Annotated in this window: 41 protein-coding genes and 1 pseudogene; 23 read left to right on the top strand and 19 right to left on the bottom strand. The window is 70.8% G+C overall.

All coding sequences use genetic code 11. The features are described from left to right. Positions 1 to 154 precede the first annotated feature (154 nt). From LADH09A_RS28635 to LADH09A_RS28655, 5 genes are all read right to left on the bottom strand, one after another. Positions 155 to 943, bottom strand: a complete 789-nt coding sequence (locus LADH09A_RS28635; RefSeq protein WP_238648793.1) for an ABC transporter permease — start codon at positions 941 to 943, stop codon at positions 155 to 157. Further along, on the bottom strand, positions 940 to 1,917 hold the full coding sequence (locus LADH09A_RS28640) for an ATP-binding cassette domain-containing protein (RefSeq protein WP_238648794.1): 978 nt from the start codon (positions 1,915 to 1,917) through the stop codon (positions 940 to 942). Before LADH09A_RS28640 ends, LADH09A_RS28635 begins: the two co-directional genes overlap by 4 nt. A gap of 33 nt (positions 1,918 to 1,950) precedes the next feature. Further along, positions 1,951 to 2,793, bottom strand: coding sequence for a DUF4097 family beta strand repeat-containing protein (locus tag LADH09A_RS28645; protein WP_238648795.1), 843 nt, complete (start codon positions 2,791 to 2,793; stop codon positions 1,951 to 1,953). Between the two features lie 72 nt (positions 2,794 to 2,865). Then, on the bottom strand, positions 2,866 to 3,393 hold the full coding sequence (locus tag LADH09A_RS28650; protein WP_238648796.1) for a hypothetical protein: 528 nt from the start codon (positions 3,391 to 3,393) through the stop codon (positions 2,866 to 2,868). A gap of 80 nt (positions 3,394 to 3,473) precedes the next feature. Beyond that, positions 3,474 to 4,661, bottom strand: coding sequence for an FUSC family protein (locus LADH09A_RS28655; protein ID WP_238648797.1), 1,188 nt, complete (start codon positions 4,659 to 4,661; stop codon positions 3,474 to 3,476). A gap of 50 nt (positions 4,662 to 4,711) precedes the next feature. Between LADH09A_RS28655 and LADH09A_RS28660 the strand changes: the two genes are divergently transcribed. The 3 genes from LADH09A_RS28660 to LADH09A_RS28670 all read left to right on the top strand — a co-directional run bounded on the left by LADH09A_RS28660 (position 4,712) and on the right by LADH09A_RS28670 (position 9,069). Next, positions 4,712 to 5,779: a sigma-70 family RNA polymerase sigma factor gene (locus LADH09A_RS28660; RefSeq protein ID WP_308194706.1), complete on the top strand. Its 1,068-nt coding sequence runs from the start codon at positions 4,712 to 4,714 to the stop codon at positions 5,777 to 5,779. A 35-nt stretch (positions 5,780 to 5,814) separates the two neighbouring features. Continuing rightward, positions 5,815 to 6,660 (top strand): YybH family protein, encoded by an 846-nt coding sequence (locus LADH09A_RS28665; protein WP_238648799.1) that lies wholly within the window; start codon positions 5,815 to 5,817, stop codon positions 6,658 to 6,660. Between the two features lie 183 nt (positions 6,661 to 6,843). Then, entirely contained in the window at positions 6,844 to 9,069 is a 2,226-nt protein-coding gene (locus tag LADH09A_RS28670) for a hypothetical protein (RefSeq protein WP_238648800.1), read from the top strand. Positions 9,070 to 9,071: 2 nt separating this feature from the next. On the opposite strand, the gene LADH09A_RS28675 is transcribed toward LADH09A_RS28670, so the two are convergent. Then, positions 9,072 to 9,851 carry an SDR family oxidoreductase gene (locus LADH09A_RS28675; RefSeq protein WP_238648801.1) on the bottom strand — a complete coding sequence of 260 codons (780 nt, stop codon included), beginning with the start codon at positions 9,849 to 9,851 and terminating at the stop codon, positions 9,072 to 9,074. A gap of 105 nt (positions 9,852 to 9,956) precedes the next feature. Here LADH09A_RS28675 and LADH09A_RS28680 point away from each other — a divergent pair, with 105 nt between their 5' ends. Beyond that, positions 9,957 to 10,598, top strand: a complete 642-nt coding sequence (locus LADH09A_RS28680) for a class I SAM-dependent methyltransferase (protein ID WP_238648802.1) — start codon at positions 9,957 to 9,959, stop codon at positions 10,596 to 10,598. Positions 10,599 to 10,873: 275 nt separating this feature from the next. Beyond that, complete coding sequence (locus tag LADH09A_RS28685) at positions 10,874 to 12,073, top strand: ice-binding family protein (RefSeq protein ID WP_238648803.1); 1,200 nt, start codon at positions 10,874 to 10,876, stop codon at positions 12,071 to 12,073. Positions 12,074 to 12,187: 114 nt separating this feature from the next. Here LADH09A_RS28685 and LADH09A_RS28690 read toward each other — a convergent pair whose 3' ends face one another. Then, complete coding sequence (locus LADH09A_RS28690) at positions 12,188 to 12,634, bottom strand: Cif family virulence factor (RefSeq protein ID WP_238648804.1); 447 nt, start codon at positions 12,632 to 12,634, stop codon at positions 12,188 to 12,190. A 37-nt stretch (positions 12,635 to 12,671) separates the two neighbouring features. Continuing rightward, positions 12,672 to 13,223, bottom strand: coding sequence for a P-loop NTPase family protein (locus tag LADH09A_RS28695; RefSeq protein WP_238648805.1), 552 nt, complete (start codon positions 13,221 to 13,223; stop codon positions 12,672 to 12,674). A 170-nt stretch (positions 13,224 to 13,393) separates the two neighbouring features. Here LADH09A_RS28695 and LADH09A_RS28700 point away from each other — a divergent pair, with 170 nt between their 5' ends. Continuing rightward, positions 13,394 to 14,581 carry an RNA ligase RtcB family protein gene (locus tag LADH09A_RS28700; RefSeq protein ID WP_238648806.1) on the top strand — a complete coding sequence of 396 codons (1,188 nt, stop codon included), beginning with the start codon at positions 13,394 to 13,396 and terminating at the stop codon, positions 14,579 to 14,581. Next, positions 14,578 to 15,213, top strand: a complete 636-nt coding sequence (gene prfH / locus LADH09A_RS28705; RefSeq protein WP_238648807.1) for a peptide chain release factor H — start codon at positions 14,578 to 14,580, stop codon at positions 15,211 to 15,213. Before LADH09A_RS28700 ends, prfH begins: the two co-directional genes overlap by 4 nt. A gap of 8 nt (positions 15,214 to 15,221) precedes the next feature. On the opposite strand, the gene LADH09A_RS28710 is transcribed toward prfH, so the two are convergent. Further along, entirely contained in the window at positions 15,222 to 16,196 is a 975-nt protein-coding gene (locus tag LADH09A_RS28710; protein WP_238648808.1) for an alpha/beta fold hydrolase, read from the bottom strand. Positions 16,197 to 16,352: 156 nt separating this feature from the next. On the opposite strand from LADH09A_RS28710, the gene LADH09A_RS28715 reads away from it, so the two are divergent. The 3 genes from LADH09A_RS28715 to LADH09A_RS28725 all read left to right on the top strand — a co-directional run bounded on the left by LADH09A_RS28715 (position 16,353) and on the right by LADH09A_RS28725 (position 19,285). Then, a complete protein-coding gene (locus LADH09A_RS28715) occupies positions 16,353 to 17,183 on the top strand; it encodes a PIG-L family deacetylase (protein WP_238648809.1) in 831 nt (276 codons plus the stop codon). Positions 17,184 to 17,525: 342 nt separating this feature from the next. Further along, positions 17,526 to 18,719: an endo-1,4-beta-xylanase gene (locus LADH09A_RS28720; protein ID WP_238648810.1), complete on the top strand. Its 1,194-nt coding sequence runs from the start codon at positions 17,526 to 17,528 to the stop codon at positions 18,717 to 18,719. Positions 18,720 to 18,943: 224 nt separating this feature from the next. Beyond that, positions 18,944 to 19,285, top strand: a complete 342-nt coding sequence (locus tag LADH09A_RS28725) for an ArsR/SmtB family transcription factor (protein WP_088947102.1) — start codon at positions 18,944 to 18,946, stop codon at positions 19,283 to 19,285. A gap of 16 nt (positions 19,286 to 19,301) precedes the next feature. Here the strand turns inward: LADH09A_RS28725 and argS are convergent, their stop codons facing one another. Then, positions 19,302 to 21,020, bottom strand: coding sequence for an arginine--tRNA ligase (gene argS, locus LADH09A_RS28730; RefSeq protein WP_238648811.1), 1,719 nt, complete (start codon positions 21,018 to 21,020; stop codon positions 19,302 to 19,304). Between the two features lie 352 nt (positions 21,021 to 21,372). Between argS and LADH09A_RS28735 the strand changes: the two genes are divergently transcribed. Together LADH09A_RS28735 and LADH09A_RS28740 are read left to right on the top strand one after the other, a co-directional pair. Then, positions 21,373 to 22,125: a hypothetical protein gene (locus LADH09A_RS28735; protein WP_238648812.1), complete on the top strand. Its 753-nt coding sequence runs from the start codon at positions 21,373 to 21,375 to the stop codon at positions 22,123 to 22,125. A 150-nt stretch (positions 22,126 to 22,275) separates the two neighbouring features. Continuing rightward, on the top strand, positions 22,276 to 22,710 hold the full coding sequence (locus LADH09A_RS28740) for a DUF6223 family protein (protein WP_238648813.1): 435 nt from the start codon (positions 22,276 to 22,278) through the stop codon (positions 22,708 to 22,710). 7 nt (positions 22,711 to 22,717) lie between these two features. On the opposite strand, the gene LADH09A_RS28745 is transcribed toward LADH09A_RS28740, so the two are convergent. Both LADH09A_RS28745 and LADH09A_RS28750 read right to left on the bottom strand, forming a co-directional pair. Continuing rightward, entirely contained in the window at positions 22,718 to 23,380 is a 663-nt protein-coding gene (locus LADH09A_RS28745; RefSeq protein WP_238648814.1) for a response regulator, read from the bottom strand. Beyond that, positions 23,377 to 24,522 (bottom strand): sensor histidine kinase, encoded by a 1,146-nt coding sequence (locus tag LADH09A_RS28750; protein WP_238648815.1) that lies wholly within the window; start codon positions 24,520 to 24,522, stop codon positions 23,377 to 23,379. Before LADH09A_RS28750 ends, LADH09A_RS28745 begins: the two co-directional genes overlap by 4 nt. 125 nt (positions 24,523 to 24,647) lie before the next feature. Here LADH09A_RS28750 and LADH09A_RS28755 point away from each other — a divergent pair, with 125 nt between their 5' ends. Together LADH09A_RS28755 and LADH09A_RS28760 are read left to right on the top strand one after the other, a co-directional pair. Beyond that, on the top strand, positions 24,648 to 25,040 hold the full coding sequence (locus LADH09A_RS28755) for a hypothetical protein (RefSeq protein ID WP_238648816.1): 393 nt from the start codon (positions 24,648 to 24,650) through the stop codon (positions 25,038 to 25,040). Continuing rightward, on the top strand, positions 25,033 to 27,474 hold the full coding sequence (locus LADH09A_RS28760) for a DUF4132 domain-containing protein (RefSeq protein ID WP_238648817.1): 2,442 nt from the start codon (positions 25,033 to 25,035) through the stop codon (positions 27,472 to 27,474). Before LADH09A_RS28755 ends, LADH09A_RS28760 begins: the two co-directional genes overlap by 8 nt. A gap of 4 nt (positions 27,475 to 27,478) precedes the next feature. Here LADH09A_RS28760 and LADH09A_RS28765 read toward each other — a convergent pair whose 3' ends face one another. Next, entirely contained in the window at positions 27,479 to 27,970 is a 492-nt protein-coding gene (locus tag LADH09A_RS28765) for a MarR family winged helix-turn-helix transcriptional regulator (protein WP_238648818.1), read from the bottom strand. A 73-nt stretch (positions 27,971 to 28,043) separates the two neighbouring features. Here LADH09A_RS28765 and LADH09A_RS28770 point away from each other — a divergent pair, with 73 nt between their 5' ends. Genes LADH09A_RS28770 through LADH09A_RS28780 form a run of 3 tightly spaced genes read left to right on the top strand, consistent with a single transcriptional unit; the run spans position 28,044 to position 30,857 of the window. After that, positions 28,044 to 29,093 carry an LLM class flavin-dependent oxidoreductase gene (locus LADH09A_RS28770; RefSeq protein WP_238648819.1) on the top strand — a complete coding sequence of 350 codons (1,050 nt, stop codon included), beginning with the start codon at positions 28,044 to 28,046 and terminating at the stop codon, positions 29,091 to 29,093. Then, on the top strand, positions 29,086 to 30,117 hold the full coding sequence (locus LADH09A_RS28775; RefSeq protein WP_238648820.1) for an LLM class flavin-dependent oxidoreductase: 1,032 nt from the start codon (positions 29,086 to 29,088) through the stop codon (positions 30,115 to 30,117). Before LADH09A_RS28770 ends, LADH09A_RS28775 begins: the two co-directional genes overlap by 8 nt. A gap of 38 nt (positions 30,118 to 30,155) precedes the next feature. After that, positions 30,156 to 30,857: an NADPH-dependent F420 reductase gene (locus LADH09A_RS28780; RefSeq protein WP_238648821.1), complete on the top strand. Its 702-nt coding sequence runs from the start codon at positions 30,156 to 30,158 to the stop codon at positions 30,855 to 30,857. An 83-nt stretch (positions 30,858 to 30,940) separates the two neighbouring features. Here the strand turns inward: LADH09A_RS28780 and LADH09A_RS28785 are convergent, their stop codons facing one another. After that, positions 30,941 to 31,669 (bottom strand): tetratricopeptide repeat protein, encoded by a 729-nt coding sequence (locus LADH09A_RS28785; protein WP_238648822.1) that lies wholly within the window; start codon positions 31,667 to 31,669, stop codon positions 30,941 to 30,943. Positions 31,670 to 31,866: 197 nt separating this feature from the next. On the opposite strand from LADH09A_RS28785, the gene LADH09A_RS28790 reads away from it, so the two are divergent. The 6 genes from LADH09A_RS28790 (at position 31,867) to LADH09A_RS28815 (ending at position 37,334) form a co-directional block, all read left to right on the top strand. Further along, a complete protein-coding gene (locus tag LADH09A_RS28790; RefSeq protein ID WP_238648823.1) occupies positions 31,867 to 32,316 on the top strand; it encodes an iron chaperone in 450 nt (149 codons plus the stop codon). Between the two features lie 156 nt (positions 32,317 to 32,472). Next, a complete protein-coding gene (locus LADH09A_RS28795; RefSeq protein ID WP_238648824.1) occupies positions 32,473 to 33,930 on the top strand; it encodes a hypothetical protein in 1,458 nt (485 codons plus the stop codon). 108 nt (positions 33,931 to 34,038) lie between these two features. Further along, positions 34,039 to 34,608 (top strand): hypothetical protein, encoded by a 570-nt coding sequence (locus tag LADH09A_RS28800; protein WP_238648825.1) that lies wholly within the window; start codon positions 34,039 to 34,041, stop codon positions 34,606 to 34,608. A 3-nt stretch (positions 34,609 to 34,611) separates the two neighbouring features. Next, entirely contained in the window at positions 34,612 to 35,439 is an 828-nt protein-coding gene (locus tag LADH09A_RS28805; protein WP_238648826.1) for an inositol monophosphatase family protein, read from the top strand. Positions 35,440 to 35,556: 117 nt separating this feature from the next. After that, entirely contained in the window at positions 35,557 to 35,961 is a 405-nt protein-coding gene (gene sodN, locus LADH09A_RS28810) for a superoxide dismutase, Ni (RefSeq protein WP_238648827.1), read from the top strand. A 62-nt stretch (positions 35,962 to 36,023) separates the two neighbouring features. Beyond that, positions 36,024 to 37,334 carry a radical SAM protein gene (locus LADH09A_RS28815; RefSeq protein WP_238648828.1) on the top strand — a complete coding sequence of 437 codons (1,311 nt, stop codon included), beginning with the start codon at positions 36,024 to 36,026 and terminating at the stop codon, positions 37,332 to 37,334. A gap of 55 nt (positions 37,335 to 37,389) precedes the next feature. On the opposite strand, the gene LADH09A_RS28820 is transcribed toward LADH09A_RS28815, so the two are convergent. The 5 genes and pseudogenes from LADH09A_RS28820 to LADH09A_RS28840 form a co-directional block, all read right to left on the bottom strand. Further along, entirely contained in the window at positions 37,390 to 38,952 is a 1,563-nt protein-coding gene (locus tag LADH09A_RS28820; RefSeq protein ID WP_238648829.1) for a pectate lyase family protein, read from the bottom strand. 288 nt (positions 38,953 to 39,240) lie between these two features. Then, entirely contained in the window at positions 39,241 to 40,317 is a 1,077-nt protein-coding gene (locus tag LADH09A_RS28825) for a DUF916 domain-containing protein (protein WP_238648830.1), read from the bottom strand. A gap of 59 nt (positions 40,318 to 40,376) precedes the next feature. Next, positions 40,377 to 41,009, bottom strand: a complete 633-nt coding sequence (locus tag LADH09A_RS28830; protein WP_238648831.1) for a hypothetical protein — start codon at positions 41,007 to 41,009, stop codon at positions 40,377 to 40,379. A 27-nt stretch (positions 41,010 to 41,036) separates the two neighbouring features. After that, a complete protein-coding gene (locus LADH09A_RS28835) occupies positions 41,037 to 43,460 on the bottom strand; it encodes a family 43 glycosylhydrolase (RefSeq protein ID WP_238648832.1) in 2,424 nt (807 codons plus the stop codon). A gap of 184 nt (positions 43,461 to 43,644) precedes the next feature. Next, positions 43,645 to 43,891, bottom strand: a pseudogene (locus LADH09A_RS28840) (family 43 glycosylhydrolase); the annotation flags it as partial.

Here is a 43,891-nt window from a genome sequence, read left to right on the forward strand (position 1 = left end):
CCGCGCCGGCCCGCACCCGCGCCGGCCCACACCGCGCCGGCCCGCACCCGCGCCGGCCCGCACCCGCGCGACATGGACAGCCGGCGGCTCGGCCCACAGGGCCGAGCCGCCGGCTGTCCGTCGCGATGGCGGGGACGTCGAGCGCCGGTCGGGATCAGGTGGCTCGACTGCGGTTGTACAGGGTCTTGGCCCAGAGGAAGGACAGCGCGCTGATGACGACGCACCAGATCACCGCGATGATCCCGTTGGCGCCGATCCCGGTGCCGAGGAGCAGGCCGCGGAGGGTTTCCATGACGGGCGTGAAGGGCTGGTAGTCGGCGAACCACCGGACCGCGGTGGGCATGGAGTCGGTGGGGACGAACCCGCTGCCGAGGAACGGCAGGAGGATCAGCGGCATGGGCAGGTTGCTGGCCGTCTCGACGCTGTCGCTGACCAGGCCGAGGGCGACCGACAGCCAGGTGAGCGCAAAGGTGATCATGGCGAGGACGCCGATGGCGGCGAGCCACTCGACCGGGTTGGCCGTGGGCCGGAACCCGACGAGCAGCGCCACACCGGTGACGGCCGCGAGGCTGAGCAGGGTCTGGACCAGGCTGCCCAGGACGTGGCCCGTGAGGACCGACGGCCGGAAGATCGCCATTGTCCGGAACCGGGCGATGATGCCCTCGGTCATGTCCATCGCGACCGAGATGGCGGTGCCCTGCGCCGCGCTGGCCACGGTGATGAGCAGGATGCCCGGCGTGACGTAGTTGGCGTACTGGGAACGGTCGCCGGTGGGCCCGAGGCCGGCACCGAGCGTGCCACCGAAGACGTAGACGAAGAGCAGCAGGACGATGACCGGGACGCCGACGAGCAGCAGGGTCATCGACGGGTAGCGCCGCATGTGCAGGAGGTTGCGCCGCAGCATCGTGCTCGAGTCACGGACGGCGAGGGAGAGGGTGCTCATCGCGCGGGAGCCCTTTCGTGGTCGGGTCGGCCGGCGCGGGTGTCCGGTTGGCCGGTGAGGGTGAGGAAGACGTCGTCGAGATCAGGGGTGTGCACGGAGAGCCCCGCCACGGTGATCGAGGCGCGGTCGAGTTCGTCGAGCAGGGACCGCAGGGTCCCGACCCCGCCGTCACTCGGCACCTGGAGGGTGAGCGCGGCGTCGTCCCGGGTGGCGGCGGCGAACGCGCCCGCAGCCGAGTCGAGCCCAGCCTGATCGGCGAACTGCAACACGACGTGGCCGCCCGGGATGAGCCGCTTGAGCTCGCGTGGCGTGCCCTCGGCGATCAGCCGCCCGTGGTCGAGGAAGGCGATGCGGTCGGCGAGCTGGTCAGCCTCCTCCAGGTACTGCGTGGTGAGCAGGATGGTGACGCCCTCGGCGACGAGGTTGCGGATGATCTGCCACATGGCCCGGCGGCTGCGCGGGTCGAGGCCGGTGGTCGGCTCGTCGAGGAAGATGACGCGGGGCTCACCGACCAGGGTCATCGCGAGGTCGAGCCGTCGCCGCATGCCACCGGAGTACGTCGACGCCGGTTTGCCCGCCGCCTCCACCAGGTCGAACTGTTCGAGCAGGTCGGCGATCCGTCGCCGGCCGGCCGCCTTGTCCAGGTGACACAGGTCGGCCATCAGGCTCAGGTTCTCCCGCCCGGTGAGCAGGTTGTCGACGGCGGAGAACTGGCCGGTGACGCCGATCAGGTGGCGTACGGCGTTGGGCTCTCGGGCCAGGTCGTGGCCGAAGACGCGGGCGTGACCGCCGTCGGCGTTGATCAGGGTGGAGAGGATCTGCACGGTGGTGGTCTTGCCGGCGCCGTTGGGGCCGAGCAACGCGAAGATCGTTCCCTCGGTGATCATCAGGTCGATGCCGTCCAGCACGACCTTGTCACCGTAGGACTTCCGCAGGTCGGTGGCGACGATTGCGGGTTTCGTGGAGCTGGTCATGGTCTCCTCTTTGCGGGTCTGTGTGGCGGCGGATCAGGCGCGGCGGATCATGATGTCGCCGTAGGCGGTGTTCGCCCGTACCTCGACCGTCTCGTCGGTCTGCGCCGGGCTGTCGGTGGTTTCCAGGGCGTTGTGTACGCGGCCGTGCTTGGAGCTGACGTCGAGCCAGGCGGCGGTCCCGCGACGGATGCCGACCTCGATGGCCCCGTACGAGGTGTTCAGGTCGATCGATCCCCGGACGACCTCGCCCAGCCGGAGGTTGCCGTAGGCGGTGCGTGCCGTCACCGAGGCCGTCGACGTGTCGAGGGTGATGTCGCCGTACGCGGTGTTGACCCGGACGTCGCCCCCACTCCGGCCGATCCAGCAGTCACCGGAGGAGTTCTTGATCTCGGTGGTGCCGTCGACCGCGCCGATGCGCACCTTGCCGGACGAGGCCTTCACCCGGGCGGAACCGGCGACGCGCTCGACGGCGACCTCGCCGTGACTGCTGTCGATGTCCAGCGGTCCGGTCTCGTCGAGCCGGATCCCACTTCCGGTCTTGATCCGGCACTCGCCGAGCCGGCCCTCGCTGCGGAACGCCGCCCACGACGACTCGGCGTGCACCTGCGACCCGGTCGGCAACTCGATCAGGACGTCGACGGACGGCCCGGGGCCGAAGCCGTAGCGGCGCCAGCTCTTCGACACCCTGATCAGCAGTTTTCCGGCGGCGTACTCGACGCTGCACTGCTCGGCGGTGCTCACGTCGGCTTTGCTCGACGGGTCGCGGGGCCGCACCGTCACCACCGTGTCGGTGCGGTCGGTCGCGCTGATCCAGACGTCTCCGACGGGCAGCTCGAGCTGGACGGAGATGGGCTCTGGGGTCTCGAAAACAGGCATGGTGGTCTCCCGAAAGGTGGTCGGTGAATGTCGCCGCTGGTCAGCGGCGCGAAAACAAGGGGGTACGGGGAGTCAGCGGGCCCAGCCGGTGAAGTGCTGCCCGGAGCGCGGCGGTTCGGCCCGGCGGGGTGGGCGACGCTCGGTGTCGCCCGCCGCGACGGCGCCGGCGACAGCGCGGACCAGCCAGGCGTTGACCGAGAGCCCGGCGCGCCCGGCGGCCTCCTCGACGCTGGCCTTCAGGTGGTCGGGCAGCCGTAGGTTGATCCGGGAGGTGCCACCCTCGTCGCCGTCCGGCGGGAGCACCGGCGCGGGGGGTGCCTGCGGCTCGCTGGCTCCGCTCGGCTCGTCGACCGGCGGACTGGCCGGCGTCACCACGAAATCCGGCTCGCGCCCGCGCAGCCGCACGTGCACCGAGCCCGGCGCCAGCTCGCGGGTGATCTCGTCGGCCGCGTCGGACAGCGCCTCCAGCAGGGTGAGACGGGTAGCGGCCTCCAGTTGCGCGAAGAGCCGCTCGGCCAGCGCGCGGCCGTCCGCGTCGACGCCCTCCGCAGCCACAGCGAACTCGTCACGCAGGTTCTCGACGTATGACCTCAGCTCCATGGCACCATGATGGCACCACTTTGGCTCAACATGCAACACCTATGGCTCAAGATGATGCCACGGGTGCCACCGGCGAGTGCTCAAAGATCACCGAACGAGCGTCTGACCAGGCTGTTCGCGTCCTCCTGGCTCAGTCCGCTGGCCACCAAAAGGTCGCTGACCGTCGTACGAACCTGAGCCACCACGACCGCGCCGGAGAAACCGACGCCCTCCCGGTAGGCGTGACCGGCCGTCTCGACCGCCCGCAGCGCCTGCTTGCGCGCTCGGTCCGGCTCGTCACCGGCGGCGAACTGCCGCTTGAGCAGCCGGACGGCCTCGGCGAGATCGGCCACCGCCCTCGGCAGCGGCTCCGGGACCGGCTCGCGGTCCTCGATCAGCGTGACCGACCGACGGATCAACGTTCCGCTGTTGCGCATCGCGCGGTCGATCGGCTCCGCCGCCTGCGCGTAGCGACCCACCGGACCGCGCCGCTGGTTCCAGTGCACCGGCGAGAGGGTGCTGGCCTCCCGGGCACCCTGGGTCGCCTCGACGAACGCCTTCAACGGGCCCTTGTTCTGCCGCAGCTCTCCGCGGGCGGTACGCGCACGAGCGGCGTCGCGGTCGGCCAGCGCGCCGGCGGTGGCGTCGAGCTGGGCGACCAGGAGGTCCAGTGCCGGACGCGCGGCCCGGTTGAGCACCCGCAGCGGGTTCAGCGGCAGCAGCACGGCGGTGACGAGCAGCGCCACCCCTCCCCCGACGAGCGCGTCCACGAACCGGGGAACCTCCAGGTCGCGGATCGACGGACTGAGCGTGGCGATCAGCACCGCCGTCGCCCCGGCCTGGATCACCACCGCGGCACTGCCCGCGAGGAACAACGCGACCACGATCGCCAGCACGACGATCAGGGCGAGTTGCCACCAGCCGGTGCCGATCACCAGCAGCAGCAGGTCACCGATCAACACCCCGACGGTGACGCCGAGGATCAGCTCGACGGTACGACGCAGCCGTTGACCGACGGACGCGGCGAGGGTCGAGACGGCGGAGATCGGCGCGAACACCGGCTGCGAGACGTGCAGCAGCTCGTGCGCCACGAACCAGGACAGCGCCGCGGCCAACCCGGCCTGCACGGCGAGGCCGCCGACGGCCCGCAAACGACGGAACCGCTCCCGCGCCGTGGCCAGCGCGCGGCCCCGCAGCCGGGCCACCGTGGTCGCCAGGCCGCCGTGGGCGGTGGCTGCGGCACGTGCCGAAGCGCCACCGTCCGCTCCGCGCCGACCGGCAGCGACCATGGCGGCACCTACCCCGCCGTGGTCGGATCAATCCTCTCCCCCGCCGGTGGATCGGCGCCCTCGAGCACGCGCGACGGCCGGAGCCGGCGGTAGGCTCCACCACCGTGACGTTCGCTCGGCTGATCGACGAGCACCGCGACGAGCTGACAGCCCACTGCTACCGGATGCTCGGCTCCTTCCACGACGCCGAGGACGCCGTGCAGGAGACGCTGACGCGGGCCTGGCAGAACCAGCACCGGTACGAGGATCGCGGCACCCTCCGAGCATGGCTCTACCGGATCGCCACCAACCGGTGCCTGAGCATGATCGAGGGTCGGGGTCGCCGCCGGGAACTGCCGACCGACATGAGCCCGGGGGCCGCGGCCGTGGCCGAGACGGCGTGGCTCGGGCCGTACCCGGACCGGCGGTCGACGCCCCGCGACGAGCGGGACCCGGCGCAGCGGCTGGTCGACAGCGAGCACCTGGAACTCGCCTTCGTCGCGTCGCTGCAACACCTGCCCGGCCGACAGCGGGCCGTGCTGCTGCTGCGGGAGGTGCTCGGCTACCCCGCCGCCGAGGTGGCCGACCTGCTCGGCACCTCCACCACCGCGGTCAACAGCGCCCTTCAGCGGGCCCGACGGGTCGTGGACGCGCTGCGCCCGACCGCCAGCCAGCAGGCGGAGCTGAGCAGTCTCGGCGACGACACCGTGCGCGAGCTGGCACGGCGCTACGTGGTCGCCTGGGAGCGGGGCGACGTCGAGGCCATCCTGGCGATGCTCACCGACGACGCCCGGTACTCGATGCCGCCACTGCCCCAGTGGTACGAGGGCCGCCACGCCATCCGCCAGTTCCTGCTGGACGGCCCCCTGGCGCTGCGGTGGCGGTTCGTGCCGACGTACGCGAACGGGCAACTGGCCTTCGGGACGTACCTCTGGGACCCGGAGGCATCGGTCTTCACGGCGGCGGCGCTGGACGTCGTCGCGCTGCGCGGCGACCGGATCGCCGAGGTGGTGTCGTTCCTGACCCCGGAGACCCTGCCCATGTGCGGTCTGCGGACCGAGCTGGACCAGGCTCCCGACCAGGACGAGGAGATCCGGTCGGCACGCGGCGATGAGTTCGCCGCTCCGCGCGGGTTGTAGGGGGTGAGAGCAACCCGACGCGCAAGGGAGCAACCATGGCCGACGACGAGACCCAGATCCGCGAGCTGATCGAGCGGTGGGCGCAGGCGGTCCACTCCGGTGACCTGCCCGGCGTCCTCACCCGCCACGCCGCGGACATCGTCATGTACGACGTACCCCCGCCGCACCAGGGGGTCCGGGGCATCGAGGCGTACGAGCGGACGTGGCCCGACTTCTTCCGGTGGCAGGCGTCGGGGGCCACCTTCGAGCTGACCAGCCTCGACATCACCGCCGGCGACACCGTCGCCTTCGCCAACGCGCTGCTGCGCTGCGGCACCCCGGACGACCTCGCCAACCGGCCCGATCGTCTGCTGCGCCTGACCCTCGGGTTGCGCAAGGAGGACGGCTCGTGGGTCGTGGCGCACGAGCACCACTCGTTCGCCGACAACCGCGCCGACGACCGGGAGACCTCCGAGCGGGAGGTGCGGTCACTGCACGAGCGCTGGTACGAGGCCACCGAGGCGAAGGACCTCGACGGGATCATGGAGCCCGTCGCCTCGGCGGTCGTCTCGTACGAGCACGAGCTGCCGCTGGAGCACGTCGGCCGCGACGAGGTTCGCGAGGTCTGCGCCGACGGCCTCGACGTCGGCAGCGGCACCGTCACCTGGACCGTTCCGGGTCTGGCGGTCATCGCCCGCGACGATGTGGCCGTGTCGTGGGGCCTCAACCGGATGACCGCGCAGCAGCCGGACGGCAGCACGATCGTGAGCTGGTCACGGGGCACCCGCGTCTTCCAGTGGGCCGGTCGGGGCTGGGAGTTGATCCACCAGCACGTGTCGTTCCCCTTCGACCCGGAGACCGGGCAGGCGAGGACCGACCTGACACCCGACCGGGCGCACTGAGTCCTCGTCGGCGGTCACCGACCCGCGCTGAGCAGCTGGTGCGGTTGAGGCCGTTCGGATCGGGTAGACCGGGCTGCCGCCACCGGGGGTGGCAGCCCGGGCACCTGACGCCGGGGCTCGCCCCGGGTCGCGTGACAGGGGGCTGCCGAGCGGCTCGGAGGGTCGTCGCATGGATCAGCGCGGTTGAGCGGGTCGGACATCCCCCGCGATGTCGTGGAGCTGCGAGTGCACGGCGTCTCGGGCGCGAGCGCCGCGCAGGTGCTCGACCTCCAGCAGACAGCGCAGGTGGCCGGTGACCGCAGTGGCGGCTTCTACCGGCCCCGACCGCAGGGCTCGGACAGCAGCGGCGCACACGGGGTGACGCTGGAGGCGTACCGCTGGGGTGACCTGCCCTCCGGAACCGTGGCCCGGACCCTGGCGGTGGTCTTCCTGCTGCCCTTCATGCTGGTCAACGTCGCGATCTGGATGCGCCCGGCGAACCCTGGTTCCGAGGCGGTCGTCAAGTCGCTGTGCCGGCTCCTGGCGCTCACGCTCACCGTGCTGTACGTCCTCGCCATTGCCGGCGTCGCCCTGGATCTGATCGGCTGGAAGTGCCTGTCCTCCCCGCGCTGCCTGGCCGGGCGCAGCTGGTTGTCCTGGTTGAGCGGACGCCCGCTCGGCCTGCGACTGGCGGTGCTCGCGCTGGTTCCCGCCGCAGCGATCGGCCTGATCTGGCGGATCAGCAACCGCCCGGGCCGGTCGTTCGAGGCGTTTCGCGCACCCGATGAGGACATCTCCGCGTCCCGACTCGGCGCCCTCGGTCAGTGGGACGCCGAGCCGCTGGTCGGCCGGTTGCGCGCCATCCACGTCGCGGCGGCCTTCGCGACGCTGGACCTCACCCTGCTCCTGGCCCGAGCCGCGAGCGGCGCCACGGCGATCACGATCTCGCTGACGGTCGTCACCGGGATGGTCCTGGTCTGCTGCGTGGGGCTGCTCTGCACGCCACCGTTGATCGACCGGGGCGCCGACGACCAACGGCTCGACCGGGTCACCCGTACGCTTCGGACCGCCGCCATCGTCCTGACCGTCGTCGTCCTGGTTCACCTGCCGACCGACGCGCGGCAGTGGCACGAGGGGCACGGGCTGCCCGGCTACGAGACGAGCCTGACCGGGTTGTTCGTCGCACAGACGGCGCTGCTGGCCGCGCTGGGCGTGGTGCTGCTCTGCCGCCGGAACCGCGGCGCCACGCCGCTGTACGGGCTGGGTGCCCTCGTGGTCGCGGCCACCGGGATCAGCCTGGCGGTGGCGTACTCCGCCGAGTTGGTCTACCGGGTGGCGGACTTCCTCGATCGCGACGTGCCGACCGGGGAGGGCATCGCCACCGGTCCGCCGCGGGCGTACACCTGGGCGATCCACGGCTTCATCCGCGCGCTGCTGGCCACCCTGATCGTCGCCGGCCTCGTCATCGTGCTCTCCCGCCGCAGTCGTCGCCGCGCCGCGGCGGCGATCGTCGCCCACGACTACCCGGACGCCCCGGCCGAGGCCAGGCCCCGACTGCGGCAGGTCCGGGACGCGATCGCCCGGGCCCGCTTCACCGAGAAACTGGTGCCGCTGGCCGTGCTCTACGGCTGTCTCACCGGACTCGCCACGGCCACCGCCACCATCGGCCTGCTGGGGGAGTTTCCGGGCGATGTCATCGAGCGGAACATCGGCCTGCCCGCGGGCTTGATCACCTTCGGCATCGCGTTCGGCAGCTGGGTGATCGCGGCGATCATCCTCGGCCTGCTCATCGGCGGCATCTTCGCGTACCGGACCGAGCCGTACCGCCGCCACATCGGTGTGCTCTGGGACCTGGGCACGTTCTGGCCCCGGGCCGCCCACCCGTTCGCGCCGCCCTGCTACTCCGAGCGGGCCGTGCCGGAGCTGGCCCGCCGCATCACCTACCTGGTCGAGCGCGGCGACGCGGTGGTGCTCACCGGGCACAGCCACGGCTCGGTCCTGCTCGCCGCGACGGTGCTCCAGTTGCCGCCGCACGTCGGCAGTCGGGTCGCTCTGCTCACCCACGGCTCACCGCTGCGCCGCCTCTACGCGAGGCTCTTCCCCTCGTACGTCGACGACGCGGCGCTGCACGAGATCGGCCACCGGGTCGGTTGGCGGTGGGTGAACCTGTGGAGTGACGCCGACCCCATCGGCGGCTGGATCTTCGCCGCCCACCGCCCGCACACTCCGGCGGGCACCAGTGGCCCGACCGCCACCGTGGACCGCCGGTATCGCGATCCGTGCGACGTGGTGACGCCGCCCAGCGACAGCGTCCCCCCACCCATTCAGGGACACTGGCCGCGCGAGTCCGATCAGCAGTTCACCGAGGTGATCCGGGAGCTGGTGCAGCGTCTCGGTGGGCGAGCCGACCCGCCCGACGCACCGACGTAGCGTCAGCGGCCGCCGGCACCGCGGGCACGCCAGTCGTCCAGACGCGTACCGGCGAGGTGGGCGCCGTCGGCGGGGACGAGGGAGCGCTCGCCCAGCTTGGCGCCGAAGTAGGGGGCGTCGGGGTCGGCGACCACCGAACGAGGATCCTGCTGGGCCGCGAGGATGGACCGGGCCAGTTCGTCGAGACGGAACTGCTCCGGGCCGGCGACCTCGACCACGGCGTTCGTCGGCGCGCTGAGCACGGTCTCGGCCACCGCGGCGGCGACGTCGTCGGCGGCCATCGGCTGGATGAGCACCGGCGCGAGGTGCACGGTGTCACCGTCCGTGCCGGCGTCGATGATGCCCTGGAGGAACTCGAAGAACTGGGTGGCGTGCACGATCGAGTACGGGATTCCGGACGCGACGATGAGCCTCTCCTGGGCGACCTTCGCCCGCATGTACCCGCTCTCCGGGATCCGGTCACAACCGACGATGGAGAGCGCCACGTAGTGGCCCACCCCGGCGTCGGAGGCGGCGGCCAGGAGCGTCCGGGTGGACGTTTCGAAGAACTCCAGCACGGCGCCGGCCTCGAACGACGGCGAGTTCGACACGTCCACCACGACCTCGGCGCCGGTGAGCGCCTCGGCCACTCCCTCGCCGGTCAGTGTGTTCACTCCGGTCTTCGGCGACGCCGGCACCGCCTCGTGGCCCTGTCCGGCGAGGCTGTCCACGAGTTTGGAACCGATGAGGCCGCTGCCTCCGATGACGACGATCTTCATGGGCGTACCACGTCCTGTCTGCACTGGGCGGAATCGTGCTGCCAACCAGTAAGACGGAAAGCGTGCGCCGATGCAGGACAATCGCGGGAGAACAGTTCACCCCGTTCCCTGGAGGTCGACGTGGCTGCGGTGTCCCATCCGGTGTTCGCCCGGGTCTACGAGCGGCTCAGCGTCGCCATGGACCGTGCCGGCACGGCGCAGTTCCGACGGGACCTGGTCACCGGTCTGTCCGGCCGGGTGATCGAGATCGGCGCGGGCAACGGGCGGATGTTCTCCCACTACCCGCGGGCGGTGAGCGAGGTCGTCGCGGTCGAGCCGGAACGCCGGCTACGGGCCGCTGCCGAGCGCGCGGCACCGGGCGCGCCGGTGCCGATCACGGTCGTCGACGGCCTGGCCGAGAGCCTGCCCGCCCGCGACGGCGAGTTCGACGCCGCCGTGGTCGCGCTGGTGCTGTGCACCGTGCCCGATCAGGCGAACGCGCTGGCCGAGATCAGCCGGACGCTACGCCCCGGCGGCGAGTTGCGGTTCTTCGAGCACGTAGCCGCCGACGAGCCCAGCGGGCTGCACCGGACCCAGCGGCTGGTCGACGCGACACTGTGGCCGAAGCTGTTCGCCGGCTGCCACACCAACCGCGACACCGTCGCCGCGATCACGGCCGCGGGGTTCGTGATCGAGGAGGTGCGCCGGTTCCGTTTCCCGGCCACCAGCAACAGTCCCTCCTCGCCCTGCGTCCACGGACGCGCGACCTGGCCAGGCACCCCGCGCCGGTGACCGGGGAGGTGGCCGGCCGGCTGCCCTGAGATCAGGCGACGCCGCGCGGGCCGTCGTCGCAGCGGCCCAGCCCACCACGCGAGGCCTCAACGTGAACGTGAGGTCCGATCCTCTTTGCACAGACGTTGAGTGCCGATTATTCCGTTTTGAAGGCATTCACCCGGTCTGCGTGATGTGGTGGTCAGCGCCGCTTGTTCGGCGTCATATCGGCCGTATCGCGCGCAGGACGCACTCACCAGACGTCTCCTGCGAGTAGTACCCACGGAGGATGTTCTGTGACAGTGAAACTCAGACTCGGCCTACGCCGGCGGGTGGTGCTGCCGGCGCTCGCGGCCGGAGCCGCCGCGACAGTGGCGGCCAGCCTACTGCTCTTCAGCTCGACCGCCGCCAGCGCGCAGGAAGCGCCGGTGAACCTCGGGACGGCGGCGGACTTCTCCGTCCTGGCCGGGGCCGAGCCCACCAACACCGGCCCCAGCTTCCTGGCGCAGAGCCTCGGACGGTTCCCGGGAAACACCGCGGCCGGCTTCGGAACGGCAACCATCGGCGGTGAGGTCCACCTCGGCGACGCGGTCGCCCTGCAAGCCCAGAGCGACCTGACCATCGCCTTCAACGACGCCGCCGGTCGGACCCCGTTCACCAACCTTCCCGCCGAGCTTGGTGGGAACACCCTCAACGAGGGGGTCTATCGGATCGGGGCGGCCCAGCTCACCGGAACGTTGACCCTCAACGGCCAGGGCGACCCGTCGGCCGTGTTCATCTTCCAGATCGACTCCTCGTTGACGACGGCGTCGAACAGCAGAGTCGTGCTGACCAACGGCGCGTCGGCCTGCAACGTGTTCTGGAAGATCGGCAGTTCGGCGACGATCGGCACGGGGACCACCTTCGTCGGCACCATCATGGCTCAGGCGGCGATCACGATGGCCACGGGCGCGACCCTCCAGGGCCGTGCGCTGGCGCGAACCGAGGCGGTCACCCTCGACACCAACGTCATCAGCGCACCGGTGTGCGCGGGACCGACCGGTCCGCCCGGCCCCACCGGCCCCGCCGGCCCGTCCGGGCCGCCCGGCAGCCCCGGAGCACCGGGCAGCCCCGGCGCACCCGGCAGCCCCGGCGCACCTGGCTCTCCTGGCGCGCCCGGCAGCCCCGGCGCACCAGGCAGCCCCGGCGCACCCGGAGCACCTGGCAGCCCTGGAGCACCCGGCAGCCCCGGCGCACCTGGAGCACCTGGTAGCCCCGGAGCACCCGGTAGCCCCGGAGCACCTGGTAGCCCCGGAGCGCCCGGCAGCCCTGGTGCACCTGGGAGCCCTGGCGCACCCGGCGGGCACGGCAGACCTGGTGGCCCGGGTGGCAAGTACCCCATCCTGCCGGTGACCGGCAGCGGTGCGGTCCCGGCCATGACCGGCGTCGGAGGTGTGATGGTCGTGCTGGGCGCGTTCGCGTTCTTCCTCGCACGGCGTCGACGCCAGGAGTCCTGACCGGTGGTCCGGCCGGTGATCTGCCGGCCGGACCACTCCAGGCAGTGTCAGCACGTTCGTCGTCGGCCCACCCCGATCAGGGGTGGGCCGACGACGGTCGTGGCGCGAACAGCGTCAGGTGGTGAGTCCGAGTTTCCGCATGGCTTCGTCCTCGCGTTCGTGCGAGAGGTAGAGCAGGATCCGCGGTCGGTCGTCGCCGAGGCGCACGACGTAGGTCTGCGCGAAGTGTGCGCTGCCGGCCGCACCGTCGGGCGGCGCGAAGTCCAACGTCCACCGAGTGCGGACGAGGACGTAGCCGGGTGCGAGGTCGAGCACGTCGTCGACCACCACGCACGCGCCGGTCAGCCCGAACTGCTCGGTCATCGCGGTGTGGCGCACGTCGAGCGCGGCGCGATAGTCGGCGTCGTTGGTGACGGCGGTGGACGTGCTCGGGTCACCCTCGATGTACGACTCGGCGTAGCTCGCGGCGATGGTGTCACTGTCACCGGCTTCGACGGCTCGCGCGTAGTCGTGCAGAAAGGCGTTGATCGACTCGCGTACGGGTGCTTCCGCAGACTTCATGTGCGGTCCTTCCGGGTGCCCAGTGCCCGCGAGTATGTCAGGCGAAGTCCTGACCGACAGCCCGTCGCGGCAGGCCGGCCAGCCAGTCGTCCAACTCCGCCGGGGAGCGCAGCAACACCACCGGCGGCGCGGACGGGTCGCTCTGCCAGGCTCGCATCCGCCGTCGCGCGCGCCCGAACGCGGTGACGTGCCACACCAGGATCGAGTCCGGGGACAGGACGCTGCTCACCGACTCACGGTTGCCGTTGCAGATCTCCTCACCCGTCACTACGCGGCGTACGGTGCGCCGTAACAGTCGCCCGAACGAGAGCCACCGTGGATAGTCCAGGCCGACGACCAGGTCGGCACGGGCCATCGGAACGTCCCGCCAGCCGTGGTACGCCCCGTCGATGATCCAACGGTCCCGTCGGCAGATCTCCTCGATCCGGCTGCGTTGCTGCGCGACGGGCACCTCGACCCAGCCGGGCTGCCAGAGCAGGTCGTCCACCGGATACCAGGGCAGCCCGAGGTGGTCGGCCATCCGCGCCGCGAGGGTGGACTTGCCGGAGCCGTACACGCCGTAGACCAGGATGCGACGCGGTGCGCTCATCGCGGCAGCGTACGACGTGAGGGAAAATCGTTTGTCGTAGTCGGCGCGCTCCGCGAGAGTGGCGTCCATGACGTACTGACGGACTTCCTGCCCGCTCCGCCCCCCGGTGACGCCTCCCGGCGGGCGTGACGTCGTCCGTTTCCGCCTTCTCAGCGAGAAGTGAGTACCCCTTGTCTGAGCACCACCCCCCTCGCAGTCGCACGCCCTCGTCCGTCCCTGCCTCCGTCACGGTGTTCGCGTCGGCCGCGAGCTGGATCGAGTCCGACGCGCTCGCACAGTGCCAGCAGGTGGCCGCCCTCGACGGCATGATCCACGTTGCCGCGATGCCGGATCTGCATCCCGGCAAGGGCGCTCCCATCGGTGCGGCCATGGCGTCGAGCGTGCTGTACCCGTTCCTGGTCGGCTCCGACATCGGCTGTGGCATCGCCGTGTTCCCCATCAAGCTCAAGCGAGCCGTACCGGAGCGGTTGGCCTCCCGGTTCCCCGACCTCGACCGTGCCCTGGACGCGGAGCGGGACGCCGACGACCCGGCCTGGGCCGTCGTTCAGAGCGACGTTCCGGCCGGTCACCTCGACGGCCTCGGCACGGTCGGCCGAGGCAACCACTTCGTCGAACTGGCCCGCGTCGGCACCATCCTCGATGAGGGTCACGCGAGTCGGCTGGGGCTCGACGCCGGTGATCTCGTGCTGGTCGTACACAGTGGTTCGCGCGGTCTCGGCGAGCGGATCCTGCGGACGCACACCGAGGCCCACGGCGCCGGTGCCGCCCCCGATCCCGCCGCCTACCTGGCGCGGCACGACGACGCGGTGCGCTGGGGTTCGCTCAACCGCCGGGTGCTGGCGGCCCGGGTCGCGTACGCGTTGGGGGCCGAGCCCACCGAACCGATCGTCGACGAGTGCCACAACCTGGTCGAGATCCGCGACGGGGTGTACCTGCACCGCAAGGGCGCGGCGCCGGGTGACGGCCGGGACGTCCTCGTCGCCGGAACGCGGGGGACGGCGTCCTACCTGGTGGCCGCCCACGCCGGGCCGGACGCCAACCACTCGGTGGCGCATGGCGCTGGCCGCAAGATGTCACGTGCCGACGCGCTGCGTCGGGGCCGCGCCAAACACACGGTCGAGGAGCTGCGCCGCACTCCCATGGGGTCGCTGGTGGTGTGCGGCGACCGTCAGCTGCTCTTCGAGGAGGCGCCCACCGCCTACAAGCGCATCGAGCAGGTGATCGCCGACCTCGTCGAGCACCAGCTGGCCACGCCGGTGGTCAGCACGATTCCCCTGGTCACCTACAAGACGCCCGACCTCGGGTCCACGGCGCGTTCCGACCGGCGGGGCCACCGCGGCAGGCGAGGCGGGTCGTGAGCGCGCTCCTGCTGCTGTCCGCCGGGCGTGGTCCGCGCGAGTGCGCGTGGGCGCTGGCCCAGCTCCTGCACCGCCTGAACGCCGACGGCAGCCGGCGAGGTCTGACCATCCGGCAGGTCCAGGCCGTGCCCGGTGACCGGGCCGGCACCTACCGGTCGGTGCTCATCGAGATCTCCGGTGCCGACGCCGACGCCTTCGCCAGGTCGTGGACCGGGACCCTCTGCTGGCAGGCTCCCAGCCCCTACCGGACCAGCGTCGGTCGGAAGAACTGGTACGTCACCGCCCAGCCGCCTCACCTCGACGCCGTGCCGACGACGTTCTCGGAGGCGGATGTCGACATCGTCGCCTGTCGCACCGGCGGGCCCGGAGGTCAGCACCGCAACAAGGCCAGCACGGCGGTGCGGGCGACACACCGTCCGTCGGGCATCGTCGTGGTGGTGGACGAGGAGCGGCAGTTCAGCCTCAACCGGCGGATCGCCCTGCAACTGCTGCGGCAACGCATCGAGCACGGCGACGAGACGGCGCGGCGTGCCGTCACCACCGCCCGGTGGCGGATCCACGACGACCTGGTACGCGGTGACCCCGTCCGGGTGGAACGTCCGGAGCCGCAGCGACCCGGCCGGCGAGGCTAGGGGGCCGGTCAGACCTCCAGCACCGCATCCGCGAATGCCTGCGGCGCCTCCTGCGGCAGGTTGTGCCCGACACCGCCGCCGACGGTCCGGTGCTCGTACTGCCCGGAGAACTGCTTGGCGTAGACGCTGGGCTCCAGGTGCGGTGCGCCGTTGGCATCACCCTCCAGCGAGATGCTGGGCACGGTGATCTTCGGTTTCGCGGCCAGGCGCTTCTCCACCTCGTCGTACTGCGACTCGCCGGCGGCGAGGGCCAGTCGCCACCGGTAGTTGTGGATCACGATGTCGACGTGGTCGGGGTTGTCGAACGCCGCCGCGCTGCGGTCGAACGTCGCGTCGTCGAACATCCACTGGGGGGACGCGGTGTGCCAGATCAGCCTGGCGAAGTCACGCCGGTTCCTGTCGTAGCCTTCCCGGCCGCGCTCGGTGGCGAAGTAGTACTGGTACCACCACGCCAGCTCCGCCTTCGGCGGCAACGGCACCGTGCCCGACGCCTGACCGTCGATCAGGTAGCCGCTCACCGAGACCAGGCCCCGGCAGCGCTCGGGCCACAGCGCGGCCACGACGTCCGCCGTACGCGCACCCCAGTCGAACCCGGCCAGCTTCGCGGTGTCGATGTGCAGGGCGTCCATGAGGGCGATGAGATCGAGCCCCATGGCCGCCGGTTCGCCGTTGCGCATGGTGTCGTCGGAGAGGAAGCGGGTGGTGCCGTAGCCCCGCAGGTACGGCACGACGACCCGGTGACCGGCGTTGGTGAGCAGCGGCACGACGTCGACGAAGCTGTGGATGTCGTACGGCCAGCCGTGCAGGAGGATCACGGCGGGCCCGTCGGGCGGCCCGGCGTCCACGTAGCCCACGTTCAGGACCCCGGCGTCGACCTGCTTCACCGCACCGAACGACCCCGCACCGGCCACCGCGATCGACCTCTCCCCCGCGTCCCGAACTGCTTCGACCTGCTGGCCCTGCTGAATGTAGGGGCTGGTCACGGACCTGACGGCGCTTTGCGGCAAGGACCGCTGCACGAATGCGGAAGTGGGTAGGATGCGCCCACGAGGTCAGCCGGAGGCCTGCCGCGAACGTGGGCGCGGGCCTGACGACGGTGCAGGTCGTGGGGCCGTCGGGGATGACCGTAGGGTGATGGCATGGCTGAGCGACCTCTGACCCTGATGGCGGTGCACGCCCACCCCGACGACGAGGCGACGAGCACCGGTGGCGTGCTGGCCCGCTACGCCGCGGAGGGCATCACGACCGTGCTCGTGACCTGCACCGACGGGCGGTGCGGCGATGGCCCCGGCGGGGTCAAGCCGGGCGACCCGGGGCACGATCCGGCCGCTGTCGTGGCGATGCGCCGGGCCGAGCTGGAGGCCAGCTGCGCGGTGCTGAAGGTGAGCCACCTGGAGACCCTCGGTTACGCCGACTCGGGGATGATGGGCTGGGCGACCAACGACCAGCCCGGGGCGTTCTGGACGACGCCGGTGGCGGAGGCTGCGGGCCGGCTCGCGGAGCTGATCCGGCAGCACCAACCCGACGTCATCGTCACGTACGACGAGAACGGTTTCTACGGCCACCCGGACCACATCCAGGCGCACCGGATCACCATGGCCGCCGTCGAGATGACCGACAGCCCGGCGAAGGTCTACTGGACCACCGTGCCGCGTACGGCGTTCGAGCAGTTCGGCCAGATCATGCAGGAGCTCGGCGTCGAGTGGTCCGAGCCGGACCCGGCGGCGGAGCCGATGCCGCAGCTCGGCCTGCCCGACGACGAGATCAGCACCTGGGTCGACACGAGCAGCTACGGCGGGCAGAAGTTCGACGCGCTGGCCACCCATGCCAGTCAGACCGAGAACATCTTCTTCCTGCAACTGGGCCGCGAGCGGTTCACCGAGCTGATGGGTGTGGAGACCTTCGTACGGGTCCGGGACCGGACGGGCGCGCCGATCCCCGAGGACGACCTCTTCGCCGGTCTGCGCTGACGGCTCCCCTCAACTCCCGTAACGCCACCAGGCATCGTCGGCCACCCGGTCGGCGGTGCCTCGTCGCGTGGCAGCAGCACGTCCACCGGCCTCCGAAAGTTTCGCCGATGCGCCAGGCGGCCCCCCGCAGCTCATATGACGAATTTCCGGAAGTTTTCAACGTTGACGCCCGGACATAGACGGCCTTAACGTTTCGAGCAGGTTTCCGGTCACCGGCCGGAACTACCGGCCCCTCGCCCCGACCAGGGCGCTCGAATCCGAACCCCGCTCCCCACCCGCCCACACCGGACCCGCACCTTCTTGATCGATACTTGTCGATCACTGGTCTGGAAAGGAAGGCACATGAAGCTGAGACAGTGGACGACCGTCAGCATGGTCGCCGTCGCGACCGTCGCGGCGTTGAACACGGTGCCGGCCACCGCGAGCCGGCCGTACGACCCCACGGCGCAGAGCCTCGGCGCCCTCGGCCTGCGCCACGGCCTCCACGTCGGCACCGCGGTCAACATGGATGCCCTCAACGACGCCGGTGACCCGCAGTACCGCGCGCTGGCCTCCTCCGAGTTCACCTCGGTCACCGCCGAGAACGTGATGAAGTGGGAGGTCCTGGAGCCCACCCGCGGCACCTACAACTGGGCGGCGGCCGACCAGCTGGTCGAGTTCGCCAAGCGCAACCGGCAGAGCGTGCGCGGCCACGTGCTGGTCTGGCACAACCAACTGCCCGCCTGGCTGACCGCCGGTGTCGCCGACGGCTTCATCAGCAAGCAGGAGCTGCGCGAGATTCTGCGCAAGCACATCACCACCGTCGTCAACCGTTACAAGGGCAAGATCTGGCAGTGGGACGTGGTCAACGAGGCCGTCAGCGACCCGTGGGACACCCCGTCGACCCTGCACTACAAGGGCTTCTGGGCGCAGAACCTCGGGCCCGGCTACATCGCCGACTCGTTCCGCTGGGCACGGGCCGCCGACCCGAAGGCCCTGCTGTTCTACAACGACTACAACATCGAGGCGTTCGGCTCCGGCAACCCGGCGGACGACAAGACCCAGTTCGTCTACGACATGACCAAGGGACTGCGCGCACAGGGTGTCCCGATCGACGGCGTCGGCTCCCAGGGCCACCTGGGCACCCAGTACGGCAACTTCGACACCCTCCAGGTGACCGCCGCGCTGAAGAAGTTCGGCGGGCTCGGCGTCGCCACCGCCTTCACCGAGGTCGACGTCCGCAGCCAGATGACGGCAGGCGTCCAGGCCGGCAACTCGGAGGAGATCAACCCTCGGCTCCAGGCGTCAGCCGCCAACTTCAGCGTGCTGATGAAGGCATGTCTCGCGGTGCGGAGCTGCCTGTCGTACACGGTCTGGGGTTTCAGCGACAAGTACTCCTGGGTGCCGGACTGGTTCGACGACCCGCCGGAGGGCCTGGCCACCATCTACGACGAGAACTACCAACCCAAGCGGGCGTACCAGGAACTGAAGTCCGACCTGATCCTCGCTGGACCGCCGTACGTCCTGCCGCGCATCACACCGAGGCCCCGCCGCTGACCGGCGGGCCCGGCTGATCCGACGGCACGTATGCCGGCGTAGGGCCGTGTGGGGCGCGGCGGAGCCCCACACGGCCCGTACGTCACCACGGACGTCGAGGTTCGACTCACGTTCGGACGTACCGCAGGGCCATACGGACGCCATCGGAGTACTGGTGCCGGTTCTACCGGCTTATCGATGGTGTTGGTGTCACTATGGCAAGCGTGGGAACTGCGAAAACTGCCATGCCTGCGATCTCGCCGCTCACCGGCGACCCGATCAAGCGGGCCGATGCCGAACGGCTTGCGGGGGTGCTGAAGGCCTTCGCCGATCCGGCGCGACTTCGGCTGCTCAGCCTGATCCAGTCCGCGCCGGAGGGTGAGGCGTCCGTCAGCGACCTCACCGCGGCGCTCAACCTCTCCCAGCCGACCGTGAGTCATCACCTGCGGATCCTCACCGAGGCCGGCCTACTCGAGCGGGACAAGCGCGGCGTCTGGGCGTACTACCGCCTGGTGCCTGCCGCGATCGCGCAGATCGCCGATCTGTTGACGCCGCCCAGAAAGCGGGCCACCAAGAAGGCACGCTGACGCAGCGGCTGCCCCGTCACATCCGCTCCAGGGTGCGGATGCCGAGCAGGTGCAGCCCCTGCCGCAGGGTCCGGGCGGTCAGCTCGGCCAGCAGCAGCCGACTCTCCCGCAGCTCGTCCGGCGCGCGCAACACCGGGCAGCGCTCGTAGAACGCGTTGAACGTCGTCGCGAGCCGATGCAGGTAACCGGCGAGTTGATGGAAGTCGAGACTGCGCTCCATTTCGGCGACCACCGCGCCGAAGCCGAGCAACTCGACCGTCAGCGCCCGCTCCGCCGGCTGCGCGAGCACGATGGGGGCGTCCCGCCGCGCGTCCGTGCCGGCCCGCCGAAACACCGACCGGATCCGGGCGTACGCGTACTGGAGGTAGGGCGCGGTGTTGCCGTCCAGGGAGAGCATCCGCTCCCAGTCCAGCACGTAGTCCTTCCTCCGGTCGGTGGACAGGTCGGCGTACTTGACGGCGCCCACACCGACGGCCCGCCCGATCTCGGCGGCAGCCTCGGCGTCCAGCTCCGGGTTCCTGGCCCGGGCCAGGTCGGTGGCACGGGCGACCGCCTCCTCCAGCAGCCCGACCAGCTTCACCGACTCACCGGCCCGGCTGCGCAGCATCCGCCCGTCGGTGCCGAGGATCGACCCGAAGCCCAGATGCTCGGCCTCGGCCGGCGGGCACAGCCAACCGGCCGCCCGGGCAACCGCGAACACCATCGCGAAGTGCTGCCGCTGCGGGAGCCCGACCACGTACAGCAACCGGGTCGCGCCCAGCTCCCCGGTGCGTTGGCGCAGCGCGGCCAGGTCGGTGGCCGGGTACCCGTACCCACCGTCGCTCTTGCGCACGATCAGCGGCAACGGCTCGCCATCCCGGCCGCCGAACCCGGGCGGGAAGACACAGTCGGCCCCGCCGCTGGAAACCAGCAGCCCCAACCGGTCCAGGTCGTCGACGATGCCCGGGAGCAGGTCGTTGTAGGCGCTCTCGCCCCGAAAATCGTCCTCGGTCAACGTCACGTCGAGCAGGTCGTACACGGTCAGGAAGTACCGCTCGGACTGCTCCACCAGCAGCCGCCACAACCGCAGCGTCCGTTCGTCGCCGCCCTGCAACGCGACCACCCGTTGCCGCGACCGCTCCCGGAACGCCTCGTCGGCGTCGAACTTCGCCCGGGCCGCCCGGTAGAAACCGTCCAGGTCGCCCATCGACAACTCGTGCGCCGCCTCGGCCTCACCGAGGTCGGCGAGGTGCGCGATCAGCATGCCGAACGGCGTCCCCCAGTCACCGAGGTGGTTGACCCGCACCACCCGGTGCCCGAGCCAGTCCAGCAGCCGCACCGCCGCGTCGCCGATGACGGTCGAGCGCAGATGCCCGACGTGCATCTCCTTCGCCACGTTCGGAGCGGAATAGTCGACCACCACGGTCTGCGGCGCCGCCGTCGGCGGCACGCCGAGCCGGGCGTCGCCCACCAGCCCGGCGACCAGGTCGGTCAGTGTCCGATCGGCGACGGTGAGGTTGAGGAAACCCGGCCCGGAGACCTCCGCCGACTCGCAGACGTCGTCGAGCACCGCGTGCTCCAACACCGCGGCGGCGACGTCGCGCGGTGGGCGGCCGAGCCGCCGGGCCAGCGCCAGCGGCGCGTCGGACTGGAAGTCCGCGCGCGGTGACCGCCGCACGAGCGGGTCGACCGGGCCGCCGGCCACCGCCGCGAACGCCGGCGCCAGCCGGTCGGACAACAACTTTTCAAGATCCATGAGTACGCCGATCTCACTCGTACCCGCGCCGTAACGCGGGTCGTTGAACGGGGAGATGCGGGCGGACCGAGGACGACCAGCGGATGACCGGCGGCTCGATCCGCCGGTCGCAGGAAACAGGTCAGCGCGGGCGGGCGACGGATCGCCGGCGTCGCTGCGCACCGAGCAGGACGTCACACGACGGTCCGGTGCGGTGAGCGATCACGCTGGTCATGCGGGCAGCCTAGCGGCCCGGACGCCGTGGCGACACTCGTTTCCCGAGGCCCCGCCCGCCCTCCGCCCAAGGTCGTTTCGGACGACTCGTCGCAGGGAACTGCGTCGGGACAGACAAGGGGTGATGATGAGCCGACACATGACACTGCCGACCTCCCGTACGCGAAGCGTTCTTGTGCTGGTCCCGCTGCTCGGCGGCATCGCGCTCGCGACTGCCTGCACCACCACTGACGACTCACCCGGCTCGACCCCGTCGAGCGTGACGCCGACGACCGTGGCGGCGGAAGCCAGCCCGAGCGGCCAACCGTCGTCGAGCGCGAGTGCCCCGGCGACCATCCCGACGTCAGCCTTCGTCGAGTTGCCGACCGAGCTGCGGAAGTCTCCCCGACGGACGACGCCCGTCGAGGAGGCCCTGCCGAAGCTGTGCGGCAACGAGTTCGGCACCGGGGGTCGGCAGGTCACCGCGAGCGCCGCGATGACCGTCACCTACAAGAAGGCCGGCGACTCGGAGGCCAACACGCCGCAGGGGATGATCCACCAGACCATCTTCACCTTCGACGGCGACGGCGCCTCGGCGTACCTGGAGCGTCTGCGCACCGCCGTGCAGGCGTGCCCCTCCTACGACCACTCCGGGAGCCCCGGCACCGTCAAGAACGAGGCCCTGCCCGGCGTGGGTGACGAGGCGCTACTGCTGACCCGGACCTGGGCAGAGACGAGCCTGAACGGAGAGCGCACCGGCGGCAAGGCGACCAGCCAGATCGCCGTGGCCCGCGTCGACAACGCGGTGACGGTCTTCAACGACCAGGGGTGGGAGGGCACCAGCGGCAACCCCGACGTCGTGAACCGGGTCGTCCGCGACGGCGTGGGCGCCATCGACGCCTGGCAGCGGTAGGAGCCGGGCCGGGGACAACTGCGGCGGTACGTGCTCGCCCGCTCGTACACCCCGGGTGGTAGGCCCGTTGCCATCGTCGGCCTGACGACTGACGTGCACTCCGGTCCATACGCTGCGGCGGTAACCGTCGTGGGACCGAAGGAGACCGTGATGTCGATCCGTCGTCTGCTCGCCGCCGCCGTGGCCGCACCGACCGGGGCACTCACCCTGGCCGCACCGGCAGCCGCGCACGCTTCCGTCCAGCCGACCGCCGCCACCGCCATGACCATGAGCTCCGGGCGACTCGGGGCCAGCGTCGCCGTCCTGCTGGGGTTGGTCGGCGCGGTCATCGGTGGGCTGGCCCTGGCCCGTCCTGCCAGTCGCCTCGGCACCGGCTCCGGGCTGCTCGGAGCCGTCCTGGCCCTGGCGACGGGTCTGCTCGGTCTGGCGCTCGGAGGGCTGGTGGTGGCCACCTCCGACAGCGGCATCGGCACCGGCAACGGGCGGGGCGGGGCCTACCTGGCCCTGGCGGTCGGGCTGGCCGCGGTGGTCCTCGGTGGGCTGGCGCTGGTCCGCTCCCGCCGCACCGGCCGGCTGGCCGCCTGAGGCCGGGTCAGGATCGGGTGAGCCAGCCGGGAACGGTCAGGCCCGACTCGTAGGCGAGGATCACCAGCTGGGCTCTGTCCCGTACCTGGGCCTTGGTCATGATCCGGCTGACGTGTGTCTTGGCTGTGGCCGGGCTCAGCACCAGCCGCGCGGCGATCTCGTCATTCGACAGGCCTGCGGCGACAAGTGTCAGCACCTCACGCTCGCGCTCGGTGAGCACGCTCAGTCGCGGCCCGGGATCCGGATGTCGGACCCGAGCCGCGAACTCGGCGATCAGCCGACGGGTGACCGCCGGGGCGATCAGCGCGTCACCGCGGGCGACCACCCGCACCGCGTGGATCAGCTCCGCCGGCTCGGTGTCCTTGACCAGGAAGCCGCTCGCGCCGGCCCGCAACGCACCGTAGACGTACTCGTCCAGGTCGAACGTGGTCAGGATGATGACGCGGGCGTCGGTGCTCGCGACGATCTGCCCCGTGGCGGCGAGGCCGTCCAGGACGGGCATCCGGATGTCGATGAGGACGACGTCCGGCCGCAGCCGCACGGCGAGCCGCACCGCCTCGACCCCGTCGGCGGCCTCACCGACCACCTCGATGCCGTCCTCGCCGTCCAGAATGGAGCGAAAACCGGCGCGGACCAGGGTCTGGTCGTCGACGAGCAGCAGCCGGATCACGCCCGCTCCCCCGCCAGCGTCGGGTCCGCCCGCAGCGGCAGGCGGGCGCAGACCCGGAAGCCGCCGTCCGGCCGTGTGCCCGTGGTCAGCGATCCGCCCAGCGCCCGGGCCCGTTCGCGCATGCCGAGGATTCCGCTGCCGGGCGCGCCCGGTGCGCCGGTGCCGTCGTCCTCCACCTCCACCAGCACGTCGTCGCGGTCGGGCCGGACCCGGACCACGGCGGCGGTGGCGCCCGCGTGCCGAGCCACGTTGGTGAGCGCCTCCTGGACGATGCGGTAGACCGCCAGGTCGACCTCCGGCGGCAGCGCCGGGATCTCCGTGAACTCGGTGCGGATCTCCAACTCGGAACGCCCCGCCGTCGTGATGAGGTCGTCGAGTCGGTTGAGGCCCGGCGCGGGCACGACCGGCGCCTCACCCTCCTGCCGCAGCACGCCCAGCGTCGTCCGCAACTCGCGCAGCGTCTCCTTGCTGGTCTCCTTGATCGCGGTCAGCGCCTGTTCGGACCGGGCGGGGTCCGGTCGGTGCAACGCGGCACTGGCCTGCACGTTGATCAGCGAGAGGTGGTGGCCGAGCACGTCGTGCAGTTCGCGGGCGATGCGCAACCGCTCCTCGGTGGCCCGTCGCCGGGCCTCCTCCTCCATCCTCTGCTCGGCGGCAACTGCCCGCGCCTGCGCCTCGGCGAGGTAGGCGCGGCGGTTGCGGGTCACCCCGACGATGACCGCGATGAGCCAGCCGGCGTGCAGCAGCGTCGCCCCGTTCCTGGTGTCCGGGGAACGGTTGTCGCTGTCGGCGACGGCGAAGGCGATCACCGAGGCGAGACCGAGCCCGATGGCGATCCGGAGATGGCCCTCGTCGACGACGGTGTAGAGCGCCACGACGAACACCAACATGATCGGGCCGGACTTGTGCAACAACGCCCCGTACGCGCCGACGGCGGCCAACGCCACCACACCCACCGGCACCGGATGGCGGCGGCGGAGGTACAGCGCACCCGACGAGGCCAGCACCACCAACATCGCCCCGGACTCGGCCGCTGTGTCGATGCCGCGCGACTGCACCACCAGGCCGACGAGGGCCACCAGCCCGACGCCGAGCACCAGGCCCGCGTCCGCCGCCCGGTCACGCCACCGCGACCCTGACATGGGCCGAAGCCTAACCTCCGGGGGCAGGCGGGAGTACGCCCGAAACGGCGGACGTGCAGGCAACGCTGTTCCGTCGGAGGCTCGTGCCATGATCGCGCTCACCTCACAGCAAGGAGCACGGCAGCATGGCCACGGCGATTGTTCGGGACGAGACAGCGACGGGAAAAGCCATCGACCACTGGCCGTTGACCGGGCTGCCGGAGCGCATCTCCGCTCGGGAGCTGGTCCGACTGCGGGTTCGCGAGGAGGTGGCCCGGTTCAACGCCCAGCAGCCCGAGCACTTCCGAGGGTTGGTGCAGCCGACCGACACGGAGGCCACGTTGAACGGCTACCGGGTCGCCTCGGGCAGACGGCTCGACTGGGAGCAACAGGCGGACGCCGCCTGTGCCGCCTTCGCCCGTAACGGTTTCCTTCTGTTGGTCGGGCACCGCCAGATCGAGGACCTCGACGAGGAGATCGACCTGCTCGCCGACCCGGACGTGGCGTTCGTGCGGCTCGTGCAGCTGGTGGGTGGCTGACGTGGAGGACTGGGCAGCACTCCTTCCCGAGCTGACCGATGCGGACCGGCGTCAGGTGGAGTGCGGTCTCACCGAGGCCGACGCCCGGATCAGGGCTGTTCTGCACGCCGCCAGCACGTACTACTGGGGCTCCTCGATCACCAGCGTTCCCGAGTGGAGCGCGGTCGAGTCGTGGCCGGTCGAGGTGCGCCGCAGCGCCGCACTGGCCATGCACCGGGAGGCGTCGACCAGTTCGACTCCCACCGCGCTCAACGACGTGGTGCGCGCTCTGGCCGACGGCGCCCTGCCCTGGACGCGGGCGGATCTGGTGTGGTGCCTGGAGGTCGCCGCGCGGGGAGAGTGCTACGACAACGGGGCTCACCTGGAGTTGCCAACGGTGATCGCCGCAGCCCTGCCGCCCGCCGAGCTGGCCGACCTGGTTCCGGCCCTCGACGCCCTCGTCAGCGACCTGGTCGGCGACCATTTCGTCGCGGTGGAGCCTCGACGACGCGCTGTCCTGCTGATCGGCGAGAGCCTCGATCGCGCCACCGGTCGACGCGTGCCGTCCTGGCTGCTCCACGACGGAGACGGGTTCGGGCCGTTAGCCCGCGCCGAGCTGGGTGCCGTCCTCGCCGCCCCGGGCGTGCCGGAGCTGCTCGCGCACTGCGCCTCGCTGGCGAAGCCGGCAGCGCCCGCGACGTGGCAGCGCCGCGTCGGCGAACTCCTCGACACCACACCGGGTGGCTCCACGGCCGTGCTGTCGATCCTCGAAGCGTTCGCCGACTACGGCCGACCCCTGCACGACGACACCGACCGCCTGCTCCGCGGGCTGGTCTGGGCACTGTCACGTCAGCCGGACGAGCGGGCAACGGACCTGCTGGCGCGCGTCACCGTCGCAGCGGCAACAGCGCCGCGACAGGCGTCCGGCTTCCCCCATGCCCAGAAGACGGCAGTGGCGGCCATTGCGCTGCTCGCGGGACGGGGCGGCGAGGCGCCGGTACGCACGCTGGCGAGACTGGCGGTCACCGTTCGGAACAAGGCGGTGCAGAGCCGGGTCCAGACCGCACTGGCCCGCCTCGGCGCGCTGCGCGGATGGTCACTCAGCGAGGTACTGGAACTCGCCGTCGACGACCACGGGCTCGGTCCCGACGGGCGACTGTGCACGCGGGTCGGGCCGTACGAGGCAGCGATCGAGGTGACCGGCGAGAAGGCGCGCCTGACCTTCGCTCGTGACGCTGTCCCGCTCAAGGGCGTTCCGGCTCCGGTCAAGCAGGCGTACGGTGACGAGCTCAGGCAGTTGCGTGACCTCGCCAAACGAGTCGGTGTGACCCTCGCCGCCGAGCGCCAGCGGGTGGAGGGGCTGCTGTCCGAGGAGCGCACCTGGTCGTACCCGGACTGGTCGTCCCGATTCCTCGGCCACCCGATCACCGCGGCCTACGCGCCGCGGTTGGTCTGGGAGGCCAGCACCGACGGCCAGCGGTGGACGGCGGGTCTGCCCCGACGCGACAGCGACGGGTGGACGATCGCCGACCGGGAGGGCCGGGCCGTTCCCGGCGATCGGGTCAGACTCTGGCATCCCGCCCGCGCGACGACGGACGAGGTTCTCGCCTGGCGTGAGCACGTCCTCGCCACCGGGTTGGCGCAGCCGTTCAAGCAGGCTTTCCGGGAGGTCTATCTGCTCACGCCCGCCGAGGAGCGGACGCACACGTACTCCAACCGGTTCGCCGCCCACATCCTGCGTTACCGGCAGGCGAACGCTCTCCTGCGCGCCCGGGGTTGGCAGGCCGGCTACCTCGGCACCTGGGACGGCGGCTACGAGAGCGAAGCCACCAAGCCCTTCGGCGGCGGTGAGTGGCGGGCGTCGTTCCACCACCAACTGGTGGAAAACGCGGATGAACGCCGCTTCGACGTCGAGTACTGCTCCACCGACCAGGTTCGTTTCGCGCGACGCGAGGGCGCGACGTGGCAGCCGACGCCGGTCGCCGACGTGCCACCGCTGGTGTTCAGCGAGGCCATGCGCGACGTGGACCTGTTCGTCGGCGTCACCTCGATAGCCAGCGACCCGCAGTGGGCCGACCGCGGCGAGGACCGCTTCCACGCCTACTGGCGCAGCACGGCTGTCGCGGAGTTGACCCCGTCGGCGCAGGTACGCCGAGACGCGCTGGCCCGGCTGCTGCCCCGCACGAGCATCGCCGACCGGGTGAGCCTCTCCGAGCGGTACCTGCACGTCCGCGGCACCATCCGCACATACCGGATCCACCTCGGGTCGGGCAACATCCTGATGGAGCCCGACGACGCCTACCTGTGCATTGTCGCGGCGCGCGACCGCACCGGCCGGTTGCACCTGCCCTTCGACGACGACCCCATGCTGTCGATGATCCTGTCCAAGGCGATCATGCTGGCTGCCGACGACACGATCACCGACGCCACGGTGCTCGGGCAGCTCGTCAGGTGAGAGATCACCCCTTGCCCAGGGTGTCGAGGCGCGCTCGCAGCGCCGTGGCGATCTCGCCCGCGGCGACGATCTGATCCGGTGTGAGGGCGTCCACGAAGAGCTCACGAATGGCGCGCAGGTGCGGGACGGTGGCCCCTGCGAACGCGTCGGCGCCGACCTTCGTGAGCAGCACCTCCGCCCCCCGGGGCACGGTGGCGCACTCCTGGCGGCGGATCAGGCCGCGCCGCTCCATCCGCCCCAGGTGGTGGGAGAGCCGGCTCCGCTCCCAGCCGATGTGTGACGCGAGTTCGGAGGACCGCATCGCCTGGCCCTGCGCCTCGCTGAGAGCGAGCAGCACGGCGTAGTCCCCCGTCGACAGCGCCGAGTCGCCCTGTAGGCGGGACTCGAGGCGCGAACTCAGCGCCGCCGTCGTCTCGATGAAGCCCCGCCAGGTGCGCAGCTCCTCGGCGGTCGGGAGTTGGCGTCCTCCCCGCCGGCCAGGTGTGGTGTCCGTCATGTCATTCTCCCGGGAATTGACGTGTCAATCGCAAAGTTAGCATCATTGACACGTCAACCGGTAGGAGGAGACGATGGCAGCGACAGGCTTCGAGCTGGGGCTCAACTCGTTCGGGGAGGTGGCCACCGACGGCGGCCGGGTCCTGAGCGACGCCGAGACCGTCCGGCTCCTCGTGGACGAGGCGCGACTCGCCGAGTCGGTCGGGCTCGACGTGTTCAGCGTGGGCGAGCACTACCGGGAGGGCCACAACGACTCGGCGACGCCAGTCCTGCTCGCGGCGGCCGCGACGGCCACCGAGAGGATTCGCCTCGGCACCTCGGTCACGGTGCTCAGCACGAACGACCCGGTACGCCTGTACCACGAGTTCTCGACCCTCGACGCGGTGTCGAACGGGCGCGCCCAGATGGTTCTCGGACGTGCGTCGGCAACCGAGTCGTTCCCGCTGTTCGGCTACGACCTGACCGACTACGAGCGGTTGTTCGAGGAGAAGCTGGACCTCTTCCTGCGACTTCAGCGGGACGAACCGGTCACCTGGTCCGGGACGGTACGAAGTGCCCTGGTCGATCAGCGCCTGCATCCACGGATGCGGCCGGGCGGCATCCCGACGTGGATCGGCGTCGGAGGAAGCCCGAACTCGGTGATCCGCGCCGCCCGGCACGGACTTCCGCTGATGCTGGCGATCATCGGCGGGCGACCCCAACGGTTCGCCGGCCACGTCGAGCTCTACACCAAGGCGCTCGAACAGTTCGGGCATACCCCGCAGCCAATCGGGCAGCACTCTCTGGGCCTTGTCGCAGACACCGACGAGGAGGCGGTGGAGACGTGGTGGCGACACTGGCAGCCGGTGGTGGCCGCGCTGGCCGAGGAACGCGGCTTCTACAAACCCGACCGCGCGCGCTACGAGGCCGAAATCGACCACGGGGCGCTCTTCGTCGGGTCACCCGAGACGGTGGCGCAAAAGATCGCGACGGTCGCCCGCGACCTGCGGCTGAGCCGCTTCGACCTGAAGTACGACATCATGCACCTGCCCCGCGAGGCACGCGCGCGCACCATCGAACTGCTGGGCAGTGAGGTCGCGCCGCGGGTCCGGGAGCTGCTGGCGAAGGAGCCCACCCATGTCTGATCTGTTGTTCGGCCTCGACACGTTCGGCGACGTACCGGAGGACGACTCCGGCACGCTCGTCTCCCACGCCGCCGCGATCCGGCAGGTCGTCGACGAGGCGGTGCTCGCCGACCAACTCGGCGTCGACGTCATCGCCCTGGGCGAGCACCACCGGCCGGAGTACTCCGTGTCGACGCCGGAGACGGTGCTGGCTGGTATCGCCACCCGTACGTCGCGGATCCGGCTGGCCTCCGGCGTGACGGTGCTGAGTTCCGACGACCCGGTGCGGGTGTTCCAGCGCTTCGCCACCGTCGACGCGCTGTCCCACGGTCGGGCCGAGGTGATCCTCGGTCGCGGCTCGTTCACGGAGTCGTTCCCCCTCTTCGGCTACGACCTGCGCGACTACGACACGCTGTTCGAGGAGAAGATCGAGCTGTTCGTGAAGTTGCTCGACGAGAAGCCGGTCACCTGGAGCGGCACCCTGCGTGCGCCCCTGGAGAACGCCGACGTCTTCCCCAAGACGGAGTCGGGTCACCTGAGCACCTGGGTCGGCGTCGGGGGCTCACCACAGTCGGTCGTCCGCACCGCCCAGTACGGCCTTCCGCTCATGCTCGCCATCATCGGTGGCGCGCCCGAGCGTTTCGCGCCCTACATGGACCTGTACCGCAGGGCGGCCGAGCAGCTCGGCACGACCGCGCACCCGGTCGGAATGCACTCGCCCGGCTTCATCGCCGACACCGACGAGGAGGCCAAGGAGGTGTACTGGCCGCACTACCGCGTGATGCGCAACCGGATCGGCGCGCTGCGGGGCTGGCCACCGATCCGCCGTCAGGAGTTCGACTCCGAGGTGGAGAACGGCTCGCTCTACATCGGCTCCCCGGAGACCGTGGCCCGCCGGATGGCCCGCGCGATCCGCAGCCTCGGCGTCGGCCGGTTCGACCTCATCTACTCGGCCGGGGCACAACCGATGAGCGCCCGGATGCGCGCCGTGGAACTGTACGGATCCACGGTGATCCCCATGGTCCGCGACATCCTGGCGAGCTGACCAGCGCACACGCACGTACCTCGTACCGGAAGGACGACATGTTCGACAACGACCGGAGCCGTCCGGTGACCCTCGGCATTCTCGGGGCCGGCAAGGTGGGCACGGTGCTCGCCCGTCTCGCCGTCGCCGCCGGCTATCGGGTGTTGGTTGCCGGCTCCGGCGACCCCGCGAAGATCGCCCTCACCGTCGAGGTGCTCGCGCCGGGGGCGGTGGCCACCACCGCGGGTGACGCGGCAGCCGACGCCGACATCGTCATCCTCGCACTCCCGCTGGGGAAGTACCGCAGCGTTCCCGTCGACGCGCTGCGCGGCAAGCTCGTCGTCGATGCCATGAACTACTGGTGGGAGATCGACGGCATCCGCGCGGACCTCACCGACCCGCACACCTCGTCGAGCGAGATCGTGCAGGCCTTCCTGTCCGACTCACGGGTCGTCAAGGCCTTCAACCACATGGGCTACCACGATCTTGAGGACGAGGCGCGGCCGGCGGGCTCGACCGGCCGCAAGGCCATCGCGGTCGCCGGCGACGACACCGCCGCCGTCTCGGCGGTCGCGACCCTCGTGGACGCGCTCGGTTTCGACCCGGTCGTCGCGGGCGGCCTGGCCGAGGGGGTACGACTCGAACCGGGCAGCGAGATGTTCGGCGCGAACGTCAGCGCCGACGAGGTCCGCGTCATGCTGGACCGCTTTCCCGAGTCGGAGCGGGGCCGGACCATCGCCGCCGCCCGCGAGGCCACGTAGTCGACCCTGGCGGCGATCGTCAGCTCTCGCGCCGCCCGGGCCGCGTACCGGAGGATGGTCGACGCCTGCGGCGCGATGCGCGGTCAGCGCTGGTCGTGCGCGAAGGCCGCCCGTGGTTCGAGGGTCTGACCGGCCGCGTACTCCTGGCCGAAGGCGGCGCGGCCGAGCGCGGTGATCGCGGCGGTGCGCATCGTGGCGAGGTCGGCCGCGTCGTCCGGGTCCGGCACCTGGCCGAGCGCCGCGAAGGCGGCGTCCGCGACACCGATCATCAGCGCCGCCCGCGTGTGATCGCCCTCGGCCGTCGCGAGCGCGACGCCAGCGATGCAGACGTACGGCACGAAGTCCGCCCAGTCGTTGCCGAACACCCGCTCACGGTTCTCGGCGAACAGTGCCCTCGCCGTGTCGAGATGACCCAGCCCCAGCTCACAGAACGCGAGGTTGTGGAACTCGGAGTTGACCATCTTCGGCCGGCCGAGCGTCTCGTTGAGCGCGATGCTCTCCCGGTACAGGTCCCGGGCCCGCAACAGGTCGCCGGACATGCGCGCCACGGCGGCCAGCACGTGCCTCGGCCGTTCCTCCAGGCTCCGGTCGCCGGAGCGCAGCGCCACCTCCAGAGCCTCCCTGGCCCGCGCCTCGCCGCCTGGTAGGTCGCCGCCGCGGATGGCGACCCGGGCCAGGCTGTAGCGGGCCTCCACCTCACCCGCCGGGTCACCGGCCGCCCGGGCCCGCTCGATCTCGGCCTCACTCATCCGCACGACGGCGTCGGTCTCGCCCCGCCGAAAGGCCGAACGCACGCTCTCGCTGAAGGTCATGAAGCCCCTTTCACCCCTGTTTCCGATCACCGCGTGGACGCCCGCACTGCGGCTGCTGCCCGACGGTCCCGATCTCACGTCTGTCCGCAATGCCGAACCGATCAGGAATCAAGAAGCCCGAAGGGTGTCACCCGGCCTAGCCTTTTCCCAGGTCACCGGCAGCACGCCTGACCTGAACGACGAGAGGGAGCCTAGAGATGTCCGCGAAGACCTCCACGACCGCCTCCGACGGCTTCACCGCCGACGAGCGCGCCGCGATGAAGGAGCGCGCCGCCGAGCTACGCGCCGAGGGCAGGAAGGGCGCCAAGAAGGCCGACGGGCTACAGGCGATCCTCGACCGGATCGCGCAGATGGAGCCGGAGGACCGCGCGCTCGCCGAGCGCGTGCACGTGACGGTGACCGCCGCCGCCCCGGACCTGACCCCCAAGACCTGGTACGGGATGCCCGCCTACGCGAACGCGGACGGCAAGATCGTCGTCTTCTTCCAGGACTCCGGCAAGTTCAACTACCGGTACTCGACCCTGGGCTTCCAGGACGCGGCCAACCTCGACGACGGCGATCTGTGGCCGGTGGCGTACGCGCTACGGAAGTGGAGCCCAGCGGTGGAGAAGAGGGTCACCGAGCTGGTGAGGGCAGCAGTCTCCTGACCTTCACCCGTTCGGCGCCGCGAGGTCCGCCCGGTGTCGCAATTATCGACATGTGAGAATGTCAGGCCGACCGGCGAAGTCGGGTCGATTCCCGTCGGAGGGGCCAGCCATGATCCCGCTCGGGGGCGACGAGGTGTCGCCCCCAGAGGGGGGATCATGCTTCACAGACCATCATTCGCACGGATCGGCGGGGCACTGCCGCGTCGACTCGCCGGCGCGACCGCCGTGGTGGCCCTGGTCGCCGCCGCCGCCATCGTCGGCGTGGCCGGGCCGGCCGCCGCCGCTCCGGCGGGTGAGCTTGCCGGCGCGAGTGGCCTCGCGGGCACAGAGAGATCCGGTCTCCAGCGAGTGGCCGACGCGACGCTTCCCACGTCGGCCCTCTCCCTGACCGCGCCCGCCACCGCGACCGCGCTCGACCCGCTCACCATCAGCGGGCAGCTCACCCTGGAGGACGGCGCCGCCCCAGGGATGCAGCAGGTGCAGGTCAACCGTGTCCTGCCGGACGAGACCTGGACCATGCTCACCGCCACCACCGCGGCCGACGGCACCTTCACCCTCACTGACGTGCCGCCGATCAGTGGCCCACTCCGCTACGACGCCTACTGGTTCCCGACCGAGGACTACCAGGGCAGCAGCGCCTCGGTAAACGTGCAGGTGGCCGGGCGGGCCGCGACGCTCACCCTCGACGGCCCACGCAACGGCAGGGACGGCCGACAGCTGTCGCTGACCGGCACGCTGGGCCTCGACGGCCGGGCCCCCGCGCAGCCACAGGAGCTGGCGGTGACCCGGACGATCTGGAACAACCGCCTCGACGGTGCCGTCCAGCAACTGCCCAACGTCACCACCGACAGCGGCGGCGCCTTCACCGTTGTCGACACGCCCACCCAGGGCGGCCGGTACGTCTACACCGTCACCTCGTACGCCGACCAGGTGTACGCGTCGTCGTCCGCCAGCCACGAGGTCACCGTGTCCTCCCCGGACTCGCACCTCGACGGTCAGGTGGTGGACCCGGCGTACATCGGGTTGGAGTTCCAGGTCACCGGCGCGGTGACCTACGACGTCGGCGCGTGTCAGGGCCCGACCGTGGTCCACGTGAGCCGGCGGGTCAACGGCGGCGGGGCGACCCGGCTGGCGGATGTGAGCACCGACGCCTCCTGCGCCTTCAGCTTCGGCGACACCGTGAGCAGAACGGGGCAGGTGGTCTACACCGTAACCTGGGACGGCAACTCCACCCACCGCAGGACCACCGGCACCATCACCGGCACCGTGCAGAAGCAGCCGTCCGCCATCGACGCCACCTCACCCGACCGCACCCTGCTCAACGGTCAGCAGGCGATCGTCGAGGGCAGGGTCACCAGTGGCAACGCCGAGTCGATCGGCGCGAAGCTGACGCTGACCGTGCGACGGATCGGCCCGGACGGCACCTCGGTCGACCTTCCGAAGGTGACCACCGCCGCCGACGGCACGTTCTCCTACCGCGACTCCCCGCCGACCATGGACGCCAGCACCTACCCGCAGTTCCAGTACGAGTTCTCCTGGCGTGGTAACGCCACGTACCAGGCGAGCACCGGGAGCGTCTTCTTCTACATCGTGCCGCCCGACTGCGACTGCTGACGCGGTCGTGACCGCCGTCCGCCCGGGTGACGACCGGGCGGGCGGCGATCGGCCCTCCTGGCCGGGGGCGCCGACGTGGACGATGATCGAGGGCCGGAGGCTGAGGGGGTGGGCAGTGCGGACGATGTGGCACAGGCCGACAGCGGTGGGACGGGTCGCCCCGTGACGGGCCGGGCCGGCGAGGTCTTCGACACCGCGCGGGTGGTTTCGGAGATCGAGGCGCTGCTCACCGCGGATCTGCCCACCGGCGGCGCGACAGTCAGCGAGGGCGACCCGGCCACCGGGGAGTGGGCCGGCACCCGGGGCGCGGGCTTTCGGATCATCCCGCTCTGGGAGAGCGAAGCCCTCACGGGCGTGTACGGCGCCGACTGGAACCAGGCCGAGGATGCCGCCGAGGCGAACCTGGCTCTCGTGGTCGGGACGTCGGACCATCGGTGGGGCCCGCACCGCACGGTCTCCATGCGGGTGCCGCTGTTTCGGCATCAGGCCCGCGCGCCTCTGCCGGCACTGTTCCAGGCGCTGGCCGACCTGGACTGCTTCGGCGACCTGACGGTCTGGGGGCCCACCGCGACCGGCGGCCGATGGGTCGCGGTCTCGGTCAACCAGTGCGACGGCGACGCCCCAATGATCATGACTGCGGTCGTCAGTCATGCCGCGATCATCGAACTGTCGGAGTGACGGATGTCCACCACAGACCATGCGCTGGCCGTCGAGGCGGCGGAAGCCGGAGCCGCAGTGGTCCGTTCGCAGTACGGGTCCTCGCTGGAGCGCTTCACGAAGATCGGCACCGACTTCGCCACCACCGCCGACATCGAGGCGGAGAGGGCCATCCTCGATGTCCTGCGGGCGGTGTGCCCGGCCGACGGCCTGCTGGGCGAGGAGAGCGGACGCACGGGCGTCGGCGGAAACGGCCGCACCTGGCTGGTCGACCCGTTGTGCGGCACGCTGAACTTCAGCGCGCGGACCATGCTGGCCTCGGTCAACGTCGCTCTTCGCACCGGCACACACGTCGCCGTGGCCGCCTCGGCGGACCCGTTCAGCGAGGAGGTCTTCTGGACCGACGGCGTCGCCGCGTACGTCCGAGGCGCCGGGACGGACCAGCGACTCGTCCCGTCGGCCGAGTCGACGCTGGTCGACGTCAATCTTGATCCCCCGTTCCCCAACCGGGACGTCTTCCTGGCCGCCCGGATGCTTGCCGACGAGGGCTTCATCGCCCAGTTCCGCCCACGTGTGGTCTCCAGCACCCTGGCCGTGGCCTGGGTGGCGGCCGGTCGCCGCGCCGCCTACGTGACCGACGGCCACGACCTGCGCCACAGCGTCCACTTCGCGGCCGGGATCGCCCTCTGCCAGGCGGCCGGTTGCGTGGTCACCGGCATCGACGGGCAGCCGCTGCACGCCGGTGGCGAGGGCCTTGTCGCCGCCGCGGACGAGCAGACCCATGCCGCCCTGCTGACTCTCATCCGCACACAGCGCACCGGGAGCGACGGAAGGCCGAGGCCCGCAGCTTGACATCAACCGCGGTTCAGGTTCTAGCGTCGCGTAGTGGATCACGTTGACGGTCGGAAGGCGGACGAGCTGTTTCGCCGTGACGTCCGTCGACCCAGCACCGCTGTCGGAGGGAATCTGATGTACCTGCCACGCCTTCTCCGCCCGCGCACGGTCGCGAGCGCCCACTGCGACCTGCCCTGCGGCGTCTACGACCCGGCGCAGGCCCGCATCGAGGCCGAGTCGATCAAGGCGATCTCCGAGAAGTACCAGGCCAGCGACGACCCCGAGTTCCGCACCCGATCGCTGATCATCAAGGAGCAGCGGGCCGAGCTGGTCAAGCACCACCTCTGGGTCCTGTGGACCGACTACTTCAAGGCACCGCACTTCGAGCAGCACCCCGAGCTGCACGGCCTCTTCAACGAGGCCACCAAGCTGGCCGGTGCCGGTGGCGCGAAGGGATCCGCCGATCCGGCGGTCGCGGACCGGCTCCTCGGGAAGATCGAGGAGATCTCGAAGATCTTCTGGGAGACCAAGCAGAGCTGAGCCGACCGGGACCGGGTGGCACCGGCCACCCGGTCCGGCGTACCGCGTTTCGGGAGGACCGCATGACGTCGCGCACCGACCTCGTCGAAGAGCTGATGAGCCGTTTTCCGCAGGTGCCCCGAGAGGCGGTCATCAAGGAGGACCTGCTGCGCGGCGGGGTCGCCTTCGACGACGCGGCACTGACCGACAACGAGAACGGCACCGTCAAGCCGAAGTCGTACTTCATCTTCTCCTTCGACCACCGGACGCTGCCGAAGTTGGGGACGGCCGCGCTGCGTCGGCCACCCGAGGAGATCGTGCTCACCGGCGGTCCGTACGAGCTACGTCGCACCGTCGTGTCCGTCCGCACCAACCCCAGCTCGCCGTACCGGGTCGGAACCGACGGCGACGGCCGACTGCGCCTTTTCCTGGACGGACGACCGGTCGCTGATGTCGGGCTGCCTCCCATGCCGGCCTACTACCGCCACACCCTCGCCAACGGGAAGTCGGTGATGGAGGTCGCCCCGACCATCCAGTGGGGCTATCTGATCTACCTGACCGCGTTCCGGGTCTGCCAGTACTTCGGCGCGAAGGAGGAGTGCCAGTACTGCGACATCAACCACAACTGGCGGCAGCACAAGCAGGCGGGCCGGCCCTACACCGGTGTGAAGCCCGTGGACGAGGTGCTGGAGGCCCTGGAGATCATCGACCGGTACGACACCGACCGCGCCTCGCAGGCGTACACGCTGACCGGCGGCAGCATCACCTCGCAGGTCGACGGGCTGGCCGAGGCGGACTTCTACGGCCGGTACGCGCAGGCGATCGAGGAGCGGTTTCCCGGGCGGTGGATCGGCAAGGTCGTCGCGCAGGCGCTGCCCCGGGCCGACGTGCAGCGCTTCCACGACTACGGGATCCGCATCTACCACCCCAACTACGAGGTGTGGGACAAGCGGCTGTTCGAGTTGTACTGCCCGGGCAAGGAGCGCTACGTCGGTCGGGAGGAGTGGCACCGCCGCATCCTCGACTCCGCCGAGGTCTTCGGGCCGGGCAACGTGATCCCGAACTTCGTGGCGGGCATCGAGATGGCGGCCCCGCACGGCTTCGCGAGCGTGGGCGAGGCGATCGACTCCACCGCCACGGGGCTCGAATACTTCATGTCGAGGGGGATCACGCCGAGGTTCACCACCTGGTGCCCGGAGCCGACCACGCCGCTCGGCCGGGCCAACCCCGAGGGCGCGCCGTTGGAATACCACGTCCGCCTGCTGGAGGTCTACCGGGCGACGATGGACGCCAACGGCCTGTCCAGCCCGCCCGGGTACGGGCCGGCGGGGCCGGGGCGAGCGGTGTTCTCGGTCAGCTCCTTCATGGACACCCTGACTGCCACGCCCTCGTGAAGGGCGCGCGTGGGCGGGGGCGACGGTGTCCGTCGCCCCCGCCCGCCGCTTACCGCTAGCTGGCGTACGTCTCGAACTCGCCCACCCGGGGCGTACCGCTGGAGCTGTTGATCTTGAACGTGATCTTGCTCAACGACGTCGCGGCGAAGCTGATGGAGCCCGCCCCGCTGCCGGAGGCCAGGACGGCGCCGGTGTCGTGGTTGACGAGCTGCCAGGACCCGATGGAGCCCTGGGTCCCCGACGGCTCACGGATGATCACTCGGGACACCCCGGTGGCCGAGCCCCACTTGATCGAGATGGAGCCGGTCGAGCCGACCGGTGACCAGTAGGTGCTGATGCTGCCGTCACGCACGTTGCCGTAGCTCGTTCCGCTGGCCTTGCTGGAGCCGTCGGCACTGGCACCCAGGCTGAGATTGGTCCCGCTCGGCGGCGGCGTGGTCGGTGGCGGCGTGGTGGGTGGAGGCGTGGTCGGCGGCGGGGTGGTGGGCGGAGGCGTGGTCGGCGGAGGGGTCTGCGGCGAACAACTGCCGTTCGACACCCGCAGGCCCGTGTTGGCGCCCACCGTCTGCCGAACGATGTCCGGCACGCAGCTCGCACCGTCGAGGCTGTACGGGTACGGAATGCTGACGGTGGTGGTGGACGTCAGGTTGGGGCCGGCCGGATAGCTGTCGCCACCGGTGGCAGACCAGGTCACGTTGTCGAGGATGTTGCCGCTGACCTGCCAGAAGCCGCGCTCGCTGGTGTAGAAGGTGCCGAGGACGTCCTTCGAGTCGCGGAAGTAGTTGTTCTCCACCTTGGCCTTGGCGCCGGCCCGCGAGTTGATGCCGGACTCGTGCAGGCTCACGTAGTGGTTGTTGTAGATGTGGGCCGTGCCACCGCGCAGCAGCGGCGTACGGGAGTCGATGTTCTCGTACAGGTTGTGGTGGTACGTGATGAAGCCGTTCGAGCGGTCGCTCTCGCTGGAGCCGACGAGGCCGCCGCGACCGGAGTTGCGCAGGATGCTGTAGGAGAGGGTCACGTACTGGGTGTTGTCCTTCATGTCGAAGAGGCCGTCGTACCCCTCGGACTCCCCACCCGACGCCTCCAGGGTGACGTGGTCGACCCAGACGTTGCGGACCGTGCTCTCCATGCCGATGGCGTCCCCACCGTTGGAGGTGGGCGAGCCGGACTTCTTGACGTTCCGGATGGTCACGTTCTGGATGATGATGTTGCTGGAGTCACGGATGTGGATGCCGAGCTGGTCGAAGACCGCTCCGCCGACGCCGAGGATGGTGACGTTGCTGATCTGCTTCAGCTCGATCACGCCCGCCGCGGTGTTGCAGCTCGAACCCGACACCTTGGTGGTGTTGCCGTGGTTGATGGTCCCGGTGACCTCGATGGTGATCGGGGTGCTGCTACTGGCCCGACCGCACAGCGCCGCGTGGATCGCCGTGCCGGTCGTGGCCCGCACCGTCTGCCCGCCCGCGCCACCGGTGGTCCCGCCGTTCTGGGTGGCGTAGCCGGTGGCGCTGCCGACCGCCGCCGACGCCTGAGGGGTTGGCATGGCGACCACGACCGCGATCCCCACGGCCGCCGTGGCCAGCGCTGCCGATAGTCGCACCGCAACTGCTCGTCTCATCTCGCCTCACTTCGCATTCGTCTGGTCTTCGCCGACACAAAGCGGCAGCCGTCGCGACCGGCCGGCACCTCGCAGCGCCTCAAGAATTGGCGGCGATCAATCGCCGGAGTGCTGTCGACATCCCCTCGCCCCTGGTGAACGCGGTGCGCGTCGTGCAATCGACGCCCTCCGCTGGCATCGCCCGAAATGCGATCACCGGGGCTCATGAATGAAACATCGATGTAACGCAATCGTAGGAAAGCGGTTTCCCTCAAGGCAAGGGTTAGCGCTTGCAGGTTTGTTGCAGAGTCAGCGGCCGTCGCCCGGGGCGGGTTCGCCACCGGAGGGCGCGCGGGCGGCCAGCACGGACTCCTGGGCCTCCTGCCGACCCTCCTGCCGGGCACGGGCGAGCAGCCCGGCCAACCGACGCCGACGGCGGCGGGCAACCGCCCGCAGGCCGACGAGCAGGACGGCGAGGAGGCACAGCAACGCGAGCTGCGCCCACGGCACGACCCAGGTGGTGACGGTGGCGGAGGCCGGTCGCAGGTCGGCACCTGCCGGACCGTCGCCGAGCAGCGCCGGAGTGGTGGTGACGGTGGTACGGAGGCGACCCAGTGCCCAGACACCGTCGGCGCGGGTCTCCATTGTCCGGCTGCCTCCCGGCAGCAACTCCCCCACGTCGCCGGTGGCATCGTGGCCGGTCAGGCCGACGAGGTCGGACACCGCCACGCGGCTCGTTCCGCCGACCCAGACATTGCCGCCGTTCTCGATCGTGTAGCGGACCCGGACGGTGCCTCCGGCGAACGGATTCCACGACGGTGTGTACGCGGTGGTGAGACCCCGCACGGGCAGCGCGGCCTGCGCGACCCCGTTGACCCGCACCATCACCCGGAAACCGACTCTGCTCTCGACGTTGACCGTTCCACCGGTGCTGGTGACGGTCGCGGCGATGCCGGCCGGGTGGTCACCCGGGGCGGCACCGGTGGGCACCGTGATCGTGAACGGCACCACCCTCGTCTCGTCGGGGCCGACGGTCACCCTCTCCTGGACGTCGATCCAGGTGCCGCCGTCGACCGAGGGACGGTCCGACGACAGCATGTTGAAGCGGCCCTTGTCGGTGAGGTAGCCGTCGGCGGCCTTCAGGGAGAAGGCGACTGCCGTACGGCTGAGGTTGCGCACCGCCAGGTGCTCAGTCACGGTCTGCCCGGCATCGAGGCTGGCGTTGATCCACCGGCGTTGGTCCGGCCCGCTCGCAGTGGCCGGCTGGACCGTCCAGGTCAGGGCCTTCGGGTCCGGGTCCGCCGTCGCCACGGCCGGTGCGACCGGCACCGTGAGGGTCGCGACGGCGAGGACGGTGAGCGCCCGGCGCAGCGGGGTGACGGTCATGGCGACGGCCCTTCGGCACGGGGTTGGCGGGGGCCTGGCTCCAGGCCCCCGCCACACCACTATTCGAACAGGGAGAGCGTGAGCGTGGAGCTGTACTCGCCGGCGGCGACCTCCGCGGGGGTCCGCAGGTAGAGGTCGGCGTTGACGGAGTACGAGTCGCTGGCGACCGCCCCGGAGTCGAAGGCGGAGACGAGCAGCTCCTGGTCGACGAGGCCGACGTTGTTGCCCGGCAGGGTTGCCTCGTCCAGGGTGGTCACGACCTCCTCGCCCTCGGTGACCAGGCCGGTCTCCCCGCCGTCGAGCAGGCGGGGCTTCCAACCGAGGTGGTCGGCGGTGATCGGCGCCTGGCCGGAGTTGCCCGCGAAGGCGGTCGCGCTGCCGAGCACCGCCCAGCTGGCACCGTCGGGCACCTCGTCGGCGACACGGGTGTCGGTGACCGTGACCGTCGGCAACGTCCCGACGAACTGCCGGACCAGCAGGGTCGAGCCGTCCTCGGACAGCGCGACGGCGTCGCCGGCGATCGACAGGGCGAGCACGCCCGGTTCCCTGATCTCGTCGATGTCGACCGTGACGCGCACGCTGGCGTCGTCGTCGGGCTCCGCCATGGCGGGCGACGGCAGCACCGCGGCCCCGGCCAGGACGGCGCCGACGGCACCGGCGGCGAACATCTGCCGCCGAAGGTATGCGTTCATGTGATCTCCGTTCTCGTGCAGGAGGGGTTATCCGCCGCAGGTGCCGGCGGGGTGTTGCACGGTGCGGACCGTCGTCACGTCCTGTCCGCCGATCGACCCGGTCACCCGGACCGTCGCCGAACCCGCCGGCACCGACACGGCACGCGTGTTGAACGACTGGTAGGCGTTCGTCCCCGGCGCGACGGCCGCGAACGACCGCTGGCCGTACGGGGTCTCCAGGGCGATCCCCACCGGCGCGTCGTGGTCGTTGCGCGCCTGCACCGCCACGTACGCCGTGCCGCCCACGCACCGCGCCGACGCAGTGACCGTGACGGGCAGCTCGGGCTGGGTGGCCGCCGCGAAGGCCCAGTTGTCGATCTCGAAGAGGTCCGTGCCGGCCGGCCCGGTGAAGGTGAAGTAGACGTCGTGCACGCCGCTGACGCCGTCGAGTTCGGCGGTCACCTCGGCCCACTGACCGGACGGGGTGTCGACCGGGATCGTGGCGACCACGGGTCCGGCGACGTCGTCCAGCCGCACCTGGATCTGCCCACCGGTGGCGAGCGCCCGCACCCGTGCCGTCACGCTCTGCGCGCCGTTGCCGCCGAAGTCCACCGACGACAACGCGGTCCAGTCGCCGTTGTCGATGTCGCGGACGACCAGGTTCGGCGCGGCGCCACCGAACTGCGCGGAGCTGCCCTCGACCTTCGCCGTCGTGACGCCCTTGCTCCAGCCGAAGGTCTCGGCCTCGAAGACGCGGTACGGCGAGAAGTCCCGCACCTGGTTCACGCCGGCATAGGTGCCGACGACCTGCTGGATCGTGCCGTCCGGGTTGAAGGCCAACTCCTGGATGTGCGGGCTGCGGTACCCCTGGGTGGTGTTGCCGTTGATGCGCTTGTTCAGCGTCGGCGCGTGGTAGGTGAAGTAGTGCTTGCCCTCGAACTCGAACACCGACTGGTGGTTGTTGCCGCCGGTGCCGCTGCCGAAGAACTGCGACTGGTTCGGGAAGAGCACGCCGGCATAGGTCTCCTTCGGCCACGACATCGGGTCGTCGGAGATCATGTAGCCGATCTGGCCGCCGCCGGGGTAGCCGGGAAGTGGCTGCTGGCTACCACCGAAGTCGTTCCCGCCGAAGTGCGACGAGTACGAGAAGTAGTACTTCCCGTCGCGCTTGAAGACGTGGCCCGCCTCGAACGCCACCGGGGCGTCCACCACCGCCGCCGTTCCCTCGGTGGAGATCATGTCGTTGCCGAGTTCGATGGCCCGGATGTTCTTCGGGTTGTTGAACCGCTCGGCCGGCGGCATGCTCGTCGACGCGGGACCACCACCGAAATAGAGGTACGGCTGGCCGTCGTCGTCGACGAACGGCGCCGGGTCGAACTTCCACGCGACGGTCTCGGCTCCGGGGGTGCGGCCGTCGATCAGCGTGCTGGTGCGCTCGCTGGTCCACGGGCCGAGCGGCGACGCACCGGTGATCACGTTGCTGGAGCCACCGCCGTTGGCGTAGTAGAGGAAGAACTTCTCCTCACCGTTCACCACCTTCTTGGTGATGCCGGGCGCCCACGAGTTGGCGGTGAACGGCGCAACCCCGTTCGGGCCGGCGACCTGGATCTCGCCGTGGTCCGTCCAGTTCACGAGGTCCTCCGAGGAGATCACCGTGATCTGGTTGATGTCGCCGTAGTTGATCCCCGGTGAGACGCCCGTGGCGGGGTCGGGGGCGTAACCCTGGGTGTCGTTGGTCAGGTACATGTAGACGCGGCCGTCGTGCACGAAACCGAAGCCGTCGGCACCGAACTTGTGCCCGATCAAGGGGTTGTGCTCCCCCGGCACCTTGCCGACGACCTCGATCGTCTTCGACGCCGGGGCGGGCGGGGCGGCGCCGACCACCGACACGTCGTCGAGCGTGAAGTCCATCAGGTGCAGGTCCGGGTCCGTGGACGGCGTGCTCGTCCACGGGGTCTCGAAGAACAGGCGTGCCGTCGAGACGCTCTGCCCCGCCGGGATCGTGAACGTCCCGTTGAACTGCGCCCACTGGCCCTTCGTCGCCGTCACGCTGACGAGGTTCGTGTAGGTGCCGCCGCCGTAGTGCATGGTCGCGAAGAACTGCTTCGTCGCCGGCCCGTTCGGGTTCTCGTACCTGATGCGGGCCGTCAGGGTGTAGGCCTGGCCGGCCTGCACCTTGCCGCTGAGGTCCTGCATCGGCCCGGAGCCGGTCGTGGTCCGGCTGGTGACGAGCACGGCGTTCGCGCCGGAGTAGGCGTCGGTCGTGGCCGACAACTGGGCGCTGTCGGTCGCGTTCCCGTTGTTCACGAACCAGTTGGCAAGGCCGTCCTCGAACCCGCCGTTGACGACGAGATTCGTGTCGGCGGCCTGGACCGGCCCCGAGCTGGCGACGATCCCTGCGGCCAGCATCAGGCCGACCGTCGCGATCGCCGCGACCCGGCCCCGGGTCGCTCGTCGCATTCGTTGTTCCACGAAACGTCCTCCTTCATCTCTGACGTGCGGTCATCGGTGTACGGGGGATCGGTGGGTGGTCCGGACATCCCGACTGCCGCCACCGGATCGAGGGCGGCCGGCGGCGCGGGACAGGTCCGCCGTTCCGCGCCGCGCGGCCGGTGGCCGGTGGTGCGCGCCGGTGAGCCGGGGGCTCGTGGTGCGGTCATCCGCCGCAGGTGACGGCGGGGTGCTGCGCGCTCCGCACGGTGGTCACGTCCAGGCCGCCGACCGTCCCGGTGACCCGGACCGTCGCCGAGCCGGTCAGCACCGACTCCGCCCGCGTGTGGAAGGACTGGTAGACGTTCGCCCCCGTCGCCACCGCCGGGAACGACCGGTTGCCGTACGGGGTCTCCACCGTGATCTCGACCGGCGCGTCCGAGTCGTTGCGCGCCTGCACCGCCAGGTACGCC

It is taken from the genome of Micromonospora cabrerizensis (assembly GCF_022230955.1).
Classification (GTDB): domain Bacteria; phylum Actinomycetota; class Actinomycetes; order Mycobacteriales; family Micromonosporaceae; genus Micromonospora; species Micromonospora cabrerizensis.

Coding starts and splice junctions, on each gene's coding strand:
- LADH09A_RS28650 (WP_238648796.1), bottom strand. CDS start 3,393: ATGGAGCTGAGGTCATACGTCGAGAACCTGCGTGACGAGTTCGCTGTG.
- argS (WP_238648811.1), bottom strand. CDS start 21,020: ATGGATCTTGAAAAGTTGTTGTCCGACCGGCTGGCGCCGGCGTTCGCG.
- LADH09A_RS28640 (WP_238648794.1), bottom strand. CDS start 1,917: ATGACCAGCTCCACGAAACCCGCAATCGTCGCCACCGACCTGCGGAAG.
- sodN (WP_238648827.1), top strand. CDS start 35,557: ATGTACCTGCCACGCCTTCTCCGCCCGCGCACGGTCGCGAGCGCCCAC.
- LADH09A_RS28715 (WP_238648809.1), top strand. CDS start 16,353: ATGGCTGAGCGACCTCTGACCCTGATGGCGGTGCACGCCCACCCCGAC.
- LADH09A_RS28770 (WP_238648819.1), top strand. CDS start 28,044: ATGGCAGCGACAGGCTTCGAGCTGGGGCTCAACTCGTTCGGGGAGGTG.
- LADH09A_RS28740 (WP_238648813.1), top strand. CDS start 22,276: ATGTCGATCCGTCGTCTGCTCGCCGCCGCCGTGGCCGCACCGACCGGG.
- LADH09A_RS28795 (WP_238648824.1), top strand. CDS start 32,473: ATGCTTCACAGACCATCATTCGCACGGATCGGCGGGGCACTGCCGCGT.
- LADH09A_RS28765 (WP_238648818.1), bottom strand. CDS start 27,970: ATGACGGACACCACACCTGGCCGGCGGGGAGGACGCCAACTCCCGACC.
- LADH09A_RS28815 (WP_238648828.1), top strand. CDS start 36,024: ATGACGTCGCGCACCGACCTCGTCGAAGAGCTGATGAGCCGTTTTCCG.
- LADH09A_RS28645 (WP_238648795.1), bottom strand. CDS start 2,793: ATGCCTGTTTTCGAGACCCCAGAGCCCATCTCCGTCCAGCTCGAGCTG.
- LADH09A_RS28735 (WP_238648812.1), top strand. CDS start 21,373: ATGACACTGCCGACCTCCCGTACGCGAAGCGTTCTTGTGCTGGTCCCG.
- LADH09A_RS28755 (WP_238648816.1), top strand. CDS start 24,648: ATGGCCACGGCGATTGTTCGGGACGAGACAGCGACGGGAAAAGCCATC.
- LADH09A_RS28775 (WP_238648820.1), top strand. CDS start 29,086: ATGTCTGATCTGTTGTTCGGCCTCGACACGTTCGGCGACGTACCGGAG.
- LADH09A_RS28780 (WP_238648821.1), top strand. CDS start 30,156: ATGTTCGACAACGACCGGAGCCGTCCGGTGACCCTCGGCATTCTCGGG.
- LADH09A_RS28790 (WP_238648823.1), top strand. CDS start 31,867: ATGTCCGCGAAGACCTCCACGACCGCCTCCGACGGCTTCACCGCCGAC.
- LADH09A_RS28750 (WP_238648815.1), bottom strand. CDS start 24,522: ATGTCAGGGTCGCGGTGGCGTGACCGGGCGGCGGACGCGGGCCTGGTG.
- LADH09A_RS28785 (WP_238648822.1), bottom strand. CDS start 31,669: ATGACCTTCAGCGAGAGCGTGCGTTCGGCCTTTCGGCGGGGCGAGACC.
- LADH09A_RS28820 (WP_238648829.1), bottom strand. CDS start 38,952: ATGAGACGAGCAGTTGCGGTGCGACTATCGGCAGCGCTGGCCACGGCG.
- LADH09A_RS28665 (WP_238648799.1), top strand. CDS start 5,815: ATGGCCGACGACGAGACCCAGATCCGCGAGCTGATCGAGCGGTGGGCG.
- LADH09A_RS28720 (WP_238648810.1), top strand. CDS start 17,526: ATGAAGCTGAGACAGTGGACGACCGTCAGCATGGTCGCCGTCGCGACC.
- LADH09A_RS28825 (WP_238648830.1), bottom strand. CDS start 40,317: ATGACCGTCACCCCGCTGCGCCGGGCGCTCACCGTCCTCGCCGTCGCG.
- LADH09A_RS28690 (WP_238648804.1), bottom strand. CDS start 12,634: ATGAAGTCTGCGGAAGCACCCGTACGCGAGTCGATCAACGCCTTTCTG.
- LADH09A_RS28655 (WP_238648797.1), bottom strand. CDS start 4,661: ATGGTCGCTGCCGGTCGGCGCGGAGCGGACGGTGGCGCTTCGGCACGT.
- LADH09A_RS28725 (WP_088947102.1), top strand. CDS start 18,944: ATGCCTGCGATCTCGCCGCTCACCGGCGACCCGATCAAGCGGGCCGAT.
- LADH09A_RS28635 (WP_238648793.1), bottom strand. CDS start 943: ATGAGCACCCTCTCCCTCGCCGTCCGTGACTCGAGCACGATGCTGCGG.
- LADH09A_RS28830 (WP_238648831.1), bottom strand. CDS start 41,009: ATGAACGCATACCTTCGGCGGCAGATGTTCGCCGCCGGTGCCGTCGGC.
- LADH09A_RS28805 (WP_238648826.1), top strand. CDS start 34,612: ATGTCCACCACAGACCATGCGCTGGCCGTCGAGGCGGCGGAAGCCGGA.
- LADH09A_RS28695 (WP_238648805.1), bottom strand. CDS start 13,223: ATGAGCGCACCGCGTCGCATCCTGGTCTACGGCGTGTACGGCTCCGGC.